The 55,279-nt window shown below is 60.0% G+C and carries 61 protein-coding genes; 24 read left to right on the top strand and 37 right to left on the bottom strand.

All coding sequences use genetic code 11. The annotated features are described in order from the left end of the window. Window positions 1–59 precede the first annotated feature (59 nt). Window positions 60–836 (top strand): head GIN domain-containing protein, encoded by a 777-nt coding sequence (locus GM668_RS14720; protein ID WP_229499342.1) that lies wholly within the window; start codon window positions 60–62, stop codon window positions 834–836. 7 nt (window positions 837–843) lie between these two features. On the opposite strand, the gene GM668_RS14715 is transcribed toward GM668_RS14720, so the two are convergent. The 7 genes from GM668_RS14715 to purU form a co-directional block, all read right to left on the bottom strand. Further along, a complete protein-coding gene (locus tag GM668_RS14715) occupies window positions 844–3,111 on the bottom strand; it encodes a TonB-dependent receptor (RefSeq protein WP_155439715.1) in 2,268 nt (755 codons plus the stop codon). Between the two features lie 6 nt (window positions 3,112–3,117). Then, window positions 3,118–3,633 carry a YcnI family copper-binding membrane protein gene (locus tag GM668_RS14710; protein WP_155439714.1) on the bottom strand — a complete coding sequence of 172 codons (516 nt, stop codon included), beginning with the start codon at window positions 3,631–3,633 and terminating at the stop codon, window positions 3,118–3,120. A gap of 17 nt (window positions 3,634–3,650) precedes the next feature. Next, window positions 3,651–4,118: a copper chaperone PCu(A)C gene (locus GM668_RS14705; protein WP_155439713.1), complete on the bottom strand. Its 468-nt coding sequence runs from the start codon at window positions 4,116–4,118 to the stop codon at window positions 3,651–3,653. Window positions 4,119–4,182: 64 nt separating this feature from the next. Next, window positions 4,183–4,578 (bottom strand): DUF2946 domain-containing protein, encoded by a 396-nt coding sequence (locus GM668_RS14700; RefSeq protein WP_155439712.1) that lies wholly within the window; start codon window positions 4,576–4,578, stop codon window positions 4,183–4,185. Window positions 4,579–4,645: 67 nt separating this feature from the next. Continuing rightward, window positions 4,646–5,446, bottom strand: coding sequence for a M48 family metalloprotease (locus GM668_RS14695; protein WP_155439711.1), 801 nt, complete (start codon window positions 5,444–5,446; stop codon window positions 4,646–4,648). A 5-nt stretch (window positions 5,447–5,451) separates the two neighbouring features. Beyond that, window positions 5,452–5,988, bottom strand: coding sequence for a YaeQ family protein (locus tag GM668_RS14690; RefSeq protein WP_155439710.1), 537 nt, complete (start codon window positions 5,986–5,988; stop codon window positions 5,452–5,454). 6 nt (window positions 5,989–5,994) lie between these two features. Next, window positions 5,995–6,864 (bottom strand): formyltetrahydrofolate deformylase, encoded by an 870-nt coding sequence (gene purU, locus GM668_RS14685; protein ID WP_155439709.1) that lies wholly within the window; start codon window positions 6,862–6,864, stop codon window positions 5,995–5,997. Window positions 6,865–7,017: 153 nt separating this feature from the next. Between purU and GM668_RS14680 the strand changes: the two genes are divergently transcribed. The 3 genes from GM668_RS14680 to GM668_RS14670 all read left to right on the top strand — a co-directional run bounded on the left by GM668_RS14680 (window position 7,018) and on the right by GM668_RS14670 (window position 9,036). Next, the gene (locus GM668_RS14680) at window positions 7,018–8,040 is read left to right on the top strand and encodes an NADP-dependent oxidoreductase (RefSeq protein ID WP_155439708.1); all 1,023 of its coding nucleotides are present in this window, start codon (window positions 7,018–7,020) and stop codon (window positions 8,038–8,040) included. 104 nt (window positions 8,041–8,144) lie between these two features. Continuing rightward, the gene (locus GM668_RS14675; protein WP_229499338.1) at window positions 8,145–8,444 is read left to right on the top strand and encodes a KGG domain-containing protein; all 300 of its coding nucleotides are present in this window, start codon (window positions 8,145–8,147) and stop codon (window positions 8,442–8,444) included. Between the two features lie 169 nt (window positions 8,445–8,613). Next, window positions 8,614–9,036, top strand: a complete 423-nt coding sequence (locus tag GM668_RS14670; protein ID WP_155439707.1) for a hypothetical protein — start codon at window positions 8,614–8,616, stop codon at window positions 9,034–9,036. Between the two features lie 19 nt (window positions 9,037–9,055). Here GM668_RS14670 and GM668_RS14665 read toward each other — a convergent pair whose 3' ends face one another. The 5 genes from GM668_RS14665 to GM668_RS14645 all read right to left on the bottom strand — a co-directional run bounded on the left by GM668_RS14665 (window position 9,056) and on the right by GM668_RS14645 (window position 12,937). Next, the gene (locus tag GM668_RS14665) at window positions 9,056–9,862 is read right to left on the bottom strand and encodes a TOBE domain-containing protein (protein WP_155439706.1); all 807 of its coding nucleotides are present in this window, start codon (window positions 9,860–9,862) and stop codon (window positions 9,056–9,058) included. Then, a complete protein-coding gene (locus GM668_RS14660; protein ID WP_155439705.1) occupies window positions 9,852–10,547 on the bottom strand; it encodes an ABC transporter ATP-binding protein in 696 nt (231 codons plus the stop codon). Before GM668_RS14660 ends, GM668_RS14665 begins: the two co-directional genes overlap by 11 nt. A 3-nt stretch (window positions 10,548–10,550) precedes the next feature. Next, entirely contained in the window at window positions 10,551–11,228 is a 678-nt protein-coding gene (gene modB / locus GM668_RS14655; protein WP_155439704.1) for a molybdate ABC transporter permease subunit, read from the bottom strand. Beyond that, the gene (gene modA / locus GM668_RS14650; RefSeq protein WP_155439703.1) at window positions 11,228–11,974 is read right to left on the bottom strand and encodes a molybdate ABC transporter substrate-binding protein; all 747 of its coding nucleotides are present in this window, start codon (window positions 11,972–11,974) and stop codon (window positions 11,228–11,230) included. The genes modB and modA overlap by 1 nt, the downstream gene beginning before the upstream one ends. 99 nt (window positions 11,975–12,073) lie before the next feature. Then, window positions 12,074–12,937: an endonuclease gene (locus tag GM668_RS14645; RefSeq protein WP_155439702.1), complete on the bottom strand. Its 864-nt coding sequence runs from the start codon at window positions 12,935–12,937 to the stop codon at window positions 12,074–12,076. Window positions 12,938–12,989: 52 nt separating this feature from the next. Here GM668_RS14645 and GM668_RS14640 point away from each other — a divergent pair, with 52 nt between their 5' ends. Then, entirely contained in the window at window positions 12,990–13,502 is a 513-nt protein-coding gene (locus GM668_RS14640) for a YgjP-like metallopeptidase domain-containing protein (protein ID WP_155439701.1), read from the top strand. A gap of 14 nt (window positions 13,503–13,516) precedes the next feature. Here GM668_RS14640 and GM668_RS14635 read toward each other — a convergent pair whose 3' ends face one another. From GM668_RS14635 to GM668_RS14615, 5 genes are all read right to left on the bottom strand, one after another. Beyond that, entirely contained in the window at window positions 13,517–14,056 is a 540-nt protein-coding gene (locus tag GM668_RS14635) for an LOG family protein (protein ID WP_155439832.1), read from the bottom strand. Between the two features lie 10 nt (window positions 14,057–14,066). After that, window positions 14,067–14,843: a tetratricopeptide repeat protein gene (locus tag GM668_RS14630; protein ID WP_155439700.1), complete on the bottom strand. Its 777-nt coding sequence runs from the start codon at window positions 14,841–14,843 to the stop codon at window positions 14,067–14,069. A 10-nt stretch (window positions 14,844–14,853) separates the two neighbouring features. Next, the gene (locus GM668_RS14625) at window positions 14,854–15,519 is read right to left on the bottom strand and encodes a TetR/AcrR family transcriptional regulator (protein WP_155439699.1); all 666 of its coding nucleotides are present in this window, start codon (window positions 15,517–15,519) and stop codon (window positions 14,854–14,856) included. A gap of 61 nt (window positions 15,520–15,580) precedes the next feature. Beyond that, the gene (locus GM668_RS14620) at window positions 15,581–16,810 is read right to left on the bottom strand and encodes a patatin-like phospholipase family protein (RefSeq protein WP_155439698.1); all 1,230 of its coding nucleotides are present in this window, start codon (window positions 16,808–16,810) and stop codon (window positions 15,581–15,583) included. 136 nt (window positions 16,811–16,946) lie between these two features. After that, entirely contained in the window at window positions 16,947–17,582 is a 636-nt protein-coding gene (locus GM668_RS14615) for a phasin family protein (RefSeq protein WP_155439697.1), read from the bottom strand. Between the two features lie 196 nt (window positions 17,583–17,778). Between GM668_RS14615 and GM668_RS14610 the strand changes: the two genes are divergently transcribed. Next, window positions 17,779–19,767 (top strand): SDR family oxidoreductase, encoded by a 1,989-nt coding sequence (locus tag GM668_RS14610; RefSeq protein WP_155439696.1) that lies wholly within the window; start codon window positions 17,779–17,781, stop codon window positions 19,765–19,767. Window positions 19,768–19,906: 139 nt separating this feature from the next. Here GM668_RS14610 and GM668_RS14605 read toward each other — a convergent pair whose 3' ends face one another. The 7 genes from GM668_RS14605 to GM668_RS14575 all read right to left on the bottom strand — a co-directional run bounded on the left by GM668_RS14605 (window position 19,907) and on the right by GM668_RS14575 (window position 31,586). Then, window positions 19,907–22,192 carry a hypothetical protein gene (locus tag GM668_RS14605; protein WP_155439695.1) on the bottom strand — a complete coding sequence of 762 codons (2,286 nt, stop codon included), beginning with the start codon at window positions 22,190–22,192 and terminating at the stop codon, window positions 19,907–19,909. Between the two features lie 206 nt (window positions 22,193–22,398). Continuing rightward, window positions 22,399–23,166 (bottom strand): substrate-binding periplasmic protein, encoded by a 768-nt coding sequence (locus GM668_RS14600; RefSeq protein ID WP_155439831.1) that lies wholly within the window; start codon window positions 23,164–23,166, stop codon window positions 22,399–22,401. A gap of 7 nt (window positions 23,167–23,173) precedes the next feature. Next, complete coding sequence (locus GM668_RS14595; RefSeq protein ID WP_170305646.1) at window positions 23,174–26,800, bottom strand: EAL domain-containing protein; 3,627 nt, start codon at window positions 26,798–26,800, stop codon at window positions 23,174–23,176. Between the two features lie 31 nt (window positions 26,801–26,831). Then, entirely contained in the window at window positions 26,832–28,316 is a 1,485-nt protein-coding gene (locus GM668_RS14590; RefSeq protein ID WP_155439694.1) for a PAS domain-containing sensor histidine kinase, read from the bottom strand. 156 nt (window positions 28,317–28,472) lie between these two features. After that, window positions 28,473–29,393 carry an esterase/lipase family protein gene (locus GM668_RS14585; RefSeq protein ID WP_155439693.1) on the bottom strand — a complete coding sequence of 307 codons (921 nt, stop codon included), beginning with the start codon at window positions 29,391–29,393 and terminating at the stop codon, window positions 28,473–28,475. A gap of 12 nt (window positions 29,394–29,405) precedes the next feature. Then, window positions 29,406–31,061, bottom strand: coding sequence for a GMC family oxidoreductase (locus GM668_RS14580; protein ID WP_155439692.1), 1,656 nt, complete (start codon window positions 31,059–31,061; stop codon window positions 29,406–29,408). Between the two features lie 6 nt (window positions 31,062–31,067). After that, window positions 31,068–31,586, bottom strand: coding sequence for a hypothetical protein (locus GM668_RS14575; RefSeq protein ID WP_155439691.1), 519 nt, complete (start codon window positions 31,584–31,586; stop codon window positions 31,068–31,070). Between the two features lie 106 nt (window positions 31,587–31,692). Between GM668_RS14575 and GM668_RS14570 the strand changes: the two genes are divergently transcribed. Continuing rightward, entirely contained in the window at window positions 31,693–32,388 is a 696-nt protein-coding gene (locus tag GM668_RS14570) for a DUF8198 family protein (RefSeq protein ID WP_155439690.1), read from the top strand. A 40-nt stretch (window positions 32,389–32,428) separates the two neighbouring features. Here GM668_RS14570 and GM668_RS14565 read toward each other — a convergent pair whose 3' ends face one another. Next, window positions 32,429–33,211: an RNA methyltransferase gene (locus GM668_RS14565; RefSeq protein ID WP_155439689.1), complete on the bottom strand. Its 783-nt coding sequence runs from the start codon at window positions 33,209–33,211 to the stop codon at window positions 32,429–32,431. Window positions 33,212–33,375: 164 nt separating this feature from the next. Here GM668_RS14565 and GM668_RS14560 point away from each other — a divergent pair, with 164 nt between their 5' ends. From GM668_RS14560 to GM668_RS14530, 7 genes are all read left to right on the top strand, one after another. Continuing rightward, complete coding sequence (locus GM668_RS14560) at window positions 33,376–34,158, top strand: inositol monophosphatase family protein (RefSeq protein ID WP_155439829.1); 783 nt, start codon at window positions 33,376–33,378, stop codon at window positions 34,156–34,158. Window positions 34,159–34,494: 336 nt separating this feature from the next. Beyond that, window positions 34,495–36,012 carry a DEAD/DEAH box helicase gene (locus tag GM668_RS14555; protein ID WP_155439688.1) on the top strand — a complete coding sequence of 506 codons (1,518 nt, stop codon included), beginning with the start codon at window positions 34,495–34,497 and terminating at the stop codon, window positions 36,010–36,012. A 91-nt stretch (window positions 36,013–36,103) separates the two neighbouring features. Next, complete coding sequence (gene otnI, locus GM668_RS14550) at window positions 36,104–36,877, top strand: 2-oxo-tetronate isomerase (RefSeq protein ID WP_155439687.1); 774 nt, start codon at window positions 36,104–36,106, stop codon at window positions 36,875–36,877. An 81-nt stretch (window positions 36,878–36,958) separates the two neighbouring features. Beyond that, a complete protein-coding gene (locus GM668_RS14545) occupies window positions 36,959–37,825 on the top strand; it encodes a hypothetical protein (protein ID WP_211923401.1) in 867 nt (288 codons plus the stop codon). 24 nt (window positions 37,826–37,849) lie between these two features. Then, window positions 37,850–38,416: a hypothetical protein gene (locus GM668_RS14540; RefSeq protein WP_155439686.1), complete on the top strand. Its 567-nt coding sequence runs from the start codon at window positions 37,850–37,852 to the stop codon at window positions 38,414–38,416. Window positions 38,417–38,477: 61 nt separating this feature from the next. Then, on the top strand, window positions 38,478–38,834 hold the full coding sequence (locus tag GM668_RS14535) for a TraR/DksA family transcriptional regulator (protein WP_155439685.1): 357 nt from the start codon (window positions 38,478–38,480) through the stop codon (window positions 38,832–38,834). Window positions 38,835–38,938: 104 nt separating this feature from the next. Then, window positions 38,939–39,820 carry a universal stress protein gene (locus GM668_RS14530; protein WP_155439684.1) on the top strand — a complete coding sequence of 294 codons (882 nt, stop codon included), beginning with the start codon at window positions 38,939–38,941 and terminating at the stop codon, window positions 39,818–39,820. Between the two features lie 15 nt (window positions 39,821–39,835). On the opposite strand, the gene GM668_RS14525 is transcribed toward GM668_RS14530, so the two are convergent. The 4 genes from GM668_RS14525 to GM668_RS14510 form a co-directional block, all read right to left on the bottom strand. Next, entirely contained in the window at window positions 39,836–40,192 is a 357-nt protein-coding gene (locus GM668_RS14525) for a hypothetical protein (protein WP_155439683.1), read from the bottom strand. A gap of 195 nt (window positions 40,193–40,387) precedes the next feature. Continuing rightward, on the bottom strand, window positions 40,388–40,960 hold the full coding sequence (locus GM668_RS14520; RefSeq protein WP_155439682.1) for a glycine zipper domain-containing protein: 573 nt from the start codon (window positions 40,958–40,960) through the stop codon (window positions 40,388–40,390). 84 nt (window positions 40,961–41,044) lie between these two features. Then, on the bottom strand, window positions 41,045–41,944 hold the full coding sequence (locus GM668_RS14515) for a M90 family metallopeptidase (protein ID WP_155439681.1): 900 nt from the start codon (window positions 41,942–41,944) through the stop codon (window positions 41,045–41,047). Between the two features lie 132 nt (window positions 41,945–42,076). Next, complete coding sequence (locus GM668_RS14510; RefSeq protein WP_229499336.1) at window positions 42,077–42,697, bottom strand: winged helix-turn-helix domain-containing protein; 621 nt, start codon at window positions 42,695–42,697, stop codon at window positions 42,077–42,079. Window positions 42,698–42,959: 262 nt separating this feature from the next. On the opposite strand from GM668_RS14510, the gene GM668_RS14505 reads away from it, so the two are divergent. From GM668_RS14505 to GM668_RS14495, 3 genes are all read left to right on the top strand, one after another. Then, window positions 42,960–43,202: a hypothetical protein gene (locus GM668_RS14505; RefSeq protein WP_155439680.1), complete on the top strand. Its 243-nt coding sequence runs from the start codon at window positions 42,960–42,962 to the stop codon at window positions 43,200–43,202. A gap of 297 nt (window positions 43,203–43,499) precedes the next feature. Continuing rightward, complete coding sequence (locus GM668_RS14500) at window positions 43,500–44,546, top strand: OmpA family protein (protein WP_170305645.1); 1,047 nt, start codon at window positions 43,500–43,502, stop codon at window positions 44,544–44,546. A 66-nt stretch (window positions 44,547–44,612) separates the two neighbouring features. Then, the gene (locus GM668_RS14495; protein ID WP_155439679.1) at window positions 44,613–45,512 is read left to right on the top strand and encodes a YihY/virulence factor BrkB family protein; all 900 of its coding nucleotides are present in this window, start codon (window positions 44,613–44,615) and stop codon (window positions 45,510–45,512) included. Window positions 45,513–45,519: 7 nt separating this feature from the next. Here GM668_RS14495 and GM668_RS14490 read toward each other — a convergent pair whose 3' ends face one another. Next, on the bottom strand, window positions 45,520–46,677 hold the full coding sequence (locus tag GM668_RS14490) for an AI-2E family transporter (RefSeq protein WP_229499334.1): 1,158 nt from the start codon (window positions 46,675–46,677) through the stop codon (window positions 45,520–45,522). A gap of 39 nt (window positions 46,678–46,716) precedes the next feature. Then, window positions 46,717–47,031: a BON domain-containing protein gene (locus GM668_RS14485; protein WP_155439678.1), complete on the bottom strand. Its 315-nt coding sequence runs from the start codon at window positions 47,029–47,031 to the stop codon at window positions 46,717–46,719. Window positions 47,032–47,257: 226 nt separating this feature from the next. Between GM668_RS14485 and GM668_RS14480 the strand changes: the two genes are divergently transcribed. Genes GM668_RS14480 through GM668_RS14470 form a run of 3 tightly spaced genes read left to right on the top strand, consistent with a single transcriptional unit; the run spans window position 47,258 to window position 48,220 of the window. Further along, window positions 47,258–47,701, top strand: a complete 444-nt coding sequence (locus GM668_RS14480; RefSeq protein ID WP_155439677.1) for an outer membrane lipoprotein — start codon at window positions 47,258–47,260, stop codon at window positions 47,699–47,701. Between the two features lie 9 nt (window positions 47,702–47,710). After that, entirely contained in the window at window positions 47,711–47,863 is a 153-nt protein-coding gene (locus tag GM668_RS14475; protein WP_155439676.1) for a DUF3309 family protein, read from the top strand. A 9-nt stretch (window positions 47,864–47,872) separates the two neighbouring features. Then, window positions 47,873–48,220 (top strand): hypothetical protein, encoded by a 348-nt coding sequence (locus GM668_RS14470; RefSeq protein WP_155439675.1) that lies wholly within the window; start codon window positions 47,873–47,875, stop codon window positions 48,218–48,220. A gap of 122 nt (window positions 48,221–48,342) precedes the next feature. Here GM668_RS14470 and GM668_RS14465 read toward each other — a convergent pair whose 3' ends face one another. The 6 genes from GM668_RS14465 to GM668_RS14440 form a co-directional block, all read right to left on the bottom strand. Then, window positions 48,343–48,723 carry a hypothetical protein gene (locus GM668_RS14465; RefSeq protein ID WP_155439674.1) on the bottom strand — a complete coding sequence of 127 codons (381 nt, stop codon included), beginning with the start codon at window positions 48,721–48,723 and terminating at the stop codon, window positions 48,343–48,345. Between the two features lie 107 nt (window positions 48,724–48,830). Further along, window positions 48,831–49,211, bottom strand: coding sequence for a phage holin family protein (locus GM668_RS14460; protein WP_155439673.1), 381 nt, complete (start codon window positions 49,209–49,211; stop codon window positions 48,831–48,833). A gap of 19 nt (window positions 49,212–49,230) precedes the next feature. Next, the gene (locus GM668_RS14455) at window positions 49,231–49,533 is read right to left on the bottom strand and encodes an ElaB/YgaM/YqjD family protein (protein WP_154373596.1); all 303 of its coding nucleotides are present in this window, start codon (window positions 49,531–49,533) and stop codon (window positions 49,231–49,233) included. 56 nt (window positions 49,534–49,589) lie between these two features. Beyond that, entirely contained in the window at window positions 49,590–50,126 is a 537-nt protein-coding gene (locus GM668_RS14450; protein ID WP_155439672.1) for a ferritin-like domain-containing protein, read from the bottom strand. A 64-nt stretch (window positions 50,127–50,190) separates the two neighbouring features. Next, on the bottom strand, window positions 50,191–51,084 hold the full coding sequence (locus GM668_RS14445) for an OmpA family protein (RefSeq protein ID WP_155439671.1): 894 nt from the start codon (window positions 51,082–51,084) through the stop codon (window positions 50,191–50,193). A gap of 14 nt (window positions 51,085–51,098) precedes the next feature. Then, on the bottom strand, window positions 51,099–51,485 hold the full coding sequence (locus GM668_RS14440; protein ID WP_229499332.1) for a DUF4398 domain-containing protein: 387 nt from the start codon (window positions 51,483–51,485) through the stop codon (window positions 51,099–51,101). Window positions 51,486–51,708: 223 nt separating this feature from the next. Here GM668_RS14440 and GM668_RS14435 point away from each other — a divergent pair, with 223 nt between their 5' ends. The 4 genes from GM668_RS14435 to GM668_RS14420 form a co-directional block, all read left to right on the top strand. Continuing rightward, complete coding sequence (locus tag GM668_RS14435; RefSeq protein ID WP_155439670.1) at window positions 51,709–53,742, top strand: AsmA family protein; 2,034 nt, start codon at window positions 51,709–51,711, stop codon at window positions 53,740–53,742. Between the two features lie 109 nt (window positions 53,743–53,851). Further along, complete coding sequence (locus tag GM668_RS14430; RefSeq protein WP_155439669.1) at window positions 53,852–54,154, top strand: BON domain-containing protein; 303 nt, start codon at window positions 53,852–53,854, stop codon at window positions 54,152–54,154. 103 nt (window positions 54,155–54,257) lie between these two features. After that, entirely contained in the window at window positions 54,258–54,470 is a 213-nt protein-coding gene (locus tag GM668_RS14425; RefSeq protein ID WP_155439668.1) for a YMGG-like glycine zipper-containing protein, read from the top strand. Between the two features lie 127 nt (window positions 54,471–54,597). Then, the coding region (locus tag GM668_RS14420; RefSeq protein ID WP_155439667.1) for an IS1595 family transposase at window positions 54,598–55,279 on the top strand (682 nt) is incomplete at its 3' end.

The raw sequence follows: 55,279 nt of genomic DNA, 5'->3' as shown, positions 1-55,279 counted from the left end.
CTGCAGACGCAGACGCGGCACCCAAGATGGCTAAATACGCTTTTTCAAGGAGAATCAACATGGCAGCATTCAACAACATCGCCCGTTCCATCTTGCTGGCTGCCAGCGCCCTGGCCATCATCGTGCCCGCAGCCGGCGTGCAGGCCGGGCCGCTGAGCTGGCTGCGCGGCGGCGAAACCGTGCAAGGCAATGGCAAGATCGTCAAACAGACGCGCGACACGGGCCACTTCACGGGTTTGGCGCTGGCCTTGCCGGGCGAAGTGGAAGTCCGCACCGGCAATACGGAAAACGTGACGGTGGAAACGGATGAAAACGTGCAAGCGGTGATTGAAACCGTGGTGGAACACGGCACCTTGCAAGTGCGTCCCGTCAAGCGCGACGTGCGCATCGACACACGTACGTTGAAGGTCATCGTCAACGCAAAAATGCTGGAAAAAATCGCCGTCGGCGGCTCCGGCTCGGTCGATGCTGACACGCTGAAGGCGCCGAAACTCACCTTTGATGTGGGCGGTTCCGGTTCCATCAACGTGCGCAACATGGAAAGCGACGCCGTGGCCGTATCGCTGGGCGGCTCGGGCAACCTGAAAGCCGCCGGCAGTACGGAGCGCCTGCAAGTGTCGATCGGCGGTTCCGGCAAGGTCAATACCGACAAGCTGGCGGCCCGCGACGTTTCCGTCAGCATCGGCGGTTCCGGCCAGGCTACCGTATGGGCCAAGCAGTCGCTGAACCTGTCGGTGGCAGGTTCCGGCGACATCGGCTACTACGGTGACCCGCAGATCAGCAAGAACATCATGGGTTCCGGCTCCGTCAAGCGCCTGGGCGGCACGCAGAACTAAGCCGCCTTCACAGGTCGAACTTCAACTCCGCCACGACGGTACGCTGGGTGTACGGATGGAACGCCCAGTATTTGCGGTTGTTGAAGTTATCGATCCCCACCGATCCGCTCCACTGCCGGTTGAAGCGGTAGCGCACCCGCGCATCGAGCACCAGGTAATCCGACACGCCCATATACGTCATGCCATTCGGATCGTTGTTCAACAGCGATCCGTACTGGCGGCCGCTATAGCGCAAGCCGATGGTGGACGTCCAGTGCTCGCCCACGTGATATGACGCCATCAACACCGCGCGCCAGTCCGGCACGCGCGGCTGGCGTTTGCCGACGCTGGCCAGCAAAGCCGGATTGCTGGCGATGATGGAATCGGCATACGTGGCGCTGCCCGTCAGCGACAAGCCATGCAGCCACACTTCATCTTGCTGGTACGACAATTCCAGCCCATGGGTGCGGATACGGGCGATGTTTTGCACGGTATTGACAGTCGGCAGAGCGGGCAGCGGCTGCGAATACAGCGCATCGCGCGTGGTTTCGTGGAATGCCGTGATGCGCAGGCTGCCTTTTTCCAGTTGCCGTTCCGCTGTCAGTTCGCCGGTCCACGAACGTTCGGCGCGCAGCCATGGATCCGAGTTGACGATGGCATTGTTCACAATGGAACCCTGGAATAACTCTGCCGCGGTGGGATTGCGCACGGCGCGCCCCGCCGATGCTTTCAGCGACCAGTCATCGCTGGCGCGGTAGGCCAGTGCAGCCTTGGGCGACCACGATGATTCGCTGCGCTCTTTAAACAGCAGCAAGACATCGGCGCTGTTGGCGATACCGCCGCCAAACGCTTGCCAATGCTCGCCGCGCACGCCCAGCGTGGTTTTCCATACGTCCGTGATGCGCCACGTATCCTGCAGGTAGATGCTGGTCAGCCGTGTATCGCCGACAAACCGGGACACCGGCTTGCTGCCGGCGTCATCCATCCAGTCGGCGCCACTGGTGACGCGCGTGCGCAATTGCGCGCTGTCGCGCTGCACGCCGAATTCCACTGTGTGCGCCATACCATTCGGACGCCACACACCGCGCACCGTCAGCGTGTTCCAGCCGCTGCCGCCCATGTCGGTCAGGTTGCCCTGGCCCCTGGTATCGGGATTGGGCACCGCCACGGTCGGTGTGCGCACCTGGTCGCGCGCATAATCATACAGGCTGGCCGCCACTTCCCATTCGAACACGCCCCTGCCGCTTTGTTTCAGCGACAGGCCGTGCATCACGTGTTCCAGCGCCCCCCGCGATGGCGCAAAGTCCGACGCCAGCAAGCCATAGCTGCGGCCCGCCACGTTGACGGCGCCGCCATAGACCGGGTTCCCCGCATCGTCACGCAAGTACGACGACGACGTGCGCACCGCATCATTTTTCCACCAGCCCAGCGTGTAGCTGGCGCGCAGCGATGGCGCGATGTCGTACGCCAGCTTCATTTTCGCGTGGTCTTGCACCGTGTGCACCTGGCTGGTGGCGCCCAGGATCAGCCAGTCCGCGTTATTCGGGTTTTTATCGGCAATGGCGCCTGTGACAGCAATACCCTCGTTGCCTTCCTTGCCGGTGGTCACCAGCTTGTTGGCAAACGCGATGGGCTGGCCATTGCTGTCCAGCCGCGACACGCCGGTCCACCACGACCACGCGCCGGAACGGCCGCCTATCGATGCGCTGGCCTGGCCGCCGCTGTAACGGGAATCCGTGCCGTATTGCCGGAAGCCTTGCGTGCTGCCGGACAGTTTCACGTGCGCTTCCAGCTTGTCCGGCATGCGGGTCTGGAAATCCACGACAGCGCCCACCGAGTTGCCCGGATACGCAGCGGAAAACGGCCCATACAGCACATCGGCCCGTTCGATTTCTTCCGGCGACACCTGGCCCCAGCGGGGCGTATACGTGGCGCCGTTGCCCAGCAAATTCGACAGCAAAATGCCATCGGCATACACCAGCGAACGGGCGCTGTTGCCTGTGCCGGAGGCGCGGCTGGCCAGCACGGCATGGTCATAGTCGCCGATGTAGCGCTTGCGCACGTTCAGGCTGGGCAGGTATTTCAGCGCATCTTCCGCGTCACTGGCGTTGATGCGGTCTTCCACTTGCACACCCGTGATGCCTTCCATTGTCGTGGGAATTTGCGCGGGCAGCGACGTGGGACGCCCTGCCGTGATCTGGACCACGTGATCGGCCCAGGCAGGGGAAACCATGGACGCAGCAGCGCCCATCGCCGCCAGCATCACTGCCAGCGGCTTGCATGGTAAATTGTTCATTGCGTATCAGTGTGCGTGGGCGGGCCCGCTAGCGGGGACGACATCGAGGACAGGCGCAGGCGCCAGCAATTTGGCGCTGCTGTCGCCGGGGATTTCATCCCACGCGACACTGCCCTTCACGCACTGTTGAACCACCTTGAAATACACTTTGCCCGGTTCCACGGGCAGCTTGGCCTGGATGATGAATTCATCGAAATGCTCATCGGCCAGCGGGCCGCCCTTCCACGTGACTTCCCGCACGGCGGTGGTGATGGCCTTGCCGTGCGATTCCTGCGGCACGGACAACCTGCCTTGCACCATGGTGATCTTCCAGCCGGCCTTCGGCATCGGCTTGGCGCCGGTTACCGATTCCGGCAGCATCACGGTGATGGATTGGGTCGGGCTGCCGTCGCAGCCATGGCCGACGCGGAACGCCAGCTTGTGGTAGGTGTCGGCTTGTCCGGTGGGCTGGTCCAGGGTGACGTGGGCGGATGCGAACGGGGACAGCGCGGCGGCTGCCGCGATAGCGATCAACTTGTTCATATTGTTCACAATGCGCCTCACTTGGACTCTTTGGCAGGGACATAGTTCAAAGGCTTGACCAGCGCTTTGACTTCGACAGTTTCCAGCTTCTTGTCTTTCTTTTGCACGACCAGCGTCAGCGGCACCGTGTCGCCTTCTTTCATTTGCTGCTTCAACTGCATCAGCATCACGTGGTAGCCGCCGGACGCCAGCGCGACGGGTTTGCCGGCCGGCAGGTCGATGCCATCGACAGCCGACATTTTCATCATGCCGTTATCCATCGACATTTGATGGATTTCCACCATGCCCGCCACGGGCGAGCGCACTTCAACCAGGCGCGCATCCTGTGCGGACTGCACCAGCATAAAGGCGCCGGACGCTTTGGCGGCAGGCACCGTGGCGCGGACCCACGGATCTTTGACGGTCACTTGCGCGTGCGCGCTCGATGCCAGCAATGCGGCTGCGGACAGCATGGACAGGGAAACTACTTTGTTCAAGAACTTCATGTATCTACCTCTGAATCGGATTACGGGAGGCGCGGCACCGGAGTGCGGCGCGAAAAGTAAAACGTCAGACGTGCGCGGGCGGGCCGCGCGGCTGCGCCGTGGCCCAGACCGAAAGCGGCTGCGGCGCGTGATAGAACAGGAACGGTGTCAATTGCATGCCCACGTCGGGCAGGCTGGAAAGCGTAACGGGGGGCAGGCCGAACGAACCGGCATGCGTCTGGCAATAGGCGCAATCTTCGCCCATGGCTTTCGCCTTGCCGGAAGACTTGCCGCTGTCTTCCCCGGTGATCAGGCCGGACACCGTGACGCGGGAACCGTCGGCGCGGCAAATTTCCCACGTGGCGGGCACGCCTTGGCTGAAGGCGATGGCGTGCGAAATGGACGGCGCAAGCGCGTTCATCAAGACCGCAAAGCATGCGATCCAGAGCCACAGCGTCCTGGTTGCCGATGTCCGTTTCATAACGGGCGATTATAACCCGAGTCGTTTATACGGCGCGCTATACGTGGCATGGCGGCAAAGGCATAGTTCAACGGTGGAGTTGAGCCGCCGCCGCCCGCGCTGCCCGCCACCGGCTGGCCGGCGAAGGATGCGCGAACCCGCTGGCATTGGGTGCGCTGGACGCCTGCACCAGCTTGCGGAAATACCCCGCCAGCACGTGCGGTTCCCACCCTGCCCGGGCCGCCAGCTGCAAGCCGGCGCGGTCCGCTTCCAGTTCCTGCTGCCTGCCCAGCGGCGCCAGTTTCGCCATCAATGGGCCATCGTGGTCGACGGCATGTTCCAGCGCTGCAAACGGCTGCTCTGCCCACGCCGGCTCCAGCCGGATGGCTTCTTCATATTCCAGCAAATTGTGGCGCAGCACGGCATGGGCAATTTCATGCGCCAGCACCATGGCCAGTTCACCATCCGACAAATTCAGCGCATCCGCGTGGGCGCTGCTGACCAGCACCTTGCCGCCGGCAAAGGCATACGCATGTTCTTCGGGATCGGTGGTCGTGTGGACTTCCCACTGCCATGCTGCCGATTCGGGATAATCACGTGCCGCCTGCAACAGCAACGGTTGCACGATGCGCTGCACGCGCGCATGGAACGCGGCGTCGTTATCGAGCAGCTGCGCCGTGCGCAAATCCGCGATGCGTCCGTTGTACAGCACGGCCGCGCCAGCCATCACTTGCTGCTGGTCCAGCGCCAGCGGAACGGCGCTGGCGGCGCCCGGCACGGCCAGCAATCCAGCCAGCCATGCTGCCAGCAACGGCGCCCGCACAGCACGCCCTGCCCCGCCCCATGCCCGCGGCAAGGCGGCATAACAGGAGCAGCGCAAGGTCGCCATGGCGCTTAAGGTTTCAGCACTTCGCGTTCAACCAGCACGGTTTCCGTGCCGTCGGTCAGCCAGATCTGGCCATCCTGGATCGTGCACTGCAGCTGCATGGTGCGCTGGGCCATTTTTTCCAGCGCGGCCGATGCTTCAGCGGGAATATTGACCACGCTGACATTTTTCGCGCGGTCGATCTTGCCGGCCAGCGGCTTCCACCACACGTGCGACGTGGCGCTGTACGCATACACCATGACTTGTTCGGAACGGCCGGCCGCTTTCAGCAGGCGCTTGTCGTCCGGCTGGCCCACTTCAATCCACAGCTGGATTGCGCCAGTCAAATCCTTTTGCCACAAGTCGGGTTCTTCCGTATCGGACAAGCCTTTGGCATTGACCAGGGCGTCGTCGGCATGGATCGCAAACGCGAGGACGCGGATCATCAGGCGCTCGTCCGTTTCAGACGGGTGGCGCGCCAGGGTCAATTGGTGGGTGTTGTAGTAATTGCGGTCCATGTCGGCTATCGACAGTTCCGCCTTATAAATCGTGGATTTCAGTGCCATTAGAAGTTATTTAAAGACGACGGTTTTGCCGCCATTTTGCAAAATACGGTGTTCAACAAACCATTTGACGGCGCGCGCCAGCACCACGCACTCGACGTCGCGCCCGATAGCCGACAGCGTTTCCGCATCCATCGAGTGGTCGACGCGCTCGACGTCTTGCTCGATGATGGGGCCTTCATCGAGGTCGCTGGTGACGAAGTGCGCCGTCGCGCCGATCAGTTTCACGCCGCGGTGGTGCGCCTGCGCATACGGCTTGGCGCCCTTGAAGCTTGGCAGGAACGAGTGGTGGATGTTGATGGCCTTGCCCTTCAGGCGCGCGCACAGTTGCGGCGACAGGATTTGCATGTAGCGGGCCAGCACCACCAGGTCGATATTGTGCGACTCGACCAGTTCAATGATGCGCGCTTCCTGCGCCAGCTTGGCTTCTTCCGATGCCCCCGTTGCCAGCGGCAAGTGGTGGAACGGGATATTGTAGCTGGCCGCCAGCTGGTAAAAGTCCATGTGGTTCGACACGATGGCCGGGATTTCCACCGGCAGCAGGCCGCTCTTGTAGCGGAACAGCAAATCGTTGAGGCAGTGGCCAATCTTCGACACCATCAGCAGCACGCGTGGCTTGGCATGTGCATCGCGCAATTCCCAATCCAGCTTCATGTCGTCGCCCAATTGCGCGAATTCCGCGCGCAGCGCCTGGTCGGTCATGGCACTGTCTTCCAGCGCAAAGTGCACGCGCATGAAGAACAAATGGGATTCGCTGTCGCCAAACTGGGCGGAGTCGATGATGTTGCAGCCATGCTCGGCCAGGAAGCCGGAAACGCGATGCACGATGCCGCGCTGGTCCAGGCAAGACAGGGTCAGGATGTATTCAGGGTGCGTCATGGCGAAATAAAAATCGGTTTAGCTACAAAATAAACAGGCAATAACCTGCTATTGTCGCATGTCTTGGCGTCACAACAGGTATTTTGAAAAATAGCACGGTCGTTCATTTTAAGTTATAGTAGGAATACAACCCTGAATAACTATGGAGGCACGATGTCCACATCCCTGGAAAACCTGCAATACCGCCTGGCAACCCGTCCAGTCGGCCTGCCGACCGACAGCAACTGGCAGCGCGTGACGGAACCCGTACGCGAACTGGCCGATGGCGAAGTGCTGGTGAAGACGCAATACCTGTCGCTGGACCCGGCCATGCGCGGCTGGATGAATGACGCGAAATCGTATATCCGCCCGGTCGCCATTGGCGAAGTCATGCGCGCCGGCGGCATTGGCGAAGTGGTGGCGTCGAAATCGCCGAAATTTGCCGTGGGCGATATCGTCACGGGCGGCCTGGGCGTGCAAACGTACTGGATCGGCGCCGCGGATGACCGCAGCGCCGCACTGGCAAAAATCGACACGCGGCTGGCGCCAGCCACCGTGTGGACCAATACCTTGGGCATGCCGGGCATGACGGCTTACTTTGGCTTGCTGGAAGTGGGCCAGCCGAAAGCCGGCGAAACGGTCGTGGTGTCGGGCGCCGCCGGCGCGGTCGGCCAGACCGTGGGCCAGGTGGCGAAACAGCTGGGCTGCCGCGTGGTCGGCATTGCCGGCGGCAAAGATAAGTGCGACTTCGTTGTGAACGAGCTGGGCTTTGATGCGTGCATTGATTACAAGGCGGGCGATATTCGTGCCGGCCTGAAAGAACACTGCCCGCAAGGCGTCGACGTCTACTTCGACAACGTCGGCGGCGAGATTTTGGATACCGTATTGACGCGCATCAATATGAAAGCCCGGATTGTGATCTGTGGTGCGATTTCTCAATACAACAATACGACACCGGTCAAAGGTCCGGCCAATTACCTGTCGCTGCTGGTCAACCGTGCCCGCATGGAAGGCATGGTGGTGTTTGATTATGCCGACCGCTACCACGTCGCGATTGCCCAACTGGCCACTTGGTTAAAAGAAGGCAAGATCAAGAGCCGTGAAGATGTCGTGCAAGGCATCGATCAATTCCCGCAAGCATTGACGATGCTGTTTGAAGGCAAAAACTTTGGCAAGCTGGTGTTGAAAGTCGCGTAACGCGCTGTCTGCGCATCAGTCCGCCGCGGAACTTATCCGCGCGCTGCCCCTCTAAGCAAGGACCGCCATCCCGGCGGTCTTTTTACTTTCTAAGGAGCAGCATCATGACCGACTCGACCCCTCCGAAATCCCCTGAAAAATCCTCGTCGAAACGCGGCTTTGCCGCCATGGATGCCGAACAGCAGCGCGCCATTGCCAGCCGGGGCGGCCAGGCTGCGCACCAGAAAGGCACGGCCCATGAATTCAATTCCGAAGAAGCGCGCCGTGCAGGGCAAAAAGGCGGCGAAGCCGTCAGCCGCGACCGGGCCCACATGTCGGCCATTGGCCGCAAAGGCGGCGAGAGCCGCCAATCCGCCAACCGCTTGAACAAGCAGCAGGCGGCCAGCGGAGGCAATGAGCAATAGTCCTTCACACCATTTTGATGGGCGCGGCATGGGTCACGACATGCCGCCTGAAAGAGGGATACACAGTTTGATGCGTAGATGTGACATCTAGCAACTACTTTTAGTGACAAATATCAAGCCCGTCTATAATGAACTGGCTTGTCAAACTGGCACCACGAAAGGATTTGCCATGCCTACTGCGATTCCGTACGACGACTTGCAATCCGCGTTCAACTTTGTTTCCGCTGCGGCGCCCTATGAGCGCAATGCGTATATCGCCAAGGAAACGGGCGAAGTGTTCCACGCTGCACAAATCTACGATGCCTATAAGCGGATTCCACCCGATGTCGATGATGTGGAGCGGTATTGGTCCGTGCCGCACCGCCAGGATCTCGACCTGGGCAGCCGGCTGGAATTGAAATTCGTGCAAGAACACATTCCTGCTCAGTTCGCGGTTGCCGAAGATTTCTTCCACCGGCGCGGCGCGCACGCGAAATTCCACGATATGGTGGCAAAGGCTGGCAAAGAAGCGCAGTGGCGCCAGTATGAGCATGACGCCACGGAACAGGCGCTGCGCAAATGGGCGAATGACGAGGGATTGGCGCTGGCTTGAAGCCCGTATGGCCCGGCAGTCAGCCGGGCACGCCGACAATCACGCTGGACGCCTTGAACAGCGCCGTGACCGCCATTCCTTCTTTCAACCCCAAGGACTGGCTGCCTTCCAGGCTCAGGCTCGCGCCCAGCACGCCGCCGCCCGGCAACGTAATGCTGACGTCCGCATTGACTTCCCCCGCCACCAGGCGCGTGATGACCCCGCTTAACTGGTTGCGGGCCGACAGCCTGGCGCCATCGGCATCGGTGGCAATGATGACGGACGACGCCTTGACCAGCGCAAACGCGTCGCCGCCTACGGCCAAGCCCAGGCCATCCGTACTATCGCGTGTAATGATGGCCACCAGCCGCTGGCCGCCGACGATATCCAGCGTCACTTCATCATTGACGGCGCCCCGCTTGATGGATGAGACTGTGCCGGAAAACTGGTTGCGCGCGCTGGTTTTCATTTTCATGGTCTGGATCAGCAAGAAATCATCCGCCAGCGCATGCGACTGGCGGCTCAAGTGTTCAATAAACATGCGGTGTTCGCGCTCAATCAGGCGGAAGTTGTCCACCAACTGCTGGCCGCGCGGGGTCAGCCGCGTGCCGCCGCCGCCCTTGCCGCCCGCCAGGCGCTCGACCAGCGGCTCGCCCGCCAGGTTATTCATACCTTCAATGGCATCCCACGCCCCCTTGTAACTCATGTGCACAGCCTTGGCAGCCTGCGTAATCGAGCCATGGCTGGCAATGGCTGCCAGCAGCGCGACCCGGTCAGAGCCGCCCAGTTGCTGGCCGCCCACCGTCATCCAGACTTTGCCTTCCAGCGCCAGTTTGTCATCCGCCATCACAGGTCTCCACTTGTTGCTCTCCGGCGATCACACCATCCATCATGGTCAGCACATGGCCGCCGAAGACCCGCGCATCTTCCGGGTCGTGAGTAATCATCAGCATCGGCACTTTCAGGCGGCGCTGCAGCGCATCGAGTTCGTCGCGCATGCGCACGCGCAGCGCCGGGTCCAGCGCGGCAAACGGTTCATCGAGCAGCAACGCCTGCGGTTCGTCGATCAGTGCGCGCGCCAGCGCCACGCGCTGCCGCTGGCCGCCCGACAACTGGGCCGGGAACTGGTGCGCCACCGGACGCAATTCAAACGCGTCCAGCCAGTATTCGATTTTTTCACCGTGCGCCTTGGGCGGTGGATTGAACCATCCTTTTTTCAACCCGAACGCGATATTTTGCCGCACATTCAAATGGGGAAACAGCGCGTAATCCTGGAACAGGTAGCCGACCTGGCGCCGCTGTACCGGCACATCCACTTTCGCGGCACGGTCATACAGCGTCCGGCCATTGAGCCTGATATGGCCCGTGTCAGGCGTCACCAGCCCGGCGACGGCTTTTAACAGCATGCTCTTGCCGGCGCCGGATGCACCGTAAATCACGATACGGTCACTGGCCGACACCAGCTTCGCCTGCAAGCGGAATGTACGCTCGCCGGCACGCAGGGTTTTCGCGATATCCACATCGATCAGCATGATTTACAACCTGCGGTTGGGAGTGAGCCGATTGGCCAGCACCAGCACGGCAATGCACGTGATGGACGTAATTATCACCAGCAAATTCGCCGTATCGTCTTGCCCTGCCTGCACGGCTTCATACACGGCAATCGACAAGGTTTGCGTCTTGCCTGGGATGCTGCCGGCCACCATCAAGGTCGCGCCAAACTCGCCCATGGAACGGGCAAATGCCAGCAAAGTACCGGCCAGCACGCCGCGCCACGCCAGCGGAAAGGTCACGCGCAAAAAGACGCCGGCAGGCGAAATGCCCAGCACGCGGGCGGCATCTTCCAGTTGGGGTTCGACGGTTTCAAAGGCCGAGCGGGCCGCCTTCAGCACGAGGGGAAACGCGACGACTGCGGCAGCAATGGCCGCCGCCTGCCACGTGAAAATCAAGTTGATGCCGAACTGCCGTTGCAGCCAGTGCCCCAGCGGGCCATTGCGGCCCAGGATCACCAGCAGGTAATAGCCAAGCACCGTGGGCGGCATCACCATTGGTAAAGTCAATAACGCGTCCAGCGTTTCGCGGCCCCAAAAACGGCAACGCGCCAGCACGTAGCCCAGCGCGACGCCAAACACGATGTCCAGCAAGGTGGCCCAGCCGGCCACCTTTAATGACAGCGCCAGCGCAACCCAGGCTGGCTGCCAGAATTCACTCATTACGGTTTGCCGAATCCATATTTGGCCAATGTCGCCTGGCCTGCGGCGGAATGCACGTAGGCGAGGAATTGGTTGGCGCCGGCGCTATTGGGCGCGCTACGGATGGCGGCAATCGGATACGTGACCGGCGTGGCGCTTGGCACTGGCAGGACCACTTTGACTTTATCCTTTTGCGCGCCCGCATCCGTCACATACACAAAGCCCGCATCCACTTCACCGCGCGCCACATAATCGAGGCTTTGGCGCACGGAAGCGCCAAATACCAGCTTCGGTTCCACGGCAGTCCACAGGCCGGCTTTTTCCAGCGCTTCTTTCGCATAGCGGCCGATCGGCACACCGGCGGGATTGCCCATCGTGATTTTCGCCACGGCCGGCGATTTCAAATCCGCCAGACTTTTGATTGGCAGCGTGCGGGCGGCCGGCACAATCAGCACCACGCTGTTGCTGGCGAAATTCTTGCGGCTGCCCTGCACCAGCAAATGCTGCGCTTCCGCCTTGTCCATCGCATCCTGGTCGGCGGACGCGAAAACATCCACCGGTGCACCTTTGGCAATTTGCTGCACCAGCGCGTCAGACGCGGCAAAGTTCAGCAATACTTTATCGCCAGGATGGGCCGCTTCAAACGATTGCGATAATTCCTTGAACGCGTTGGTCAGGCTGGCAGCGGCGGACACCGTGATGTCGGCAGCCGACGCGGACCATGCAAACGCGCCCAGGATTGCGGTGCAGCACATTTTCTTCAACATCAGCACTCCTCGTAGTCAGGTATCAGCGCAATATACGGGATTATATAGCGTTACCCATGCGATGATGCCAACGATCACTATATAGTTCTGTATATATCGCTATTGCGGCTCGATGACGAGGTTGCCGCCCAGCAGTGGCCGGCGCAGGATCTGGTACACGTCGATGTCAAATTCACCGCGCGCCATGGGCTTCCGCCGCCCCTTGGGCTTGACGCCCATATAACACCAGCGGTCCACCAGCTGCACCTGGCGCAGCCCGTCCGACTCTTCCACGATGCCGATCGCGCCGCCATAGGGCCAGCGCGCCACTTGCCAGTCGCCCAGCGCTTCCAGCAGCCGCGCCCGGTGTACTTCCGGCGTTTCCGCGCCCGCGCACGCGCCGTGGCAGCGGCCGATCTGGTGTGCGAAACACGGACGGCCCCGCGCGATTTTTTCCAATCCCAGCAAGGCCGGACACAAACCATGCTGCTGCACCAGGCCGCGCAGGGCTTCCAGCGCAGCGGCACGGCTGCCAAACAAGCCAAACAAGTTATCCGTGCCGGCGAAATCCCGCTCGCGGCCATACACCAGTTGCAGCGCCACGCTCTCTTCCGGCAACACGTAGCCGCACATTTCCCGCGTGCGGCGCAGTTTCTGGTTGAACACGGGCTGCAGTTTCTTGATGAGTTGCGCTTCCCGCAACAGCGCGCCAATTTCCCCGCCCGTGCGTTCGAAATCAATGCGGGCACTGCGCGCCAGCATTTGCATTTCTTCAGGCGTGCGCAAATGGCTGAGTACCCGTGAGCGGATATTGACGCTTTTGCCCACGTAAATAGCGGTGCCGGCGCCATCGCGGAAGATATAAATGCCCGGCTGCTGGGGCAGCGCATCCAGGCTGGACTGGTCGATATGGGACGGGTAACTGAACGACAAGGCAGGATCACTGCGGACTATCAGCCCCACAGAATTCACATGGGTACGCATCGCACCATCATATGGTACATTTCCGCTCTTGTCCCGTAGAAATTACCGCATCATGCAGCCCCTGAAATACCTGAGCGCCTATTCCGACCAAACCCAGCAACAAGTCCGCCTGCTGATGGACCAGGGGCGGCTGAGCGAAACATTATTGAAACGCTATCCGGCCGCGCATGATGTCCGCAATGACAAGGCGCTGTACCAGTACGTGCAAGACTTGCGCGAAGAATTCCTGCGCAATGCAGCGCCCATCGACAAAGTCATGTTCGACAGCAAAATCCACGTGATTAACCATGCGCTGGGGCTGCACACGTCGATTTCCCGGGTGCAGGGCGGCAAGTTGAAGGCCAAGCATGAAATCCGCATCGGCACGATGTTCCGCGACGCGCCACCGGAATTTTTACGGATGATTGCCGTGCACGAACTGGCGCACGTGAAGGAAAAGCAGCACGACAAGGCGTTTTACAAGCTGTGCACGTATATGGAACCGAATTACCACCAGTATGAATTTGACGTGCGGCTGTATTTGACGGCGCTCGATGTGGAAGGCAAAAAACTGTGGGGCGCCTGAGCGCCCCATCCGGCTTAACGGTTAACGAACCGTTTCAGCAGTGCCGCCGGTGAACTGTCCACCATCATCAATTCCGCATGCTGCGGCTTAATGAAACCCTGCTCTTTCGCATGTTGGATGAACCCCACCAAGTGGTCGTAAAAACCGTCGACATTCAGCAAGCCCACTGGCTTGGAATGGATGCCCAGTTGCGACCACGTCAGCATTTCAAACAATTCTTCCATGGTCCCCATGCCGCCGGGCATGGCAATGAAACCGTCTGCCAGTTGCGCCATCATGGCTTTGCGCTCGTGCATGTCCTTGACGATGAATTGGCGGGTCAGGCCCGTGTGCCCGACTTCGCGTTCCACCAGCGCTGTCGGGATCACACCCGTGACTTCACCGCCCAAACGCAGCACTTCATCGGCAATCACGCCCATCAAGCCTACGTTGCCACCGCCATATACCAGCGACAAATTTGCTTCCACCAGCGCGCGCGCCAGCGAACGCGCCTCTTCCGCATAACGGGGAGACACGCCGCCATTGGCGCCGCAATAGACGCAGATCGATTTCAATTGTTGCAAGTTACTCGTCCTCTAGCTCGGATTTGGCCAGTTCCACGTCCAGCCGCTCGTTGGCGTCCGCTGCTTCGTGTGCGGCCGCCTTTTCATATAAACCGACAGCTTCGTCCATTTTCTTCTTGCCGTCCAGCATAACGAGCGCATTCGCATATTCGATATACGCTATAGCGCTGTTGGGATTCAATTCCATTGCCTTCTTGAACAGCTTGTAACCCTCTTCTTTTTTCGCGCCATAGGTCAGGCCGGCAATCATCGAGCCCACCTTGTCGACGATTTCCGCGTGGTAGCTGCCCAGTGCAATATGCGCATCCGCGTGCTTGGGCGCCAGCTTGATGGCGGTGTCCAGGCTGTTTTTGACTTTCGCACCGATGCCCTGCGACAGCGCCTTGACGACAGAGATGCCCTGCGCGTAGCGGCCCAGCGCATAGGCGTGCCAGTAAAAGCCGGCCGCATTCTTCGGCTGTTCTTCCTGCTGCTGTTCGCAGCGCTCCGCTACTTCCAGGTACAGGTCCAGCTTTTTCTTGTCACTCTTCTCCAGGTAATTGGCATAGATGCAGGTCGCGCGGTTCGCGACGGAATAACCATCGACGCCCTGCGCCAGGCCCAGTTCCGCAGCTTTTTCAAAGTCGCCCGCATGGTACGCAATCCACGCCTGCACCAGTTCCGGGGTCGATGGATAGCTTTCCGCATCGTTGGCGTGCAGGCGCGCCCACGCCTTTTTCAGGCTGGCTGCAGTGTAGACGTAAGCGTCATCCGCGTACGGGAATTTGGTCCATGCCATGGTGCTTCTCCTAGGTGAGTTTTTTTAGGTATTCTTCAGACAGTTTTTGGAACAGCAAATGCGTCTCACCGCGCAGGTAGGGGCCGATCTGCGACAGCACCTGGTAGCAGCCGCGGGCCAGTGCATCGGCCATCGATTGCTGCTCCGTATATTTACGCGGATTGCGTACGTATTCGTAAGACAGCCAGTACGTCGCGACCACCACCATATTAGTCGCCATTGCATCGATTTGCGCATCGGAAGCTTCCAGCGATTGCTCGCTGCGCAAGTCTTCGCATAATTGCTTGGCGACCTTGATTTTGTGCGCGAGGATTTGTTTGAAATGCAGTTCCAGCTTGCGGTTACGCGACAATAAATCATTGAGGTCGCGGTAAAAGAAGCGGTAACGCCAAATCAATTCAAACATCAAGTGCAAATACAGCCACACGTCTTCAATATTCGAACGGCGGCCATCCGGCACTTGCAATATCCGTTCGATTTCACCCTCGAATTGCGTGAAAATCGAATTGACAATATCGTCTTTATTTCGGAAGTGATAATAAAGATTACCCGGCGAAATATTCATTTCTTCCGCAATTACGGTAGTCGTGATATTCGGTTCGCCAAATTCGTTAAATAAACGAAGGGATAATTCCAGGATGCGTTCGCGCGTGCGTCGTGGTGCTTTTTGTTGCATGGTGGTCGTTATCGGTTTTTCTTCATGCAAGGATAACACCGAAGCATTGCTTTCCACAGTGCTATTCCTGTTGAGCTTCAACGCCATGAACCACCCTCAAGTAACGTTCCAGGTCAGTCAGCGCGGCATCGAGCTCCAGCAACGACTTGCGGGGCGGCTGGTCGCTGACGAGGCGCAGACTTTTATCTTGCAAGACAGATTCCCGCAGGCGCATGCCGTGGCGGGCCAGTTTCGGGGCCAGGTTGTGGCGCTGTTGCCACAATGCCTGGCGCGTATGCTGATAGGCTTGTTCGCACGTGTGGCGCCGGTTGTTGTAGCTGAACATCGCCGTAAAGAATAATTCGGCGTCGGTTTCACTGGGCTGAAACAACAATATATCCACGTGCGGATGGCTGACCTGATAGCTGGCCAGGCCGGTTTCCAGCCGCGAATGCAAGATCGAGCGGATAGTCTGCGACAACACGTCGATCAGGCCGCCATTCACCAGCTTGCCTGCACCGGCTTTAAAGCGGGCGTTATACGGAACAATGGGATTGACCAGCAACAGCAATTCCACGCCCTCTTCCAGCGCAATCGACGAGTGCATGGTTTTGCGCAAAGCGCCGTCGACAAAATGGTGGCCATTGATTTCCACTGGCGGGAATAAGCCGGGCACGGCGGCGCTGGCTTGCACGGCGGTCGAGATCGGCGTGCTGTCCCAGCCGGCTTCGCCAAAGCGCACGGCTTTGCCGGTATCGAGGTCGGTGGCGACAATAATCAGCTTGCGCCCCAGCTTGCGGAAATCATTGGTGCGGCCAGCCTGGCTATATACAGATTCCAGGTAGCGGCCCAGCGAATCCGCTGACAGGAAGCCGGCAGGCAGCGCTTCTTTCATGCGCTCGAATGAGCCGGCCAGGCTTTTGCGGTTGCGCGCATAGTGCAGCAGGCTGCCGGCCAGCAAACGGGGCACGGTGCGGGCGCGCTTGGCCAATTCCCGCAGCGCGGGGCGCAGCAGGGTTTCCGGACGGAATAGCAGCGCCCCTTCGGCAGCTTCCACGTCGCTTTCCACGAACAGCCGGCACATCTGGTGCGGCGTTACGCCATTGGCCAGGGCGGACGTAATCACGGCCCCGGCGCTGACGCCGACGTAAATGTCGGCCTTATTTAAATCCAGTCCTTCGATGGCTTCCGCAATGGCAGCCAGCGCACCGATTTCATATACCACGGCAAGCGGACCGCCACCTGCCAGCGCCAGCCCGATTTTCACCGGTGGCTTCGTCTCGTTATCTTGTTGTTTCTGTTCTGCGGGCATGTAATTCCATTAATGCCGGATAAGCGGCCGAAAACGCAAAAGGCCCGCACGCGGCAGGCCTGTAGCAAATTCCCTCGGACCCGGCCCGCAAGCGGGCCGGGGGAGGAGGACCGAGGGAACTTGTAGTACGGCCTGCTTAAGCTGCCTTGGCGGCTTCGCTGACGGAAGCGGCGGTTGGGAAAGCAATGGCGGCAGCTTTAGGCGCGGCAGCAGCTTTCGGTGCGGCAGCTTTCTTGGCCGCAGGCTTGCGGGCCGCTGGCTTTTTGGCTGGCGCTTCGGCTTTCGGCGCGGCAGCTTTTTTGGCGGCAGGCTTCTTGGCAGCAGCAGGCTTGGCAGCTTTCGCAGCAGGCTTGGCGGCAGCAACAACGATCTTCTTGCCGGTCAGTTCTTCCACGGCCTTGGTCAGCGCTTCAACGCGCTTGTTCAATTCTTGAACGTCTTTCTGGGTTGGCACGCCGATCGAGCCCAGGGCGCGGGAAACGCGCTCTTCAAACACTTGCTCCAGCTTGTCCCACGAACCGGCAGCCTGCTTGCCAACGCCGCTCACGGTTTCGCGCACTTCAGATACTTTATCTTCGGCCAGATCACGGGTACGCTTTTGCAACGCGGTGCCTTCTTTTACCAGCTTGGCAAAAACGCGGCCGCCTTCTTCCTGAGCTTTAGCGAATGCACCCAGGCCGGCTTGCCAGATTTGTTGTGCGGAGTTACGCACTGCACTTGCCAGTTGCTTGTCGTCTTCTTTTGCTGCCAGGGATTTCAGTTTCTTTGCCATAGTAAGCTCCTAAAGAGTCTTTCGTTTAATCGGATCGTTCCTTGCGATGAAAACATTTTAGGGGTCATTTCTAGAGATGGGCTTCTAATGGGGTAGAGTAGGCGTTCTAATGAACCGAGCAACAGTGCTTGCCAATTGTTGCCTGTCCTGTAATGATTGCTGGGTTGTCGATACTTAAGAATAAAGGAGAGACTTAATGCAATACTTTGTTACCGGAGCGACTGGATTTATCGGCAAACGCCTGGTCAGGAAACTGCTGGAAAAGAAAGGCAGCGTAGTCTATTTCCTGATGCGTGAAAGCAGCAGCGACAAGCTGCCAGCGCTCTACGAATACTGGGGTGTCAGTAAAGCGCGTGCTATTCCCGTATTCGGCGATTTGCGTAGTCCTAAACTGGGTGTCTCCAAAGACGATATCAAGCAACTGAGCAAGAATATCGATCATTTTTATCATCTGGCCGCCATTTATGACATGCTGGCCGATGCCGATGAACAAATGGCCGTCAATGTCGAAGGCACCCGCAATACAGTGGAATTCGCCAATGCGATCCAGGCCGGCATCCTGCACCACGTGAGCTCGATTGCCGCTGCCGGCATGTTTGAAGGCATTTTCCGCGAAGATATGTTTGACGAGGCAGAAAACCTCGACCATCCCTATTTCGCCACCAAACACGAATCTGAAAAAATCGTCCGCCAGGAAACCAAAGGCGCGTGGCGCGTATATCGCCCCGGCATGGTCGTGGGCGATTCCAAGACCGGCGAAATGGATAAAATCGACGGTCCGTATTATTTCTTCAAGCTGATCCAGCGCATCCGCCAATTACTGCCGCCATGGATGCCCACCATTGGTATTGAAGGTGGCCGCATTAATATCGTGCCGGTTGATTATGTGGTCAACGCCATGCACCACATTTCGCACCAGCCGGATCTGGATGGCCGCGCATTCCACCTGACGGACCCGGAACCGCTGCGCGTGGGCGAAGTATTGAATATCTTCTGCCGCGCTGCGCATGCGCCGACCATGAGTATCCGCATCAATGCGGCGCTGTTTGGCTTTATTCCAAAATCCATCAAGAAAGGCGTGATGGCGCTGACGCCGGTGCGCCGCGTGCGCGATGCCGTCATGAAAGACCTGGGCCTGCCGCCAGACTTGATGGGCTTCATCAACTACCCTACCCGCTTCGACAACCGCGATACGGCCAAGGCATTGAAAGGCACGGGCATTTCGTGCCCGCCGCTAGAAAGCTACGCGGCGCCCGTATGGGATTACTGGGAACGCAACCTGGACCCGGACCTGTTCATCGACCACACGCTGCGCGGCCAGGTGGCCGGCAAGGTCGTGCTGGTGACGGGCGGTTCGTCCGGCATCGGCCTGGCCGCTGCCCACAAGCTGGCGGAAGCCGGCGCCATCACGATTATTTGCGGCCGCGATGAAGCCAAGCTGGCGGAAGCGAAGAAAGAAGTGGAAGAGCGCGGCTTCGAGCTGATCACGTATGCGGCCGACTTGTCCGACATGGCCGATATCGACCGCTTCGCCAAAGTGCTGCTGGAAAACCATGGCGGCGTCGATGTGCTGGTCAACAATGCGGGCCGTTCGATCCGCCGCGCAATTGAATCATCGTATGACCGCTTCCACGACTTCGAACGCACGATGCAGTTGAATTACTTTGGTGCGCTGCGTTTGACGATGGCGCTGATGCCATCGATGACGGCAAAGAAACGCGGCCACGTGATCAACATTTCCTCGATCGGCGTGCTGACCAATGCGCCGCGTTTCTCCGCGTATGTGGCCTCGAAAGCCGCGCTGGACGCGTGGACCCGCTGCGCGTCGTCTGAACTGCAAGACCTGGGCATCAAGTTCACCACCATCAACATGCCGCTGGTGCGCACGCCGATGATTGCACCAACCAAGATCTACCAGAACGTGCCGACCCTGTCGCCGGAAGAAGCAGGCGACCTGATCGCGGAAGCCATCGTGTGGAAGCCGGTGCGCATTGCCACCCGCGTGGGTATCTTTGGCCAGGTATTGCACGCGCTGATGCCGCGCGTGGCGCAGATCGTGCTGAACACCACGTTCCGCATGTTCCCGGATTCGGAAGCCGCCAAGGGCGTGGATGGCAAGAAGGCGCCGCAAATGTCGTCGGAGCAGATCGCCATGCAGCAATTGCTGCGCGGGGTGCATTTCTAAGCTTTGCCGCCTGAAGCGTATGCCTGCTGACGCCGGCCCTGGGAAACCGGGCCGGCGTTTTTACACCCTTTCTTTGTAGCGATGCATAGCTTCGCATGTAGTGCCCGACTGATGCAGACTTTTCACTTTAAGAACACGGCTAGGGCTCATCTAAGGAAATAGGTTGAACCTTATTCCAATCCAGCTCAACATCGAGATCCACCAGTTTGGATGCATCTAAGATGGCAGCGGCCAATTTATTGGCCAGCCTGTTTTGGTCAGGTGTGAGCTTAGGTGCGCAAGCTCCCAACACATCGTCGAAACTCCAAGAAGTGCGCTCAAAACTGCACAGAAGGATCGCTTTGAGACGCCCAATTGCCGGTAGCCCATCTTTTCCGGTAACCAACGCAATTAGCCAACACGAAAATGCCAGTTCACAGGCCCTCATAGTCACCTCATTTGCTAATAAAGCTGAGGCATGTGCGGCAACCACAGCCGCATCGTTGAACCTTGCAACGGCAATCAAGAATTGAGCATAGTTTATGAGATTGTCCGGGTTATCGGGAGCCGCAGCAATAGCCTTCAGAAAGTATTCCTCGGCACTTACTTCATCATTACGCCACTTTTTGAGGAAGAGTGCATACCTGCCGAGAGTTGCTGCGTTGCCGTTATCTGCAGCAATTGCTTTTCGATAGAAATCCTCCGCCCGCGAAATGTCATTGCCCCGCTTTGCAAGGAATGATGCGTAGTTACCAAGGGTGTGAGCGTGGTTGGGATCTTCACCGATAGCCCTCAGATAGTATTCCTCAGCCTTTGCATCATCGTTCCGCCGCTTCTCAAGAAAAAGCGCGTAATTGCCAAGATTGGTGACGTTGCTAGGGTCTACGGCGATTGCCTTCAAAAAATACTCTTCAGCCTGCACATCATCGTTCAGTTTCTCTGTAAGAAAGATTGCATAGCTACCAAGGTTGCGGGCATGGTTTGCATCTGCTGCAATAGCTTTTCGATAAAATTCGCCTATCAATGCGTCATCTTTATCCAGTGCTCTCAGAAATCTTGCGTAGTTGCCCAAATAATTAGCATTAGTGGGGTCAGCAGCGATAGCCCTCAGGAAATAGTCCTGCGCCCGTGCAGTGTCATTTAGCTGGGTGTGAAGGAAAATTGCATACTGACTAAGTAATTGAGGCACATTTCCGACCGCGTCAAGACCTTCTTTGTACAATCGTTCTTTTTCAATTGCGTCCGTCGCTACATTGATGCGCTTCTGCCAATGCCACCAAGCTGATGGACCTGACTTCTCTGGTTCAGTCAGATTGGAGAGAGGTACCCTGACATTCAGAGCGTCAAGTACCGCTGAAGATTCAGCGCTAGCTGTCGCGGTAACGTTCTGACTAGGGACTCCTCCACTTAGTTCAAGGGAAGCAGAAGAACCGGAAATGTCACCTTCAGCTTTCTCGGTCAGGCGCTCTTTTGCTTTTCTAAGTTCTTGTGCGCGCAGATCTGCGCGCTCGCACAATTTATCGGGATTAAAGACATTTCCAAACGGCTCCTCTAGTAGCGCCATCAATTCATCGAACCCAGGGATTTCGATTAGTGCCCCCGCCTGTGCTGCAACGACAGCCTTAATCCGGTCACTTGGCGGGTCCCCCTTGCGCCAGCACCATTGAATGCCGCCGGGAATAGATTCGGAGGGAAGCTCCTCAAGTAATTTCATCAACGAACCATCATTCCCACCGTAACCAATGACGATAGGTGTGTAAAGGCGAAAGATTTCCACCAAGGCTTTGGAATACCCTTTGTCCATGTCGTCTACTTCCGTTGGTGAACTTTTGGGCCCCAGCAAAAAGTCATGGTGAAACTTAATTATCAACGGTCTCCGGAGCGTCGGCCGTGCAAAATTAGCTATGGCGCTGTGACCGATGACAATTGGAATTTTTTTGCCAAGCGCACCTAACGTTTCGGCAGGAAGATTGTCGAAATTTGGAGTAATGACCACGTTGTGACGTGACGGCGAATCAGGACTATCGGAATTCAGAATTTCCGCCAGCGCGTAATAACCATAACTGGGTGTAGCTGCCTCGATATGGCGCTCAAGCTCAGCATGACCTTGAGCGCGGTCATGACTCCATTTCGCCTGGTAAATGGCTGGGTATGCAGCCGCGAACGAAGTAATATCTGCAACGCTGGTACCAGGCGGAAGGCCGTCGATCCCGTGCGCTCCTTCGCTGAGCCATTGCCCAAAATTCTCGGCAATTCCGCCACGCTCTTTGTGAATTTTCTTTAACCACTCAAGGCCAAGTTCGCCAGCCGTTGGAATGCTGGACATCTTAGATGCACCAGCTCCCAGCAGGAAGCAAAAACGACGGTCTGGCATATTTGTGTGAATATGGCGAACCTCTTCGATAAAGCCTAGAAGATGAATATGACGGATGGGCGGGTTGCTCATGAACTGATTGACTTGGTTAGCAGGACTGAACCACTCCTGGCGATAGGTTCCAACTCAAAGTTTAACCCGGTTATTTTGTTTTTCCTAACAGATACATAGCAGCAAATTAAAACCTTCCTTGCGGGAACAACCAAAGAACGGCCCGGGTTACCTCAATGCCAGATGGATAATTGTTGCACCCAAGGAAATTTAGCTGGCAGGCTTTTTTATTTTGGCTGCCGCATATCCGTCGGCAACTGCTGCGCCGGCAGCCATTTGCGGTGAATGCGCAGGAACGTTCCATCGCGCTTCATGTCGCGCAGCGCGTCATTCCACGCCCGCACCAGTTCCTGCGGCGTATCGCTGGTGAACGCAAAAAACACATCTTCCGTACTCAGCGTACGCAGTAAAACCACATCGCTGCGCCGGTAGCCCATATGCTCCAGCGCCACACCTGCCGTTTCCTCGCCTTCCACCCATAAGTCGAACCGCCCCTGCATCAGCATGCGCGCACCTAGGTCGGAGCTGTTGGTTTCATCAGTCAGGCTGAAGCCTTCGCGCTGCGCCACATGGGCAAAGATGCTGCCGCGGCGCGCACCGGTGCGCCAGGCTTTCAAATCGTGGCCTGCGGCACGCAGCGCTTCCGCCCGGTCGGCCCGCGCAAAGACAGCAACCTTGACGAGGAACAGCGGCCCCGCATACACCATGGTTTTCGACCGTTCCGGCGTCGGCACAATGGACAGCAACAGTACGCGGCGGTCATTCTTTGCAATCGACAGCGCCCGTATCCACGGCACGATTTCAATAGGATCGCTGCGTCCCAGCCGCCGCTGCACTTCCTGCGCCAACTCCACCACCAGCCCCGTGGGTTTGCCATCTTCGATGAAGCTGACGGGCCGGCTATCCATGCCGAATATCCGCAAGGGCAGATCGGCTTCTGCCGCCATGGCAATACTGCACAGCAGCGCCAGCAAGAAAACGGCGCAGCGGGCCATCTTCACGTCAATTCACCCGTGCAGCCGATGCGCCATACAGCTGTGCATGCAACCGGAACCCTTCCTTGATATTTTCCCGCAGCACGGCGCCCTTCCACGGCTTCGTATAGAAGCGGTCGATGGCGCCGTGGTTGATGGCCGCCATGATCGGCGTCAGGTCGGCATAAGCGGACAGCATGATGCGGAACGTATCGGGCGCCAGGTTTTTCACGCGCTCCATGAATTCCGTACCGCTCATCATCGGCATGCACTGGTCGCACAAGATCACTTGCACGCGGTTGCGGGCCAGCAAGTCAAAGCCTTCGGCAGCAGTTTGCGCCGTCAAGATGCGGTAGCCGTCTTGCGCCAGGAAGTCCGACAGCACTTCCAGCATGAAGTGGTCGTCATCGACAATCAGCAAGGTTTGCTGCTCGACCTGGTGCTCTTCCACCGGCGCCTGCAGGCATTTGCCATCGCGCAGCATCAATTCAAATTCCTGTTCCGGCAATGGACGGCTGAAATAATACCCCTGCATTTCATCGCAGCCATGGCGGCGCAGATATGCCAGCTGCGCGTCTTTTTCCACGCCTTCCGCAATCACGTGCAATTTCAAGCTGTGCGCCATGTTGATGATGGCCAGCACAATGGCCGCATCGTCCGGATTGCTGGTGACTTCGCGCACGAATGCGATATCGATTTTCAGCTTGTCGATCGGGAACCGCTTCAGGTAAGCCAGCGACGAATAGCCGGTGCCGAAATCGTCGATGGAAATCTGGATTCCCAGCGCCTTCAAGTTTTGCAGCACAGTGATCGTGTCTTCCGCATTCGACATCAGCGACGATTCCGTCAATTCCAGTTCCAGCAATTCCGGCGCGATATCGTGCTCCTTGATAGCCTTCAGCACTTCTTCTTCCAGCCCTCCGACAAAGAACTGGATGCCCGACACGTTGACCGACAGCTTGACGTTGCCGATGCGCGAACGGCTCCATTCCGCGATCTTGCGGCACGCTTCATGGATCACCCACGTGCCAACCTTGACGATCAGCCCCGTCTCTTCCAGCAGCGGCACAAACAGCGCCGGCGACACCATGCCGTGGCCCGGACGGCTCCAGCGGATCAGCGCTTCCGCGCCGCTGATGCGGCCCGTGTTGATATCGACTTTAGGCTGGTAATACAAAATGAATTCGCCATTGTCGATGGCGCGGCGCAGCGCATTTTCCATGTCGAGCCGCGCCAGCGATTGCGCGTTCATTTCCGCCGTGAAGAAACGGAATGCATCGCGTCCCGCTTCCTTGGCGCGGTACATGGCGGTATCGGCATACTGGATCAAGGTGTCTGCATCCTGGCCGTCATCGGGGAACACGGAAATACCGATACTGGCCGTGACGGTGACTTCATGGCCTTTCAAATCAAACGGGCGGCGCATCGCGTCGCGGATCTTATCGACCACGGCAATCGCGTTTTGCGCGCCTTCCGGCAACATCAAAATCGCGGCAAATTCATCGCCGCCAAAGCGGCCGATGGTGTCGCGCACGCGCAGGCAATCGACCAGGCGGCTGGAGAACTGGCGCAGCAATTCATCGCCGATGGTGTGGCCCAGGGTATCGTTGATGTTCTTGAAGCGGTCCATGTCGAGGAACAGCACGGCCAGCGCCCACTTATGTTCAGCCGCCTGATGCAGCGAATGGCTGAGCGAATCATAGAACTGGCTGCGGTTCGGCAAGCCCGTCAGCGTGTCGAAGTGCGCCAGTTTCAACAGGCGCTGTTCCGCCTCCTTGCGCTCTGTGATGTCGCGCGCCACGGCCACTAAAATCCAGTTCTGCCCTGAACGCAGGGTGCGGCGCTGCACTTCCACCGACAATGGCGAGCCATCCTTGCGCTGCAACAGCATTTCCGCCATGGCGCCACTCTGGTCGCCCGCCAGCAGCTTGTCATATAAATCTTCCAGCCGCGCCAGTTCCGGGTCATGCGAACGTTCCGGCCCCACCTTCAGGAAGTCGTCGCGCAGATAGCCCAGCATGCGGCATGCCGTGGCATTCACGTCGACAAACGTATTCGATGCGCGGTCCACGAGGAAAATCGCATCAGCCGTGGCGTCCATCGCCAGGCGGAAGCGGCGCAAGTCTTCATCGAGGCGGATGCGCGCATTCATGTCTTGCTGCAGCTGCGCATGGTGGCGCTTGATCTGGTCGTACAGCTGCAGGTTTTCATAGGCGACGGCCACTTGCGCCGCCACCGTCACAGCCACCCGTTCATCGACTTCGGAAAAACTGTCGACGCCCAGCTTGTCGGCCAGGTATAGCCAGCCATGCACGTGTTCACTGGACGCCAGCGGCACGCCAAGGAACGAATGCACGGCGGGATGCGACTCTGGCAAGCCAATCGCATCCGGGTTACCCGGCAACGAGTCGATGCGGATCGGCTGGCGCTGCTGCAGCAAATTTGCCAGCACGCCGGCGCGCGGCGCGGTGAAAATCAAACGCGCCTGCTGGCCCACGCCGCAGCTTGCGAAATAACTGAGGCTGGCCGCGCCCGGCTCCAGCACGCCGATGCACGCATAGCGCGACACGCAAATGTTTTGCGCGACACGGCAGCCGATTTCAATCAGCGCTTGCGGATCGCGCTCCGCCCCCAGTTCAATGCCCAGCTCAATCAGCGCCGTCAGGCGCAAACTCACTGCCTGCAGGCTCGACAGCGAATGCGACAGCCGCGCCGTCATCTGGCTCAAATGTTCCGCTTCCGGTTCCGGCGATTCGCCAGCGAGCTGCGTAATCAACTGGCTCGACGACTCCACTTCGCCCAGGTATTCCGCCACCTGGTGGTCCAGGTTCATGAAGCGGCCATTGCTGGGCGGCTCCGGTGCAAAGGCCGGCACGGCGTCTTGCTCAGCCGCTGTGACGCCCAGCGCTTCATGCACGGTTTTTAAAATCACGTCCGGGTCGGACGGTTTCGGCAATACCCAGCGCACGCCGCACGCATCGGCCACGGCCATGGCTTCCCGCTCGCGGTATGTCGCCGTGTAAAAAATCACGGGCACAGTGGCGGTTTCCGGGTCGCGGTGCATGCGCGTGACGAATTCATAGCCATCCATATTCGGCATCAGGATGTCGGAAATCACCAGGTCCGGCTTTTCCTGCTTCACCATGCGCAAGCCTTCCACGCCATTGGCCGCTTCCAGCAAACGGTGGCCCCCATAACCCAACAGGGTCATCAGGAACTCCCGGTTCAACACATGGTCATCAACAATCAGGATCGTCGAGATGTCGGTTTTAGCCTGGGGCGACATCTCCCCCGGCAAGAAAGACTCGATTTGCGTGACAAACGTATCGGGTTCAATGGGTTTGCCGATATAGCCGTCAAAACCGGCCGCCAGCAGGCGCTCGCGGTCGCCCACCATGGCCAGCGCCGTCACCGCCAGCGTGGGAATCGGGCGCAAGGCCGGGTCTTGCTTCAATTGCGCCACCACGCCATAACCGTCGAGCTTGGGCAAGTGCACATCGCAGATAATCAGGTCCGGCAATTCCTGGCGCGCCATGGCGACACCCTGTTCCCCGTCATGCGCCATCAATGCTGTATAGCCGAAGGCATTCAACAGGTAGGTCATCAACTCCATGTTGGTCGGGTTGTCTTCAATAATTAAGATGCGCGCGGACACAGTACTACTCCCGGTTAATTCAACTCATCACTCATTGTTGCAGCGGTACTGCCAGCGTAAACACACTGCCCTCGCCATGGCGGCTTTCAAACTGTATTTCTCCATCCAGCAACTTGGCCAGCTTTTGGCACAGGTGCAAGCCCAGGCCGGCGCCTTCGGCCTGTTGCCGCTCCCCGCTGCCAAGCTGGCTGAATGCCTCGAATAAGCGGCCTTGCATGTCGGGGCTGATGCCAGCGCCAGTATCGCTGACGCTGATCGCGGCAAAAGCGCGCCCGCGGATCTCGCTGCGCGCCAGGATCACCTGCACAGTACCATGTTCAGTGAATTTGATGGCGTTGCCCACCAGGTGGCCAAGGATTTGCAGCAGCGCCCGGCGGTCGCCGTGCACGGTCAAGTCGCGGTCCGGCGCCATGTAATCGAGCGCCAAGCCTTTGCGCTGCGCCTGCGGCCGGAATTCGGCCAGCAATTCCGCCAGCAACGCATGGCACCCGACGGGCTGCAATTGCAACTCCACTTTACCCGACGCGATTTTGGTCAAGTCCAGCAAATCATTTATCAGCACCAGCAACTGGCGCGCGCTGCCTTGTATCGTGCGCAGCTGCCGCTCCTGTTCGTCCGTCAGCGGCCCCGGCAGGCACATCAGCAAGGTGCCCGTAAAGCCCAGGATAGCGTTCAATGGCGTGCGCAATTCATGCGACATGCTGGCCAGGAAGCGGTCCTTGGCCTGGTTGGCCTGCGCCAGCGCCAGGTTTTTTTCATACAGCGCCTGCTCGATGTTTTTGCGCTCCGTGATATCGCGGATCGCGCTCATGATCAACGTGCCCTCTTCCGTCTTGATGGGGCTGAGGCTGATCTCGATCGGAAATTCTTCGCCGTTTTTGCGCAAGCCAAACAAATGGCGGCCCGCGCCCATTTGGCGCGATTGCGGCTGCGCGAAATAATGGTCGCGGTGGCGGGCGTGGGCATTGCGGAAGCGCACCGGCATCAGGTTTTCCAGCGGCTGGCCGCGCAACTGGCCCGGTTCATAGCCGAACATGGCGTAAGCGCGGCTGGTGGCCAGTACGACCCTGCCTGCCGCATTGGCCATGACTATGGCGTCCGGCGTGGATTCGAGCACATTGCCAAAGTGCGCCTCCACCAGCTTGGCGTCGCGCAGCACTTTCAGTTGCGTGACGTCTTTCTTATTCCACAAGATGTATTCAATGGTGCCATACGCATTGCGCACGGCTTTGGCGGAACTGTCGATGTACACCAGCGCACCATCGCGGGCGCGCCGCAGCGATTCGTAGCTGGCGTTGCCATGGGTCAAGGTCTGGCGCAAAACGCGCCGCTCGGCTTCCACCATATCGGGCGGGACAATCAGGCTGGCCAACGTACGGCCCAGCGCTTCTTCGCCGGTGTAGCCAAACACGGATTGGGCGCCGCGCGTCCAGTAAACAACTTCGCCGTCCGGCGTGGTCACAATGACGGCGTCCGGCGTTTCATCCAGGATCAGCTTAGCGAAATCTGTTGCCATCGGTTCACCCCGGTAGTGCATTGGCACATACAATAACCATACAGCAACATGGTGCGAGAAAACTCACCAATTCTCACTGCGGAAGGGGATTTTCGTGATTACTATTTGTTGCCAACTCTTAATGCAGTCTACCTAACGATTAGCATGCTGTCTATTCTATTGCGCGCAATTGAATTCGTTGCTAACTGAAGCGATTTCATTCAGAACGGCGCTTAATACACGCTTGTCCGCGCCGAGGGCGACGTGGCCGATGCCGCCGAACGCGATATTGCGCGCGCCCGGCAAAAAAGAGGAATCCTGTGGCGCAATGATATTGTCGTGATGCGACCACAGTGACACGAACAAGGCGCGGGTTTCCGGCGTTTCGCTGGCAGCCAGCGCAGCCAGCCACGGAGACCCCAGGCGCATCTGGCCGGCATTGACGCCGGGGCCGAAATTGGCCAGCGCCGTGCCGTGGTGCGGCGTGCCGAGGGTAATGACTTTGGCGACTTTGTCTGCGCCATGACGCCGCAGGTACGCGCGGCTGGCCAGGCCGCCCATGCTGTGCGCAACGATGATGGCGCGGGGGCTGCCGGCTGCCTTGCACAGCCGCGCCAATGCTTCATGTATGCGCTCCGCATAGTCATCGATGCTGCCGGCAACCGGCTCCAGGTCCAGCGCCATATGGCTGATGCCGGCCTGCTTCAAGCGGGCCGACAAATGCACCCAGTAGCCGCTGTTGCAGCCATAGCCATGCACCAATAGGACAGGCACGCCAGTAGCGAGATGCAAGTTGCGGTTGGGCCGCAACATGTGCCACGACGTGGTCAGCATCGACGCGCGGAATTCCGTGTAAAACAGGCGCAGCGCCCCGCGCCAGTCAAGCCGGTGTTCTTCCGGCGTGACGCTGGCGGCGCGCGCCGCCATGGCAAAGTTATTGAGGTTGATGGCCAGCCGCACGATGGCCACGAAGGCCAGCGCCAGCAACGCGGCGCCCCACGGCCCGCCCTGCGGCCACCAGTGCAGGACACCCCAGCCGATGGCCAGCGCAGCCGCCAGCTGGATCAGCATGATGATGGCAAGCAGCAGGCGGGCCATGGCGGCGTTCCTTTATGCTGCCGCGTTCAGCCTGGGCGCCTGCTTGCCCAGGCTTTCCGCCAGACGGCTTGCCAGCCGCGCCGTGACGCCATAGATCGACAATTGCGGATTGGCGCCGATCGACGTGGGGAACAGCGAGCCATCGTGGACCGACAGATTCTGCACGCCAAAGTAGCGCCCATTGCCATCGACGACACCCTTGGACGGATCGGACGCCATGCCGCAGCCCCCCATCACGTGCGCCGATACGACGCGCATCAAATGGTCTTGCATCGGCAGCGCGTTGATGGCGGCTTTCGCCTGTTCCCAGCTGGTGTACGACTGCGCCTGCTCGTGTACCGGCAAGACGCTTTTCGCCCCGGCGGCAAACTGGATTTCAGCCATGGTCAGCAATGCGCGCCGCACGCCGTCCCACACGGCCGGCGTGATCGGATAATGCAGCACCGGCAAGCCGTAATCGTTGAGGCCCACGGTGCCGCCAACGGAATCAGGATTGAAACCATCGCGCAGCAGCGCCAGGATCGTATGCACGTGCGGGAACTGGCGCATCATGTCCGCGTGCGCCTGGCCAAAGCCTTGCAGCGTGGTCGACATCAGCACCGGATGTTGCGGCGGCACTTCCAGCTTGTAGCCGACAGGACCGTCGACCGCATCGCGGTGCAGGAAGTGGTCGGAATACACGGATTGCGGTGCGCCCGAATACCCTTCGACTTTTTGTTCAAACAGCGCGGCCGACGCAATGGTCGGATGCAGGAACGTGCGGCGGCCGATCAAGCCGTGCGGATCCGGCGCCTTCGAGCGCAGCAGCAAGCCCGGATTATTGATGGCGCCGCCGGCCAGCACGTAGTGTTTCGCGCGCACGGTGACGAACTTGCCGGTCGGCGCCATGCCGTCGGCCGCCATCGCCTGCACGACCACGTGGTCGACTTGATCGCCGTTGAACGCCAGTTGCCACGCGCGGGCATGGTGCAGCAGGCGTGCGCCATGGTCGAGCGCGGAAGGAATGGTCGTCACCAGCATCGATTGCTTGGCATTGGTCGGGCAACCCATGCCGCAATAGCCGAGGTTCCAGCAACCGTTGACGTTGCGGCGGATGGTGTCGGTCGGCACGCCCAGATTTTCCGAACCTTTGGCCAGCAAACTGTTATTTTCATTGGGCGGCACTTCCCACTTGGCCACGTGCAGGCGCTGCTCCATCATGTCGAACCATGGCGCCATCGCATCCTTGGAATAATCCTTGAGGCCGAACTGCGATTGCCAGTAATTGAGCGTATCTTCCGGCGTGCGGAAGCTCGACGTCCAGTTGACGACCGTGGTGCCGCCCACCGTGCGGCCTTGCAAGATGTTGATGGTTTTGTCGCGCGTCTTGCGCGCTGCGCCTTCCTGGTACAGCGTCGGGTACGCCTGCGCTTCGCGCATTTTGAAGTCGCTCGACGACTTCAACGGTCCTTCTTCCAGGATGACGACATTCAAGCCGGCCAGCGTCAGGATTTCCGCCGTCACACCGCCGCCGGCGCCGCTGCCGATAATGGCGACGTCGGCTTCGATGGCCTGGTCTTGCTGCAATGCCGAGCAGTCCGTGACTTTCCAGCCGCGCTGCAAGCCTGCCTTGATCGGGTCCGGAATCACGGAACTGCCAGTCTGGGTTTGTACAGGGATAGTTGCCATGGTTCCTCAGCTCAGTTCCTTGATCGGGCCCGGGTAGCCAATTGCCGCCCACGCGTCCGGTTGTGCATACCAGGCGCCCAGCACCAGGTCGTGTAAAGCCGCATAGGCGCCGCGCAGCAGGCCCAGGCGGTGTGTGCGCCAGCCTTGCAGGAAAGCCGACACCTGGTCCGCGGACGCTTCTTCCCATGCGGGGACACCGGCCAGCAGACGGCGCGCCGGCGCCAGCGACAGCAAGCCGAACAAATCCTGGATTTCCTTTTGCGTGACCAGCGGCAAGGTCGCCACAGCGCCCTGCACGCCATCGACGGTGCGCGCAATGGCGGCGGCACGGTCGGCGCCGCCTGCGGGCAACATGGGACCGAGGATGGCAGGCACGATGGCGGTCAATACTGTGCGGGCGCCACCGTCCAGGCGGTACGGGGCCAGCGCCGGCGGGCCCTGTACCTTGCGATACACGGCCCCGCCTGCCGCCAGGACCAGGGCGCCCAGGACCCCGGCCTTCAGGAAGGTTCTGCGATTTGTCATGATGTCTCCAATTCTTGTATTTTTTAGTGTACGACAGGACACTAATGACCTTGGGAGCCAAAAATAGAGGCCATCCTCCAGCGGACTTCTGGTAAAAACTCGCCCCATGAAGAAAAAGAATACGCTCAGCCCCCTGGAAATCCAATTGCGCGACGCCCGCCTGGAGCGCAAGGCTGCCGGTAACGACCCCGCGCTGCATTCCGCCCGCCTTGCGTTGAAATCGTTTCAAAGTGAACGCCTGGCCGCCACGCACGCCGACTTGATGCGTGGCGACACGCATGATGCCGTCATGTTTTTCCTCGAAGAACTGTATGGCACGCACGACCTGAGCCAGCGCGACGTCGACCTGGAACGCATTGCGCCCACCATGTTGCGCGTGCTGCCTGCCGATGCACTGCAGACCATGACGGACGCCATGAGCCTCGATGCGCTGGCGGAACGGCTGGATACGGCGATGGCGAAATTACTGGGGCCGGAATTTACAGAGCAACAATATATAGAGGCGTACCGCCACGCAATGACGCGCGCGGACCGCGAGCGGCAGCTGGATCTGGTGCAAAGGCTGGGCGACTCGCTCAGTGAACTGGTGCGCATCCCGATGCTGTACGGCACGTTAGTGCTGATGCGGGGGCCGGCCAGGGTGGCGGGACTAGGCAGCTTGCAGCGTTTTCTGGAGCGGGGCTTTAATGCGTTCCGCAAGATGAAGAAACCGCAAGAGTTCGTGGCGACGATTACGCGGCGGGAGCGGGAGATCTTAAAGCGCTGTTATCAAGGCGACCCGGAACCGTTCAGCGTTGCTTAGTTTGCATAGTGGTGCCAGGCACTAACCGGATTTGCAACTTTCAGGATTTGCAGCGCACAAGAATCTGCCGCGCTATGCCGCGCAAGATGTTGACTTCTTCCGTCTCCAGCTGGGTGCGGGCAAACAGCCGTTTCAGCCGCGGCATCAATTTGCGGGGATTGTTTGCGTCCAGGAATCCCACTTCCACCAGCGCCTGCTCCAGGTGCGTATACATGCCATCGATTTGCGCCGCCGATGCCGCTTCGCCCTGGAAGCCAATCACCCCGCCATTGCCGGGCGCACGCGCCTCGGGAGCTTGCTGCCCCGCCAACCCCGCCATGCGGCACTCATAAGTCAGCACTTGCGCCGCCTGCGCCAGGTTCAGCGATGAGTATTCCGGGTTGGCGGGAATATTGATCAGCACGTTGGCTTTTTCCACGATTTCATTGGGCAAGCCAAAACGTTCATTGCCGAAGATGAGCGCCGCGTTTAATTCCGGCTGCGCCGCCACCTGCTCCGCCACCGCGCGGGGCGTCAGCACCGGCGGCGAATATTCGCGCAAGCGGGCCGACACGGCTGCCGCGAAATTCACGCCGTCCAGCGCCTCCCCCATAGAGCCGACGATCCGGGCCGATGACAGGATATCTTGCGCGCCGCTGGCAAACGCCACGGCTTCCTCATGTTGCAATGCCCCGTCAAAGCGGGGATTGACCAGCACCAGATCAGAAAATCCCATGGTTTTCATTGCCCGAGCCACGGAGCCAATGTTGCCAGGACGGCTAGTTTCTACAAGAACAATTCGCAGGCGGGTGAAGATCGATGCTGTGTTTTGAGGCAGGTTCATTTAAAATAGCGCAATTACGCGTTTTCGAAGCGGGCATTGTAGCCAATTTGGCGCCCGAATTCGATTCCGCCTGCTCTTTCTCATTCTTGTTCACACGCTAACCTGCCAGGGTGCTTTGCGCCGGGCGGGCAATGCGTTTTTTTACGGAAGCTCACATGCACCCAATGATCAATACGGCGGTAAAAGCCGCCCGCCGCGCCGCCGCCGTTATCAACCGCGCTACGTTCGACCTCGAGCGCGTTATTGTTACCGAAAAAAACCATAACGACTTCGTCACCGACGTTGACCGTGCCGCCGAAGAGGCAATCATTGATGTGCTGTCCAAGGCTTACCCTGACCATGGCTTCCTGTGCGAAGAGTCTGGCGCTTCCGCAAACGTGAACGACGATACCGAGAATGTGTGGATCATCGATCCACTGGACGGCACCACCAACTTCATGCACGGCTTCCCGCAGTACGCGGTTTCCATCGCCCTGCAAACCAAAGGCGTCATCACGCAAGCCGTCATCTACGACCCGTCCCGCAACGACTTGTTCACCGCCACCAAAGGCGCCGGCGCTTACCTGAATGAAAAGCGTATCCGTGTGGGCAAGCTGGACCGCATTGCCAACGCGCTGATCGCGACCGGCTACAAAACCGGCAACCCTGCCGCCCTGACGGAATACCTGAAGATGTACGGCATCATGGCTGAACGCTGCCAGGGCGTGCGCCGCGCAGGTTCCGCAGCACTGGACCTGGCTTACGTGGCCTGCGGCCGCCTGGATGGCTTCTATGAGAAAAACCTGAATCCATGGGATATCGCTGCAGGCTCGCTGCTGGTTTCCGAAGCGGGCGGTATCGTCGCGGAATTCAACGGTGAATCCGACTACCTGCACAAAGGCCACATCATTGCCGGCAGCCCGAAAGTGTTTGGTCAAATGGTTGGCCTGCTGGCAGAGTTTGCCTAAGAACGTTTCAAAAAGCCTGCTGCGTTGTTGCGGCGCCTTGCCGTGCTAGTGCACTGTCTGCGGCGCTGCGCCTAGCTGCAGACATTTTGAACCATTCTCTTAGTCAGAGGTCCAGGACAAAACCGGTCACCTGTACTATTCAAACAACATTCTGTAATTCTGTTACAAAATAAAAGGGGGCTGACCCCTTCATTATTGCCTTCGCGCAATAAATCTTGCGCGACTACTGTTATACTCGCCGGGCGGCTCCACCCAGCCTTATGCCCGGCTGACACCCTAGCAAACTGATAGCGTAGCGCCCATCCGGCGCTTGCTTGATATTAACCAAAAGTTAACATGTCCTTTAATACACTTGGTCTGTCTGATTCCATCGTTCGCGCGGTTGCTGAAACCGGTTACACGACGCCAACGCCGATCCAGACTCAAGCGATCCCAGCCGTTCTGAACGGTGGTGATCTGCTCGCCGGCGCACAAACCGGCACTGGCAAGACGGCCGGCTTCACGCTGCCCCTCTTGCACCGCCTGTCCACTGATGCCAACGGCGCCAAGCTGACCAACACGACGTCGACGCGCCCGATCCGCGCGCTGATCCTGACGCCGACCCGCGAACTGGCGGCCCAGGTGGAAGAAAGCGTGCGCGTTTATGGCAAATACACGAAGCTGAATTCAGCCGTGATCTTTGGCGGCGTCAGCATCAACCCGCAAATCAAGCAATTGCGCCACGGCGTGGATATCCTGGTGGCGACTCCTGGCCGCCTGCTGGACCACATGGCGCAAAACACCATCGACCTGTCGAAGATTGAAATCCTCGTGCTGGACGAAGCCGACCGCATGCTCGACATGGGCTTTATCCGCGACATCCGCAAAGTGCTGGCAGCCTTGCCGCCAAAGCGCCAGAACTTGCTGTTCTCGGCCACGTTCTCGGATGAAATCAAGGCGCTGGCTGATGGCTTGCTGAATAACCCCGCCACCATTGAAGTGGCGCGCCGCAATTCGACCGTGGAAATCATTTCACAGAAAATCCACCCGGTCGACCGCGACAAGAAACACCAGATGCTGTCGCACCTGATCCGCACGCACAAGTGGACGCAAGTGCTGGTATTCACCCGCACCAAGCACGGCGCCAACAAACTGGTGGAACAGCTGGGCGGCGACGGCATCAATGGCATGGCCATCCACGGCAACAAGAGCCAGTCGGCCCGCACCCGTGCGCTGTCGGAATTCAAGGATGGCACCTTGCAAGTGCTGGTGGCCACCGATATCGCGGCGCGCGGCATCGACATCGACCAGTTGCCGCACGTGGTCAACTATGACTTGCCGAATGTGCCGGAAGATTACGTGCACCGTATCGGCCGCACGGGCCGCGCCGGCGCCACTGGTGAAGCCGTATCGCTGGTGTGCGTCGATGAACACGTGATGTTGAAAGACATTGAAAAGCTCATCAAGCAAACCTTGCCGCGCGAAGTGATTCCAGGCTTTGAACCGGATCCAACGGCCAAGCCGCAACCGATCCAGCTGCGCAGCGGCACCGGCCACCACCGCAACCCGCGCCAGGGCAACGGCGGCGGCAACCGCAATGCGGGTGGCAATGGCGGCAATGGCCAGGCCCGCGCGAATGCAGGTGGCGGCCAGGGCCGTGCGCCTGGTGCAGCCAATGGCAACCGCAATGCGGGCGGCCAGGCGCGCGCAGGCTCGCCCAATGGCAACCGCAGTGCAGGCAGCCAGGGCCGCAATGGCGCACCAAACGGCAACCGTAACGGCGCACCGGGCGGCCGCAGCCAGGGCGCGTCGAACGGCCCACGCCACGCTCCGCGCGGCGGCCAGCAGCAACGCACGGGCGGCGGCGAACGCTGATCCCCAGCCGCGCCGGCCACACGGCGCGGCCCTGCACCCGGCGGCAATTTGGATTACGATAGCGCCCTGTTAAATCTCAACAGGACGTGCCATGCCCAAATTTGCCGCCAACCTGTCGATGCTGTTCACCGAGCAGCCCTTCCTGGACCGTTTTGCCGCCGCCCGCGAAGCCGGCTTCGATGCGGTTGAATTCCTGTTCCCGTATGCGTTCGATCCCGACCAGATCGCGGACCGCCTGCACCGCCACCAATTAAAACTGGTCTTGCATAACATGCCGTGCGGCGACTGGAATGCGGGCGACCGTGGCATGGCGTGCGATCCCCGCCGCAGCGATGAATTCCGCGATGGCGTGCAACTGGCAATTGATTTCGCCACGGAATTGGAAGTCACGCGCCTGCACTGCATGGCCGGCAAAGTGCCCCATGGCCTGGACCTGGAACGGGCCCGCGAAACCTACATCGGCAACCTGCAATTCGCGGCAGACCAATGCCGCAAGCACGGCATCGACGTCATGATCGAACCCATCAATTCGTACGACATGCCGGGCTACTTCCTCAACCGCAGCCAGCAGGCGCTCGACATCATGGCGGCATGCGACCGCCCCAACCTGTTGCTGCAATACGACATCTACCACATGCAGCGCATGGAAGGCGAACTGGCCAATACCATCCGTGCGCATCTGCCCCGCATCGGCCACATGCAATTGGCGGACACGCCAGGCCGCCACGAGCCCGGCACAGGTGAAATCCACTACCCGTTCCTGTTCAAGCTGCTCGATGAACTGGGCTATGACGGCTGGATCGGCTGCGAATACAATCCGCGCGCCGGCACCACCGAAGGACTGGGCTGGCTCAAGCAGCTGTAATCGCGAGGAAACTTGCGTCTGCGCAACAACCGGTAAATTTACCAGGAGCAAGATCAGCTTTCATTCCTAACAGGAGGAAACATGAACTTGCGCCCCCTGGTCAATTTTTGCCTGCTGGCGGCATTGGCGGGCTGCACCACTAATCCCCGCTTGCAGGATGCGCGCGCATTTGCCGCCGATACCGCCAAACTGGACAGCTACGCCGACCTCAGCGAACGCTTCCGCGATACGTATACCCGCGAACGTCCGTATCTGTCGGTGGCAGCCGACGCGCGCGAACGCCCCGCCAATACGGAGCGGCACACGGCGTTTGCCGACTTCATGGCCATCCATGACGCCGTCGTGCAATACATGCACACGCTGGGCCGGCTGGCGGGTGGCGATACCTTTTCGCTCGATGCCCCGTTGAAGTCGCTGGGCGGCAGCATCAAAGCCTGGCCCGATGCCGGTCTCGACAGCCGCCACGTCAATGCCTATAGCGGTCTGGCGCGGGTGCTGGCGCGCGCCGCCACCCAGCGAGAACAAGATAACGCTGTGCGGCAAATGGTGCATGACGCGGAACCGCACCTGCAATTGCTGCTGGACGCCATGCAGCGCCTGCTGCGCTATTACGACAAAAGCAGCGATAACGAGCGCGCCATCGTACTGGGCACGCTCGATGTGGAATTGCCGTTTGCCGATACGCCGCGTGACCGCTTGCTGGCCGTGCTGGCCAAAGCGCACCGCCTGGGCCTGGCGCAGGAATACCGGCAGGCGGGCTTGCGCCACACGCTGGCCATCAAGCATGTGGCCGCCATTGCCGCCGCCCATACGGCGCTGCTGCAGCGGATGGAAGCGCCGGACAACGCCATGGCCGCCAACGCGCCGCAACAGGCATCCGGCCCTGCGCGCGGCAGTGCGGACAGCGCGCCGCGGCCAGCCACCTTATCGCCACTGGATCAACCTTGAGCCGCACTGCCACCGGAGATTGCCATGAGCGCCACCAAGCCCCCTGCTCCAGCAGCACCCCTTGCCGAATCTGCGCCAGCCGTGCGGTCCGCACCGCCTTCGCCGGCTGCCGCCGCGCCGACTGCGCCACCTGCCCCCACGGCGCCGCCCGGTGGCATTGAAGCGCTCGCCAACAGCCTGTCCGCCATGGCCGACGCGCTGCACGAGCGCATCATGCGCGCCATCCGCCAGCGCGGCCACGATCACGCCCCGCGCAGCGATGCGCTGGAACACGGCATCACGCAGCAAGCAGCACAAGACTTGTTTGAACAGGAAGTACTGCTGCGCCAGTGCGCCAACCGCCTGTATGTGCAGACGGCGATTCTCGCAACGGCAGACGTGGACCATGTCCGGCACGACGTGCTGGCTGTGACGGCCGTGGCGCAAGAGCAATTGCGCTGCGTTGCCAAGGTGCAGAACCTGGTTGCATTGGCGGCAGACCTGGTGACGCTGGCCGGCACATTGGCCACGGGCAGGCCGGAACAGTGGCCCGCCGCCGTGCGCGACGTACGCCGCCGCCTCGATACGCTGCATGACGAAGGGAAACCATAGGCGCTATTGTGCGCGCCGTCCCGCCTGCCCCCTCTACTATAGAAAGCAAGAGGAGGCAGCAATGAACGGATTGACCGAGGAACAGCTGAACGCGCTGCACACCGCGCTGGAACAGCGCCGGCACATGCTGCTGGACCAGGTAGCGCTGGCCACCGCAGGTCCTGCTGTGGAAGAAGTGGAAACGTCGCCGGCCGACAGCGCCAGCAACCGCACGATGAACCAGTTACAGCAAGAAACCGCAGGCCACCAGATGACGCAATTGCGCGCCATTAAGCACGCGCTGGCCAAATTCAGCGACGGCAGTTACGGCAGTTGCGAAAACTGCGGCAACGATATCGGCTATTCACGTTTGCACGCGCGGCCTGAAGCCACGCTGTGTATCGCGTGCCAGACCCGCAGCGAACGCAGGCCGCGCTGACGCGTTGCGCAGCCGGTACCGCAACACGCGTGACGGCATGCGAGTGTCCATCCCGCGCAAGGCAAGCCTATAATCAAGCCATGTCCCCTGCGGGAGGTCAAGCAATGGCTTACCGGTCGATACTGGTGCACGTGGATGAAACGCCCCGCGTGGCGGAACGGATCCGCTACGCGGTGGAATTGGCGCTGCAAGATGACGGCCATTTGCTGGGCGTTGCCCTGACGGGGATTTCGCGCGTGCTGTACCAGAACGCCATCCTCGATGAGCAAGACCCCAACCTTGCCCTGCATTTGAATTTCTTGCGTGAACGCGCAAACCGCGCGCTGGAACAATTTGCGCCGCTGGTCCAACGGCTGGGTTTGCAGTCGTTTGAACAGCGCGTCGTCGATGACGATCCCGGCGCCGGCCTGAGTTTATTGGCGCGCCATGCCGACCTGGTGGTGATCGGCCAGGCCGATCCGGAACATGTCGCCACCGTGGCCGGTACGGAATTCCCGGCCCAGGTCTTGACCAACTCCGGCCGGCCCGTACTGGTCGTGCCTTATGCCGGCCTGCCCCGCCCGGCAGGCGCCGCCCATGCGCCGGCGCGGCGCATCCTGGTGGCATGGAATGGCAGCAAGGAAGCGGCGCGCGCCGTACGCGAAGCCTTGCCGCTATTAAAACGCGCCGATCACGTGTTCATTGCCGTATTCGATCCCGATTATCAAAAGGCGCTGCACGGCGAATCGCCCGGCGCCGATTTGCTGAAATTCCTGATGCGGCATGGCATCGATGCGGAAATCCTCGTGCGCCAGACCGAGCGGACCGGCATGTTGAAGCGGCCTTCCGGCACAGGTGAAGCGTTGCTGAGCCTGGCTGCAGACCAGGCATGCGATTTACTGGTGCTGGGCGCGTATGGCCATTCGCGTTTCCGCGAAACCTTGCTGGGCGGCGTGACGCGCACGGTGCTGGAAGCGATGACCTTGCCGGTGCTGATGGCGCATTAAAGGACGGCGACGGACCTATTCGTGCCACGCCTGGCTGCGGATTTTCGCCACCTGGCGCTGTGCCAGCCACATCCATAACTGCATGGCGGCTTCCTGCTTGGCGCCTGCCATCTTGCGGGGATTGGCCAGCGCCAGTTCGCAATCGCGGTCGGACCATTCGGCGTAACAGATGTCGCCGCCGGCAGCGACTTCCACTTCATACATCAAGCCATCGTCGTAGCCGAAACGTAATACCGCCGTACCGGGACCGCCATCCGGCGCCTGCACTTTGCCGCTATACACTTCAGCCAGCGCCGCGGCCAGTTGCGCCTCCGTCGGCGCAGCAACGCTGCGGCCATCGGGACGGGTCAGCTCCACCCATGCGTGCGTCATCGCAGCTCCCCTTTATTGATAACTTCCCGTGGTGGCGGGTGTGTGAGGATCGCTTTACTACGACATGGGCGCCCAGCCTTCAGGCCGGGCATCCCAGTTCGTATTTTGATTGTAGCAACTAACGTAGCCAACAACGCCGTGCTTCAAACAATTCTTGGGGAAATGTGTGCAGCGCTGCAACACGCACAGGGTGGTTCAGCGGGTGATGAATACGGGCAGCGACAGCGGATTGAAATCCTGCCAGTCGCCGTCAATAATGTTGCCTTCTGCTTCTTCAATGTGGTGGGCGCCCAGCTGGCGCAGCACGTCGATGGCGCGCTGTTCTTGCGCCAGCATGTCATCCGTATCGCCCAGGGCCACGGCCACCAGCATGCCACTGGGCCGCTGCTCGACTTCGTTGGCGATACTGCCCTGTTCCGCCTCCCCCGCTTCCTTCATGTGGGAAAAGCTGTACAGCGAACCCACGTGGCCGCCGACCAGCGCGCCCACGACGGCGCCCAGCGGTCCCGTCACGGGGGCAGTTGCCGCGCCCACCACAGCGCCTACGGCGCTGCCGGCCGCAACGCCTTTGGCCACGCCGGCATCGCTTTCCTTGGCGCCGGGCGATTTGTCACGGTCGCCGCCCAAGTCCAGCGCATTGTGCTGGCCCGGTGGATTGACGAAAAAAGTACTGATGCGTGCTTCAGGAAACCCCGCCGCCAGCAATGCATCGCGTGCGCGCGCGGTTTCTTCCTGCAATTGAAAATGGCCTGCAATGATGGTGCTCATGGTGCGCTCCTGTGTGAAGTATTGGCGCACCAGCTTGCCCGTACCGGCGCAGGCAGTCCGTGCGCTCACGCACGGGAGTGTAGATTACCAGTTGGCAATGGCGTAGGAGCGGCCCAACGTGGAAGGCGCCGTGAATACCACGTCCGGCGTCCAGGCCGGCGGCGGTGCATCGGTCCAGTCGCGCGGGTCGACGCGGTAATACTTTTGCAATTCGTCATACAAGGCCGGATGGCGTTCGCGCATTTGCCACGGCTTGCCAAAGAAAGTTTCCGTCGCCACGGCAAAGAATTCCGCCGGACTGGTTGCGCCATAATGGTCCATTACGCTGTCCGTGCGGCCATAGTAAGCGTCGTATTGCAAGTTAGCAAAGTCACGCGACAGCACGGCGGACCAGCTGCGGTAACTGTCCGGACTGCCGAGGTAAGGCGCGCCATTCGTGTGGCCGGATTCACTGTCGAGCTGGTGCGCAAACTCGTGCAGAACGACATGGTGGCTTTCGCCCCAGTGATGCGATGCATGCAGCACGTCATCCCAAGACAGCACAACCCGGCCATCTTCCCACGATTCGCCCAGCAGCGTTTGCCGCATATCCGTGACGACGCCGCCCGCCCCCACTTCACGCCGGGGCACGAGGAAAGCGCCAGGATAGACCAGAATGGTATGCAGCGCGCGGTACACTTTATTGGGCCGGTTCAGTACCAGCATGCTGGCTTGCCCGGCAATCGTGTAGCGCATTTCGTCCGTGATTTCCAAGCCTTCGCACCCGACAAATTTTTTCGTGTGCAGGAAATGCTTCGTTAATTGCAGTAATTGCTGCTGCGTGGCCGCATCCATGCGGCGGTAGGGGGGGATATTGCGCTCAACAATCGCCAGCGCATGCGGTGGCAAAGGTTGCGCCAGCGCGCGCTGCAACCGCCAGCGGGGCACCAGAAAAGGCAAGGCGCATGCCAGCGCCAGCAGGGGAATCCACCACAATGCTTCCATAGTGCCGTCCATTGTTATCGGTCAGCCACCAAGATGGGGTTCCAACAATGCAATTCAATGAGCAATTCAAGCGCATCAATGCAAACAGCCGGAACGAAGTCCGGCTGTTTTTACTGTAGCACGACGGCGCGGTCAGGACTGCGCTTTTTGCATCGATGGCGCGGCGCCAAACAGGGCGGCCACCAGCGGGTCGCGCGTCACGGGGCCGCGGTTCACGCGGATCGCATAGTGCGTATCATCGGCCAGGATGTGGAAGTGGCGGCCGGCGCCGGCCATGGCTTGCTCGCGCAGGCTGGGGCGTTCTTTACGGGGCGGCGTGCCTTCGCGTTTGGGCTGGGAAATGGCGCCCAGGAATTGTTTAACGCGCTCCGCGTCGGGCGTCAATTGATACACAGCCTTGCCCAGGTACGTCGCGGTGCCTTCAATATAGCGGGACAATTCAATCACACCCGCATCGCGCAAGTCGCGGATATATTTGCGGGCGCCCGACGGCGAAAATTTCAGGAACCAGGCGATTTCATCCGCCAGCATTTCATGCTGTTGCAGTTCAGCAATCAACTTTTGCATGTTTTCAATGCGGCGCAGGGTAGCGGACGTCGAGCGGACGCGCTCGATCGATGCCAGGGACAGTGGCTTGCGCTCAGGGACGGGGCCGGGACGCTCCACCAGTGCCAGTCTCGGCTTCTCCGTCAACTTTGCCGGTTCGTGCTGATCAGCGAGGCTGGACTCTTGGTTTTCTCTGAATGCATGCATGTGAATACTCCTTATCAATAGCCAGAGGCGCGATTCTGTGGATCGCGGCACGCGCCGTGGATTCAGGCGCCGTGCGTCGTCTACATCTGGTAATCAGGATGCCTTTCCGTCAGTTTTTGGTCTGTGCGGCAACGAACATAAGTGAGCAATACTGGAAATACGTAGGCAAATTGTTATGGAATGGTTGGGTGCGTTCCCGAACAGAAGCGGGCTGCGGCGGGTTTTATGCTGGCGGCACCTTATCCATGTGAAGGACGACATCATGAAATTACCTATGCTGCTGGCCGCCGTGGCGGCCGCCCTCACCCTCACCGCATGTGAAAAAACAGTCAACAACAGCCCGCCTGTCGTGGAAACGCCGGCGCCGGCCGCCGTGCCTGTCCCTGTACCCGTCCCAGGTCCTCCAGGCCCGCAAGGTCCACAGGGCGCGCCTGGTCCGCAAGGTGAGCCGGGCAAACCAGGCGATACCACGGTCGTGGTCCCACCCGCCGAGCCTGCCCGCTGAGTCGTTTATTAAGTAAGCGTTTCAGTTTGTAACCAACGATGCCGCTTCGGGCGGTTTAAGTTACTCTGTTACAATAAATGCCGCGCCGCACCATTTTTGGTGCGGCGCGGCTTTTTACGGGCGGCCACCGTGACGGCTGTCCGGGACTGGACTGTAGTAATTCCGCAACGATGACGATATGCATGTGCGCTAGCGCACAGTGACGTTGTACGAATGTCCATAAAGTGCAGTCCAACAGCGACATGCTGGAAATATTGTGGTGCAACAGCACTACCCTTTAAACATCGGGAGTAACTTGTGAATAACATTAAGAAAATCGCAATCGCCACGGCTTTGCTGTGCTCGACCGCCGCCATGGCGCAAGACGCAGCCATCAATCCTTCCTGGTACATCCAGCCATCGATCAGCGCCATGAAACCGGATTCGGACTTTGGCGTGGACAAAACCGGCTACGGCGCCGGCCTGAAATTCGGTAAGCCAGTGACCGACAACTGGGACGTGCAAATGGGTTACACCTATGCCCGCTCGAAAGAAGCCGGCCAGCGCTACCAGCAAGAAACCCTGGGCCTCGATGGCCTGTACCTGTTCTCCCGTAAGTCGTTCCGTCCATTCATCGTGGTGGGCGCCGGTGCAGAGCGCGACAAGACCAACCTGCGCATCAACCCGCAAACACAAAAAAGTTCGCCATTCGTCAGCGCCGGCCTGGGCTTCCAGGCTGACATGACGGACCGCCTGTCGCTGCAAGCCGACCTGCGCAACGTGCACGGCTTCCTGCGCGGTTCCGCTTTCCCGGCTGCCGGCGACAAAGCCAACAACCTGTACCTGACCGTGGGCCTGAACTACGCGCTGGGCGCGAAGCCAGTGCCGCCGGCACCGGCGCCAAAAGCCGCACCCGCACCGGAACCAGCGCCAGTAGCGCCGCCGCCACCACCGCCACCAGCACCACCTGCGCCGAAGTTTGAAAAAGTGACGATGTCGGCTACCGAACTGTTCGCATTCGACAGCGCCAAGCTGAACCCGAACCAGCCTAAGCTGGACGAACTGGCCACCTTGCTGGTGAACAACCCATCCGTGAACAACGTCACCATCACAGGCTACACGGACCGCCTGGGTTCCGACAAATACAACCAGAAGCTGTCCGAACAGCGCGCCAACTCCGTCAAGCAATACCTGGTGGGCAAAGGCGTGGCAGCGGACCGTCTGAACGCGATTGGCAAAGGCGAAGCGAACCCGCTCGTGGCATGCGACGCGAAGAAGCAAAAGCGTGCAGACTTGATCAAGTGCCTGGAACCTAACCGCCGCGTTGAAATCGACCAAGTGACGATTGAACGCCGCGTGAACTAACTTTCTGCAGCAATCACGAAAAGGGGCCAAACACCATTGGCCCCTTTTCTTTTGTGGAGCCTACTGATGAGAATACTGCGTCATCGGGGCCGCACCCTGCGCACGGTTGCAATGTGTACCATCACGGAATGGTTTGAGCACCGCGACAGCAGCAAGGGCGCCGCCCTCGCCTTTTATACCGCGTTTTCCATTGCCCCCATCCTGGTCCTGGTGATTGCCATTGCCGGCTTGTTTTATGGCCAGCAGGCGGCGCAGGGCGAATTGTTTGAACAATTGCGTGGCCTGATGGGCGCGCGCGGCGCGGAAGCGCTGCAAGCGATTCTGGCCGGTGCGCGCAACCATGTTGATGGCATGTGGGCCACGCTGATTGCCGGTATCCTGCTGCTGTTCGGCGCCACCACGGTGTTTGCGGAACTTAAAGCCAGCCTCGACGAAATCTGGCAATTGCCCCCGCTCACAAAAGGGTCGCTGTGGGATACCATCCGCACGCGCCTGCTGTCGTTTGGCATGGTGCTGGTGCTGGGCTTCCTGCTGCTGGTGTCGCTGGTGGTCAGCGCCGTCCTGTCGGTCGTGGAAAAATTCTGGCAGGGCCACTGGAGCAATACCACCATGCTGTTGACGGGCCTTAACTGGGTCATCAGCTTTATGGTCATTGCCGCCATGTTCGGCGTGATCTACAAAATGCTGCCGCGTATAAAACTGTCGTGGCGCGACGTCGTGATTGGCGCGCTGGGCACGGCAGCACTGTTCACCCTGGGCAAATATGCGATTGGCGCGTACATCGGCAACAGCGGCGTGGCCGACAGCTTTGGTGCGGCGGGTTCGCTGATAGCCCTGCTGCTGTGGGTGTATTACTCGGCGCAGATTTTTTTCCTCGGTGCGGAATTCGCGCGCCAGTATGCGCTGCAGATCGGCAGCCTGAAACACCATCCGCGCGATGAACACGGCGAGTTGAAAATGGGCTGACCGGTGGTTATTCGCCGAGCAATTCCGCAACGATTTCCATGCCTTCGATGCGCTCGGCCACCACCTTGACAATGACAATCACGGGCACGCCCAGCAGCAAGCCCCACACGCCCCACAGCCAGCCCCAGAACAGCAGCCCGACAAAGACAGCGGCAGGATTCATGCGCGCGATCTTGCCCGTCATCCACGTCGTGACAAACGTGCCCACCAAGGTGGCAATGGCCAGCGACGCGCCCGCTACCAGCAATACCATTTCCAGCGATTCGAATTGCAGGAACGCGACCAGCCCGGTCGCGCTGGTCACCAGCAGCGGGCCAAAGTACGGCATGATGTGCAGCAAGCCTGCCACGATGGCCCACGCACCCGCATTTTCCAGGCCGATGGCTTGCAAGGCCAGCCACGTCAGCAACGCCAGTAACGCATTGGTCACCAGCAGCATGAACATATAGCGCTGGATCGAACTGTTGATGTCTTCCAGGATGTGCACCGTGACTTTTTTCTGGGTCAGCGACGGCCCCGTCAGCTTGACGAGCTTGCGCTTGAACGTGTCGCCTGCCAGCAGTAAAAAGAAGACGAGGAAAATCACCATCGTCGCTTGCGACACAAAGCCTGCCAGTCCCATGGAACCGGCCCACACCCAGTCGATGACCTTGATGCCGCCCGTCTCGGACGGCGTCTTGCGCGCGGCAGGCTTGCGGGCTGCGCTGCCCGATGCCGCCTGTTCAATTTCATTAGCCACTGCCTGGATGCGTTCCAGCGTGCTGGGGCCGCTGCCCAGCTTGGCCCGCAACAGCGTCGACACTTTATGTGTAACAGTGGGCAGCTCGTCCATGATGTTCTGGAATTCACCGTGTAGGCGCTCGGCGCCGAATGCCAGGCCGCACAGAATAAACGCCGTCAGCAGCGTGGCGCCCACGGGGCGCGCAATACGCAGCCGCTCCAGCCAGCAGACGACGGGGTTCAGCGTATAGGTGATCAGGATGCCCAGCAACAGCGGCACGAGAAACGCACGCGACCATTGCAACGCATAGAGAAAGGCGACGGTGGCAATCACGCCCAGTGCGAGGCCGCGCGCATTGACGTGGATGGGGAGGCGTTCGGCAGCAGCGCCGCTTTCCCCTTCGGCGGCAGCATCAGGTTCGGGAGGAAAGGCGGCAGGCATCATTGCAGTGGTGCGGGACCGTCGCGGTCCCGCATGCCATCATTACTTCACGCGGATGTCGTTTTTAACTTCCTTCACGCCCTTCACGCTGCGGGCGATTTCACCGGCGCGCGTGATGTCGGCAGGCTGCGCCACAAAGCCGCTCAGCTGCACCGTGCCTTTAAAGGTTTCCACGTTGATTTCCGTGGATTTCAGCGAAGGCTCATTGAAGATGCTGGCTTTGACCTTGGTGGTCAGCATGGAATCGTCAACATATTCGCCGGCGCTTTCCTTGGTTGGCGTGGAAGCGCAGCCCACAACAGCAAACGCGGTGGCGGCGGTAAAGACGGCAGCAGCAAATTTTTGGGCAAATTTCATGATAAGACTCCTTGGTTAGTGCTCATCAGAGCAGTCCACCGGCATGGGTGCCATGCCGGCATGCAGGGGCCTGCAGCAGGCCGTTGTTCAGGAGTGTCGGACAGTTGCGCCGATTCATCTGTACGCTATCGAACACAGAACGCGCTCCGGAAACAGCGTGCGTCACCGCACAGACCCTGTGCATGTTGCTGACTAATCTGTTTGCATCCTCACCAAGGAGAACAACATGAAGACAACGCAAGCAATGGCAGCATTGATGATCGCGGCTTCTACCCTGATCACCGGCTGCTCGAACACCCCGGTGCAATCGACCAATTACTCGTCCATGGGCAGCGCCGCCACCTATGGCACGATTGAATCCATCCAAACCGTACGCATCGACCCTGCCACCAGTGGCGTGGGCGCGGTGACGGGCGGCCTGGTGGGCGCACTGGTGGGCAACCAGATTGGTTCCGGCAGTGGCCGCGCCGCCGCAACGGCAGCCGGTGCAATTGGCGGCGCCGTCGTGGGCAACAGTGTGGAACACAACCGCAGCCAGCCGTATGACGCGTACCAGATCACCGTGCGCATGGATAACGGCGACTACCGCACCATCAACCAGGACAGCGTGTACGACCTGCGCATCGGCAACCGCGTGCGTGTCGTCGACGGCCGTGTTTATCGCTACTAAGGAGACGTCATGGGCACCATATTGCTGATCGTACTGGTACTGGTTTTAGTGGGTGCTTTGCCGGCCTGGCCATACAGCCGCGGATGGGGTTATGCCCCCAGCGGTATTGCCGGCATCATTGTGCTGGTCTTGCTGGTCATGCTGCTCACTGGGCGGCTATAGGAGGACATCATGAACAAAGTCATCGCGGCGGCCCTGCTGGCCGCCTGCTGCGCAGCGCAGGCGCAAACGCCACCCGATGTGGCTGCCCATCAGCGCAAGGAACTCAGGCATGGAGATCCGGCCCGCTGGTATAAGGCCGACCGCAGCACGGCTGCGCAATTGCGTACGCTGCGCAAGGAAATCAACGCCGCGTATGCGGAAGCCAAGATCGGCTGCAAAAAAATGGCGGCCGATGAACGCAGCGACTGCATGAAGGAAGCCCGCGACAATTACGCAGCGGACATGAGCAATATGCGCGAGCTGAATTACGCGGCGAACCATATGGACACCAGCGTGTACGAAACCACGGGGCGCTGATCTCTAACTGAAAAACGGTGCCAGGGACTTTTCTGCCGCAAAGCAAGAAAGTCCCTGGCGCATTCTTGCGAAGTGGAAACGAAAAACGCCGCGAATGCGGCGCCGGTCGGGGCGGAACAGCTTTAGTGGCGGTGTTTGTGGCTTATCCACATGCCGGCGATCGCGGCGGCTACACCGGCCAGCAGCACGGGTTTGATCAACCGTTTGCGGATAATGAACGAACCCGCCTTGATCGCATACGGCAAAATCTTGGGCAAGCTTAGCCCGCTGGCCAAGCCCGCGACACCAGCCAATCCACCGCCATGCTGGCCGCTGAACAGTGACCCGAACCGGTGGTGCATGGCGCCCATCGCGTGATCCACGGCGCTGTGCATCAACGCATCCGGATGCAATGCATAAGCCAGCTGGCCCTTCGCATGGGCCACGCTGACGCGGTATAACTCCCCTTCGCGCACCAGCCGTTCTTTCGCAACGGCCAGTGCCGCACTATCCGCATCCTTCATTGAGTCTCCTTGGCACTAAAAAGCCTGCAGCGTCGTTGTAGCGCCTTGCCGTGCAGCAGCACTGTCCGCGACGCTACGCCTGGTTGCAGTCGTTTGAAAACAGCGCCTCATAGCAGCATTTCGCGGTCAGCCTTCAGCTCGGCCATGGTCGCAGGCAGCGACAATTTTCCTTGCCGCAGCATGGAACGCGCGCTCATGATGAAGCCAATGGTGATCAGCAAGAACGCCACCGCCAGCACCAGCAGGATTTTCCACCCCATGGCTTCCCAGCACAGGAAGATGATGGTGGCCGTGGTGAACGCAATGGCGAACCAGCCAGCCAGCAGCGCCAGCGCAAACACCACGGCCAGTTCGACCAGGTGATTGCGCGCTTCAGACAGTTCCAGGGCTGCCAGCTCCAGCCGCGACAGCATCAGCCGTCCCGTGTTGCGGGCCACCGCGGCCAGCGAAGCAATCAGGCCGGGATGGGACGGCGCTGGCTGTTCCATATCGAGTGGCGCCACTGGATCAGCGGCGGCCCAGGATCACGCCGACCAGCAGGCCCACGCCGGCTGCCAGCGCAATCGAACGCCATGGGTTTTCCTTGACATAGGCGTCGGTGGACTGCGCCATTTGTTTGCCAGCGGCAACTGCGCTTTGCTGGGCTTCGTGGGCCTTGGCCAGTGCCGTGTCCAGCGCCCGCATGCCGCGGCCACGCAGTTCCTCTGCTTTTTCGCCCGTCAGCGCGGTGGCGGCCGTGAACAGCGCTTGCGCATCTTTCACCAGGGTTTTGACGTCGTTGTTCACGGTACTGATGTTATTTTCCAGCATGATGGGCTCCTCAGTTGGGGTGTTAAAAACAGTGTGATGCAGTCCGGCGGAATCGGTTATTCCAGCAGATCACGCATGTCGTCAGCGTGTTCCTCTTCCACCGCCATGATCTTGATCAATAACTGGCGCGTGGTCGGGTCGGATTCGCCGATCTGCTCGATCATCTGGCGGTACGATTCAATGGCGACCCGCTCAGCAATCAGGTTGGCGCGCACCATGGATTGCACCTCCCTGGACTCATCATACTCGGCATGGCTACGCTCGAGCAATGTTGCTGGATTGAAATCCGGTTCGCCATTCAATTGAATGATACGCTCAGCCAGCCAATCTGCATGTTCCTGTTCCTGCTCCGCGTGTTCGAGGAACTCCGCCTTGATAGCAGCATTCTGCAAACCGGTCACCGTGTAATAGTGCCGTTTATAGCGCATGATGCAGACCAGTTCGGTTGCCAGCGCGCCATTCAGCAATTGAATGACTTCTTCGCGGTTGCCCTTGTAGCCTGCCGTGACCGGGCCATCGGCCAGGTTTTGCGCAGCTTGCCGGATCGCGTTGGTATCAAGGCCGGCCAGCGTGGATAGGGTCGATGCTGCCATGTTTTCTCCTGTTTCTTAATGTGAAGAAGATGCCCGGCCGGAAAGCCCGGCATCCTGGCTTTCGTTAATGGCGGGCGTTGACAGTGCGGCCCGCGTCGGACAGCACGATTTCAACGCGGCGGTTCAACTGGCGGTCCGCCGAGTTCGCGTTGCTGGCGACCGGATATTCTTCGCCATAGCCGCGCGTACTGATGCGGGTGCCCTCAATGCCCATGTTCATCAGCGCATTACGCACGGATTCCGCGCGGCGCTGCGACAGCACGAGGTTGTGTTCGGCCGTGCCGGTACTGTCCGTGAAGCCTTCCACCATCACCGTGCGGTCCGGGTGCTGGCGCATCACGTCCGCCAGTTTTTGCAGCACTTGCATACCGCCCGCCGTCAAATTCGACTGGTCAACGTTAAACAGCACGTCGCCCATCGTCATGACAATGCCCCGATCCGTCTGCTTGGCTTTCAAGTCCGCCAGCTGGGCGGCCAGCGCATCGGCTTGCGCCTGCGCATCGCGGGTGGCCGCAGCCTGGCTCTCCGCTGCCGCGCGAGCCGCATCCGCTTCCGCTTTCGCCTGTTCTGCACTGCGTTTAGCGTTATCCGCTTCCATCGTGCGGGCTTCCAGGCGGATCTGGTCGCGCTGGCGCGCGGCGTCCGCTACCGCAGCTTCAGCCGACTTTTGCTTGGCGACTTCCTGTGCCGTGGCGACGCGCTGCTTGGCCACATAAGCCAGCTTGTCGACTTCCGCAATGCTTTCATGGCGCGCCGCCGCTTCATTGGCGCGGTCCAGCGCGGCAGTTGCCTGGCGCAACTCCACTGCCGCATATTGCGATACGGCCGGGTTACCCTGCGCCGCCATGTAATCGCCTCTAGCCTGGTCCAGCATGCTGGTCGTCGTGGGTGCGGAGCTGCAAGCGGACAACGCAATGGCCAGCGCCAGCGCAGCCGGTTTAAGGAAGGATGGCTTCATGATCTTCTCCTTTTTTATTTGACCTGGGTACTGTTGGCGCGTTCCAGTTCTTCGCGCAGCACGCGGATGTTTTCCTGCAGCGCATCTGCCGCTGCCGATGCCTTGGCTGAACCCGCCTTACTTTGCGCCAGCTTGGCGTCCGCCTGCGCCTGCATGGCCAGGTCGCGCGCCCGCTGGTAATCCTTGGCCGCCAGCGCCTGGTTGGCTTCCTGCACTTTGGCGCGGGCCGACATCATTTCCGCCGGCGCCGCATCGGCAGCGCCGGCAGAGACCGCGCTTTCCACGGCAGCGCGCGACACTGCCACGTCCGCCGTGGCGGGCGCCTTCTGGCTGGCGCAACCGGCCAGCAGCATGACGGCCAGACCGCACAGGGCCGGCACGGTATGCATACGTGAGCTCATTGTTTTTCTCCTTCGGTTGGATGGGTACAGACGTTATAGGCCCGATAAGCAACGCATTCAGTACGCTGACGCACATAGAGCCTCGTGCGTTGCTGTTGACGCACCCGGCCGTTGCACGCCAGAATTCCGCCTCTGCCATAAAAGGTCCGTGCGGGCACGCACAGAGACCGCCACCGCGCAGCGCTATGCTTAACACTGGAAACATCACGGAAAGGCCCCCACAATGACCTTGCCACGCCGTAGCAAAATTGCCCTGGCCATTGGCGGCGTCCTCGTTGCCGTCCCGGCCGCCGCGCTGATTGCGCTGCATTATTACGACTGGAACCGCGCCCGCCCCTGGCTCAATGAAAAGACCAGCGAAGCAATCGGGCGCCCGTTTGCCATCCGCGGCGACTTGTCGCTGAACTGGGAAAAACACGTCGTGCCGGACCGCGACCGCAGCTGGCACGACTGGATCCCGTGGCCGCACCTCGTGGCGCACGACGTTCATATCGGCAACCCAGCCGCCATGACTGCCGCCGGTGCGCCGCCCGACATGGCCAGCGTCAGGGAATTCTCGTTTTCCCTGAACCCGTTCGCGTTGCTGGACAAGCAGATTTCCATTCCCGTGCTGCGTTTCGAAGCGCCCGCCGTACTGCTGCGCCGCACCGCCGACGGCGCCAATAACTGGACCTTCGACAAGAAAGACAAGCCGTCGCCATGGAAGCTGGACTTGCAGCGCATCGTATTCAACAAGGGCGTCGTGCACTACCTGGACGATGTGGCGAAAGCCGATGCCACGGCCGACATCGACACCATCAATGCAGACGCCACGTATGGCGTGTCGTGGACATTGCATGGCAGCTGGAAAGGCGCGCCGGTCAAGGGCAACGGCAAGGCCGGCGCCGTGCTGTCGCTGCAACAGCAAACCACGCCGTATCCCGTGATGGCGGATGTGACGCTGGGCGGCACCCGCATTGCGGTTGAAGGCACGCTGACCAAACCCACTGCGCTGGCGGCGCTGGACATGAAACTGCATATCTCCGGCCCCAGCATGGCGCGGCTGTATGCGCTGACCGGCATCGTGCTGCCGGAAACGCCGCCATTCAGCACGTCCGGCCATTTGACGGCGACACTGGGCAAAGACAGCGGCCACTACGTGTATGACAAGTTCATGGGGAAAGTCGGTTCCAGCGATATTGGCGGCCACCTGGAATACAAACAGCAAAAGCCGCGCGGCTACCTGAGCGGCAACGTGTCATCGAAGCTGCTGCAATTTGCCGACCTGGGCCCGCTGGTCGGCGCGGATTCCAACGCCAGCAAACAGGTGCGCGGCGTACCCGCCGTGCAGCCCGCCAACAAAGTGCTGCCGGTGGAACCGTTCAAGACCGAGCGGTGGACCAGCATCGACGCGGATGTCGGCTTCAAGGCCGACCGCATCGTGCGAGAAAAGCAGTTGCCGATCGCAAACCTGTACACGGAATTCCATTTGAAAGATGGCGTGCTGGCGCTGACGCCGCTGAATTTCGACTGGGCCGGCGGCACGCTGCATTCGAACGTCAAGCTCGATGGCAGCAATACCAAAGTCAAGGATGCGATTGCCGCGGAATTGAAAGCCGATGCGCGCCATTTAAAGTTGCGAGAACTGTTCCCCACGCTGCCGGACTTGAAAGCCAGCGTGGGTGAAATCAATGGCAATGCATCGCTGTCGGCGACGGGCAATTCCGTCGCCACCCTGCTGGCCAAATCCAATGGCGAAGTCAAAGCGCTGATCAACCAGGGCACCATCAGCAAACTGCTGCTGGAACAAATGGGGCTGAACTTGGGTAACGTCGTGCTGACGAAGCTGATGGGCGACAAGCAAGTCAAACTGCATTGCATGGCGGCCGACTTCAAAGTCACCGATGGCAAAGCCGATGCGCGCCAGTTCATTGTCGATACCGATGATGCGATCGTGTATGTGACGGGCTCGGTCGACCTGGCCAATGAAAAGCTGGACTTGACGATGAAACCGGACAGCAAGGGCTTGCGCATCATTACGTTGCGCTCGCCGATTTATTTGACGGGCACGTTTAAAAATCCGGACGTCAGCATCGACAAGAAAGTGCTGGCATTGAAAGCAGGCGGCGCCGTGGCGCTCGCGGTGGCCGCTGCGCCGGTTGCCGCGCTGATCCCGTTGATCAATGCGGGCCCGGATAAAGACAGCGAGTGCGCGGCCCTGCTGGCGCAGGCGCGCGTCAAACCGAAAGCACCGCCGCCGGGCAAGCAGGCCCGGTAGGGATGCAACTGCAAGGCAACAAATTTGCCTTGCACGTTAGGTGGCGAACAGAACGTTTTCACCTCGGCCGCTACAGTGTTCCTGTCAGTGATAAAAACAGGAGCATGCCATGAAAACTTTACTGTCCACTTCCATATTGGCCGCGATGCTGGCGTTAACGGGGTGCGCACCCACCACTGTGACGTCGGCAAACGATGCCTATGTGGCCGACAGTGTCGTCACTGCTAACGTGAAGTCCGCACTTGCCCTCCAGCCGGGCTTGAACCCGGCGGAAATTTACGTGGAAACCTACCAGGGCAATGTGCAGCTGGGCGGTTTTGTATCGAGCCAGCAGGAAATTGATACCGCGCTGGCCGCCGCACGCAGCGTCGCAGGGGTGAAGCTTGTTACCAATGACATGCGATTGAAATAATCAACGTAGTTCAAAGGTGCAGGGTCTTCAGGCCAGGCATCTGCACTTTAAATTCAAGCGTGCAGGGCCTTTAGGCCGGGCACCTTCATTTTAGGAGAACATCATGCATACGATGAAAACTGTTGCGGCCATAGCCGCCTTCCTTTCGCTGGGCGCTTGCTCGAGCATGAGCCAGCAAGATAAAAACACGGCGGTAGGCGCTGCCATTGGCGGCGTGGCCGGCTCCGTACTGACGGGCGGCAGCACGGCAGGCGCTGTCGGCGGTGCGGCAGTGGGCGGCGTGATCGGCAACCAGGTCAACAAGCCACCACGCTGATTGCCCGCCGTACACGGCAAAGCCCGCCATTATTGGCGGGCTTTTTTTGGCTCTGTTCGCGTTAATCGTGGAACTTTCCCATCGGCGTCCGGTCCAAGGAATCACATCCCGGGACTGGAGACGTATCATGGAAATGCAAGCCTTTGGATTATTGCTGACGCAGCTATCGGCATTGACGGCGCACCAGTGCGCGCAAGTGCAGGCTTGCCTGGGGCTGGAGGCGCCGCGGCCGCCGGTGGGGCGTTTGCTGGACCAGGCGGCCCAGCCGCAACTGTGCTGCCCGCGCTGCCATGCCACGCGCTGGTACCGGCATGGCCGCGAGTGCGGCTTGCAGCGCTACCGCTGCCGCGCCTGCGGCAAGACCTTCAATACCCTGACCGGCACGCCGCTAGCGCGGCTGCGCCATAAAGAGCGGTGGCTGGCTTACCTTGACAGCCTGCTGGCCTCGCACACGGTGCGCCAGGCCGCCGCCCGCAGCGGCGTGCACCGCAACACCAGCTTCCGCTGGCGCCACCGTTTCCTGGCGCTGCCGCGCACCGACCGCGCACCGCTGCTGCACGGCATTGCCGAGGCCGACGAAATGTTCTTGCTGGAATCGCAGAAGGGATCGCGCCACCTGACGCGCCCGGCGCGCCGCCGCGGCGGCAAGGCGCACTGGCGCGGCATTTCACATGAACAAGTCTGCATCCTGGTAGCGCGCGACCGCAACGGCCGCACGCTGGACTATGTGACCGGCCGCGGGCCGCTCACCAAAACCAGCCTGCACCGCTGCCTGCGCCCGGCGCTTGATCCCGACATCCTGCTGGTGA

The organism is Pseudoduganella ginsengisoli, assembly GCF_009720865.1.
GTDB classification, from domain to species: Bacteria; Pseudomonadota; Gammaproteobacteria; order Burkholderiales; family Burkholderiaceae_D; genus Rugamonas; species Rugamonas ginsengisoli.
The sequence above is the reverse complement of the archived record's forward strand: the minus strand, read 5'-3'. Positions and strand labels throughout refer to the sequence as shown.

Excerpts from the sequence above, each read along its gene's own strand:
- GM668_RS14430 (WP_155439669.1), top strand. The coding sequence starts at position 53,852 with ATGAAAACTTTACTGTCCACTTCCATATTGGCCGCGATGCTGGCGTTA.
- GM668_RS14435 (WP_155439670.1), top strand. The coding sequence starts at position 51,709 with ATGACCTTGCCACGCCGTAGCAAAATTGCCCTGGCCATTGGCGGCGTC.
- GM668_RS14620 (WP_155439698.1), bottom strand. The coding sequence starts at position 16,810 with ATGCCCGCAGAACAGAAACAACAAGATAACGAGACGAAGCCACCGGTG.
- GM668_RS14485 (WP_155439678.1), bottom strand. The coding sequence starts at position 47,031 with ATGAAATTTGCCCAAAAATTTGCTGCTGCCGTCTTTACCGCCGCCACC.
- GM668_RS14480 (WP_155439677.1), top strand. The coding sequence starts at position 47,258 with ATGAAGACAACGCAAGCAATGGCAGCATTGATGATCGCGGCTTCTACC.
- GM668_RS14560 (WP_155439829.1), top strand. The coding sequence starts at position 33,376 with ATGATCAATACGGCGGTAAAAGCCGCCCGCCGCGCCGCCGCCGTTATC.
- GM668_RS14540 (WP_155439686.1), top strand. The coding sequence starts at position 37,850 with ATGAGCGCCACCAAGCCCCCTGCTCCAGCAGCACCCCTTGCCGAATCT.
- GM668_RS14505 (WP_155439680.1), top strand. The coding sequence starts at position 42,960 with ATGAAATTACCTATGCTGCTGGCCGCCGTGGCGGCCGCCCTCACCCTC.
- otnI (WP_155439687.1), top strand. The coding sequence starts at position 36,104 with ATGCCCAAATTTGCCGCCAACCTGTCGATGCTGTTCACCGAGCAGCCC.
- GM668_RS14515 (WP_155439681.1), bottom strand. The coding sequence starts at position 41,944 with ATGGAAGCATTGTGGTGGATTCCCCTGCTGGCGCTGGCATGCGCCTTG.
- GM668_RS14700 (WP_155439712.1), bottom strand. The coding sequence starts at position 4,578 with ATGAAACGGACATCGGCAACCAGGACGCTGTGGCTCTGGATCGCATGC.
- GM668_RS14705 (WP_155439713.1), bottom strand. The coding sequence starts at position 4,118 with ATGAAGTTCTTGAACAAAGTAGTTTCCCTGTCCATGCTGTCCGCAGCC.
- GM668_RS14475 (WP_155439676.1), top strand. The coding sequence starts at position 47,711 with ATGGGCACCATATTGCTGATCGTACTGGTACTGGTTTTAGTGGGTGCT.
- GM668_RS14525 (WP_155439683.1), bottom strand. The coding sequence starts at position 40,192 with ATGACGCACGCATGGGTGGAGCTGACCCGTCCCGATGGCCGCAGCGTT.
- modA (WP_155439703.1), bottom strand. The coding sequence starts at position 11,974 with ATGTTGAAGAAAATGTGCTGCACCGCAATCCTGGGCGCGTTTGCATGG.
- GM668_RS14465 (WP_155439674.1), bottom strand. The coding sequence starts at position 48,723 with ATGAAGGATGCGGATAGTGCGGCACTGGCCGTTGCGAAAGAACGGCTG.
- GM668_RS14460 (WP_155439673.1), bottom strand. The coding sequence starts at position 49,211 with ATGGAACAGCCAGCGCCGTCCCATCCCGGCCTGATTGCTTCGCTGGCC.
- GM668_RS14695 (WP_155439711.1), bottom strand. The coding sequence starts at position 5,446 with ATGGCGACCTTGCGCTGCTCCTGTTATGCCGCCTTGCCGCGGGCATGG.
- GM668_RS14610 (WP_155439696.1), top strand. The coding sequence starts at position 17,779 with ATGCAATACTTTGTTACCGGAGCGACTGGATTTATCGGCAAACGCCTG.
- GM668_RS14425 (WP_155439668.1), top strand. The coding sequence starts at position 54,258 with ATGCATACGATGAAAACTGTTGCGGCCATAGCCGCCTTCCTTTCGCTG.
- GM668_RS14625 (WP_155439699.1), bottom strand. The coding sequence starts at position 15,519 with ATGCAACAAAAAGCACCACGACGCACGCGCGAACGCATCCTGGAATTA.
- GM668_RS14585 (WP_155439693.1), bottom strand. The coding sequence starts at position 29,393 with ATGGCCCGCCTGCTGCTTGCCATCATCATGCTGATCCAGCTGGCGGCT.
- GM668_RS14600 (WP_155439831.1), bottom strand. The coding sequence starts at position 23,166 with ATGGCCCGCTGCGCCGTTTTCTTGCTGGCGCTGCTGTGCAGTATTGCC.
- GM668_RS14490 (WP_229499334.1), bottom strand. The coding sequence starts at position 46,677 with ATGATGCCTGCCGCCTTTCCTCCCGAACCTGATGCTGCCGCCGAAGGG.
- GM668_RS14535 (WP_155439685.1), top strand. The coding sequence starts at position 38,478 with ATGAACGGATTGACCGAGGAACAGCTGAACGCGCTGCACACCGCGCTG.
- GM668_RS14665 (WP_155439706.1), bottom strand. The coding sequence starts at position 9,862 with ATGGCGGATGACAAACTGGCGCTGGAAGGCAAAGTCTGGATGACGGTG.
- GM668_RS14675 (WP_229499338.1), top strand. The coding sequence starts at position 8,145 with ATGACCGACTCGACCCCTCCGAAATCCCCTGAAAAATCCTCGTCGAAA.
- GM668_RS14520 (WP_155439682.1), bottom strand. The coding sequence starts at position 40,960 with ATGAGCACCATCATTGCAGGCCATTTTCAATTGCAGGAAGAAACCGCG.
- GM668_RS14575 (WP_155439691.1), bottom strand. The coding sequence starts at position 31,586 with ATGACAAATCGCAGAACCTTCCTGAAGGCCGGGGTCCTGGGCGCCCTG.
- GM668_RS14660 (WP_155439705.1), bottom strand. The coding sequence starts at position 10,547 with ATGCTGATCGATGTGGATATCGCGAAAACCCTGCGTGCCGGCGAGCGT.
- GM668_RS14605 (WP_155439695.1), bottom strand. The coding sequence starts at position 22,192 with ATGAGCAACCCGCCCATCCGTCATATTCATCTTCTAGGCTTTATCGAA.
- GM668_RS14545 (WP_211923401.1), top strand. The coding sequence starts at position 36,959 with ATGAACTTGCGCCCCCTGGTCAATTTTTGCCTGCTGGCGGCATTGGCG.
- GM668_RS14630 (WP_155439700.1), bottom strand. The coding sequence starts at position 14,843 with ATGGCATGGACCAAATTCCCGTACGCGGATGACGCTTACGTCTACACT.
- GM668_RS14690 (WP_155439710.1), bottom strand. The coding sequence starts at position 5,988 with ATGGCACTGAAATCCACGATTTATAAGGCGGAACTGTCGATAGCCGAC.
- GM668_RS14555 (WP_155439688.1), top strand. The coding sequence starts at position 34,495 with ATGTCCTTTAATACACTTGGTCTGTCTGATTCCATCGTTCGCGCGGTT.
- GM668_RS14640 (WP_155439701.1), top strand. The coding sequence starts at position 12,990 with ATGCAGCCCCTGAAATACCTGAGCGCCTATTCCGACCAAACCCAGCAA.
- modB (WP_155439704.1), bottom strand. The coding sequence starts at position 11,228 with ATGAGTGAATTCTGGCAGCCAGCCTGGGTTGCGCTGGCGCTGTCATTA.
- GM668_RS14495 (WP_155439679.1), top strand. The coding sequence starts at position 44,613 with ATGAGAATACTGCGTCATCGGGGCCGCACCCTGCGCACGGTTGCAATG.
- GM668_RS14510 (WP_229499336.1), bottom strand. The coding sequence starts at position 42,697 with ATGCATGCATTCAGAGAAAACCAAGAGTCCAGCCTCGCTGATCAGCAC.
- GM668_RS14615 (WP_155439697.1), bottom strand. The coding sequence starts at position 17,582 with ATGGCAAAGAAACTGAAATCCCTGGCAGCAAAAGAAGACGACAAGCAA.
- GM668_RS14450 (WP_155439672.1), bottom strand. The coding sequence starts at position 50,126 with ATGGCAGCATCGACCCTATCCACGCTGGCCGGCCTTGATACCAACGCG.
- purU (WP_155439709.1), bottom strand. The coding sequence starts at position 6,864 with ATGACGCACCCTGAATACATCCTGACCCTGTCTTGCCTGGACCAGCGC.
- GM668_RS14710 (WP_155439714.1), bottom strand. The coding sequence starts at position 3,633 with ATGAACAAGTTGATCGCTATCGCGGCAGCCGCCGCGCTGTCCCCGTTC.
- GM668_RS14590 (WP_155439694.1), bottom strand. The coding sequence starts at position 28,316 with ATGGCAACAGATTTCGCTAAGCTGATCCTGGATGAAACGCCGGACGCC.
- GM668_RS14570 (WP_155439690.1), top strand. The coding sequence starts at position 31,693 with ATGAAGAAAAAGAATACGCTCAGCCCCCTGGAAATCCAATTGCGCGAC.
- GM668_RS14670 (WP_155439707.1), top strand. The coding sequence starts at position 8,614 with ATGCCTACTGCGATTCCGTACGACGACTTGCAATCCGCGTTCAACTTT.
- GM668_RS14680 (WP_155439708.1), top strand. The coding sequence starts at position 7,018 with ATGTCCACATCCCTGGAAAACCTGCAATACCGCCTGGCAACCCGTCCA.
- GM668_RS14580 (WP_155439692.1), bottom strand. The coding sequence starts at position 31,061 with ATGGCAACTATCCCTGTACAAACCCAGACTGGCAGTTCCGTGATTCCG.
- GM668_RS14440 (WP_229499332.1), bottom strand. The coding sequence starts at position 51,485 with ATGAGCTCACGTATGCATACCGTGCCGGCCCTGTGCGGTCTGGCCGTC.
- GM668_RS14530 (WP_155439684.1), top strand. The coding sequence starts at position 38,939 with ATGGCTTACCGGTCGATACTGGTGCACGTGGATGAAACGCCCCGCGTG.
- GM668_RS14565 (WP_155439689.1), bottom strand. The coding sequence starts at position 33,211 with ATGAACCTGCCTCAAAACACAGCATCGATCTTCACCCGCCTGCGAATT.
- GM668_RS14645 (WP_155439702.1), bottom strand. The coding sequence starts at position 12,937 with ATGCGTACCCATGTGAATTCTGTGGGGCTGATAGTCCGCAGTGATCCT.
- GM668_RS14445 (WP_155439671.1), bottom strand. The coding sequence starts at position 51,084 with ATGAAGCCATCCTTCCTTAAACCGGCTGCGCTGGCGCTGGCCATTGCG.
- GM668_RS14455 (WP_154373596.1), bottom strand. The coding sequence starts at position 49,533 with ATGCTGGAAAATAACATCAGTACCGTGAACAACGACGTCAAAACCCTG.
- GM668_RS14715 (WP_155439715.1), bottom strand. The coding sequence starts at position 3,111 with ATGAACAATTTACCATGCAAGCCGCTGGCAGTGATGCTGGCGGCGATG.
- GM668_RS14720 (WP_229499342.1), top strand. The coding sequence starts at position 60 with ATGGCAGCATTCAACAACATCGCCCGTTCCATCTTGCTGGCTGCCAGC.
- GM668_RS14470 (WP_155439675.1), top strand. The coding sequence starts at position 47,873 with ATGAACAAAGTCATCGCGGCGGCCCTGCTGGCCGCCTGCTGCGCAGCG.